This window comes from Ensifer sp. R1-3 (genome assembly GCF_056739175.1).
In genome coordinates, this window is sequence record NZ_CP096515.1 from 3,082,159 (window position 1) to 3,138,989 (window position 56,831).

The 56,831-nt window shown below is 63.4% G+C and carries 49 protein-coding genes and 3 pseudogenes (1 of these 52 running past the window's edge); 22 read left to right on the forward strand and 30 right to left on the reverse strand.

The window, feature by feature from the left end; all coding sequences use genetic code 11:
* Positions 1-193: 193 nt before the first annotated feature.
* The 3 genes from M1D43_RS14725 to M1D43_RS14735 all read right to left on the reverse strand — a co-directional run bounded on the left by M1D43_RS14725 (position 194) and on the right by M1D43_RS14735 (position 3,635).
* A complete protein-coding gene (locus M1D43_RS14725; protein ID WP_015007803.1) occupies positions 194-1,159 on the reverse strand; it encodes an IS110 family RNA-guided transposase in 966 nt (321 codons plus the stop codon).
* 242 nt (positions 1,160-1,401) lie between these two features.
* Entirely contained in the window at positions 1,402-2,478 is a 1,077-nt protein-coding gene (locus M1D43_RS14730) for a TraB/GumN family protein (protein WP_010970375.1), read from the reverse strand.
* 221 nt (positions 2,479-2,699) lie between these two features.
* Entirely contained in the window at positions 2,700-3,635 is a 936-nt protein-coding gene (locus tag M1D43_RS14735; RefSeq protein WP_192923390.1) for a tyrosine recombinase XerC, read from the reverse strand.
* A 177-nt stretch (positions 3,636-3,812) separates the two neighbouring features.
* On the opposite strand from M1D43_RS14735, the gene M1D43_RS14740 reads away from it, so the two are divergent.
* The 3 genes and pseudogenes from M1D43_RS14740 to M1D43_RS14750 all read left to right on the forward strand — a co-directional run.
* Positions 3,813-4,736, forward strand: coding sequence for a GNAT family N-acetyltransferase (locus M1D43_RS14740; protein WP_003530281.1), 924 nt, complete (start codon positions 3,813-3,815; stop codon positions 4,734-4,736).
* A gap of 63 nt (positions 4,737-4,799) precedes the next feature.
* Positions 4,800-5,003, forward strand: a pseudogene (locus tag M1D43_RS14745) (AAA family ATPase); the annotation flags it as partial.
* A 615-nt stretch (positions 5,004-5,618) separates the two neighbouring features.
* Positions 5,619-5,882 (forward strand): annotated as a pseudogene (locus tag M1D43_RS14750) (AAA family ATPase); the annotation flags it as partial.
* Between the two features lie 31 nt (positions 5,883-5,913).
* Here the strand turns inward: M1D43_RS14750 and M1D43_RS14755 are convergent.
* Both M1D43_RS14755 and M1D43_RS14760 read right to left on the reverse strand, forming a co-directional pair.
* On the reverse strand, positions 5,914-7,083 hold the full coding sequence (locus tag M1D43_RS14755; protein ID WP_498814002.1) for a surface lipoprotein assembly modifier: 1,170 nt from the start codon (positions 7,081-7,083) through the stop codon (positions 5,914-5,916).
* Positions 7,080-7,970, reverse strand: a complete 891-nt coding sequence (locus tag M1D43_RS14760) for a transferrin-binding protein-like solute binding protein (RefSeq protein WP_153313109.1) — start codon at positions 7,968-7,970, stop codon at positions 7,080-7,082. Before M1D43_RS14760 ends, M1D43_RS14755 begins: the two co-directional genes overlap by 4 nt.
* A gap of 260 nt (positions 7,971-8,230) precedes the next feature.
* On the opposite strand from M1D43_RS14760, the gene M1D43_RS14765 reads away from it, so the two are divergent.
* Positions 8,231-9,760, forward strand: a complete 1,530-nt coding sequence (locus tag M1D43_RS14765; protein ID WP_318854104.1) for a bifunctional helix-turn-helix transcriptional regulator/alpha/beta hydrolase — start codon at positions 8,231-8,233, stop codon at positions 9,758-9,760.
* A gap of 80 nt (positions 9,761-9,840) precedes the next feature.
* Here the strand turns inward: M1D43_RS14765 and fsa are convergent, their stop codons facing one another.
* Complete coding sequence (gene fsa, locus M1D43_RS14770; RefSeq protein ID WP_003530290.1) at positions 9,841-10,494, reverse strand: fructose-6-phosphate aldolase; 654 nt, start codon at positions 10,492-10,494, stop codon at positions 9,841-9,843.
* A 175-nt stretch (positions 10,495-10,669) separates the two neighbouring features.
* Between fsa and M1D43_RS14775 the strand changes: the two genes are divergently transcribed.
* From M1D43_RS14775 to M1D43_RS14805, 7 genes are all read left to right on the forward strand, one after another.
* Positions 10,670-12,874, forward strand: a complete 2,205-nt coding sequence (locus M1D43_RS14775; RefSeq protein ID WP_498814004.1) for a primosomal protein N' — start codon at positions 10,670-10,672, stop codon at positions 12,872-12,874.
* A gap of 122 nt (positions 12,875-12,996) precedes the next feature.
* A complete protein-coding gene (locus M1D43_RS14780; RefSeq protein WP_003530294.1) occupies positions 12,997-13,383 on the forward strand; it encodes an AGROH133_08824 family phage infection protein in 387 nt (128 codons plus the stop codon).
* Positions 13,384-13,621: 238 nt separating this feature from the next.
* A complete protein-coding gene (locus M1D43_RS14785; RefSeq protein WP_010970368.1) occupies positions 13,622-14,188 on the forward strand; it encodes a F0F1 ATP synthase subunit delta in 567 nt (188 codons plus the stop codon).
* The gene (atpA, locus tag M1D43_RS14790) at positions 14,188-15,717 is read left to right on the forward strand and encodes a F0F1 ATP synthase subunit alpha (RefSeq protein WP_003530298.1); all 1,530 of its coding nucleotides are present in this window, start codon (positions 14,188-14,190) and stop codon (positions 15,715-15,717) included. Before M1D43_RS14785 ends, atpA begins: the two co-directional genes overlap by 1 nt.
* A 27-nt stretch (positions 15,718-15,744) precedes the next feature.
* Positions 15,745-16,629 carry a F0F1 ATP synthase subunit gamma gene (locus M1D43_RS14795; RefSeq protein ID WP_003530300.1) on the forward strand — a complete coding sequence of 295 codons (885 nt, stop codon included), beginning with the start codon at positions 15,745-15,747 and terminating at the stop codon, positions 16,627-16,629.
* 24 nt (positions 16,630-16,653) lie between these two features.
* Complete coding sequence (gene atpD / locus M1D43_RS14800) at positions 16,654-18,168, forward strand: F0F1 ATP synthase subunit beta (protein ID WP_003530302.1); 1,515 nt, start codon at positions 16,654-16,656, stop codon at positions 18,166-18,168.
* 122 nt (positions 18,169-18,290) lie between these two features.
* A complete protein-coding gene (locus tag M1D43_RS14805; protein WP_003530304.1) occupies positions 18,291-18,695 on the forward strand; it encodes a F0F1 ATP synthase subunit epsilon in 405 nt (134 codons plus the stop codon).
* 889 nt (positions 18,696-19,584) lie between these two features.
* Here the strand turns inward: M1D43_RS14805 and M1D43_RS14810 are convergent.
* On the reverse strand, positions 19,585-20,763 hold the full coding sequence (locus M1D43_RS14810; RefSeq protein WP_192923391.1) for an IS110 family RNA-guided transposase: 1,179 nt from the start codon (positions 20,761-20,763) through the stop codon (positions 19,585-19,587).
* 318 nt (positions 20,764-21,081) lie between these two features.
* Positions 21,082-22,185: a saccharopine dehydrogenase family protein gene (locus M1D43_RS14815; protein ID WP_003530305.1), complete on the reverse strand. Its 1,104-nt coding sequence runs from the start codon at positions 22,183-22,185 to the stop codon at positions 21,082-21,084.
* Positions 22,186-22,288: 103 nt separating this feature from the next.
* On the opposite strand from M1D43_RS14815, the gene M1D43_RS14820 reads away from it, so the two are divergent.
* On the forward strand, positions 22,289-22,741 hold the full coding sequence (locus M1D43_RS14820; protein WP_028011080.1) for an Lrp/AsnC family transcriptional regulator: 453 nt from the start codon (positions 22,289-22,291) through the stop codon (positions 22,739-22,741).
* Positions 22,742-22,755: 14 nt separating this feature from the next.
* Here the strand turns inward: M1D43_RS14820 and M1D43_RS14825 are convergent, their stop codons facing one another.
* The 5 genes from M1D43_RS14825 to M1D43_RS14845 form a co-directional block, all read right to left on the reverse strand.
* Positions 22,756-23,640, reverse strand: a complete 885-nt coding sequence (locus M1D43_RS14825) for a DUF6030 family protein (protein ID WP_003530308.1) — start codon at positions 23,638-23,640, stop codon at positions 22,756-22,758.
* A 226-nt stretch (positions 23,641-23,866) separates the two neighbouring features.
* On the reverse strand, positions 23,867-24,721 hold the full coding sequence (locus tag M1D43_RS14830) for a metal ABC transporter permease (protein WP_010970363.1): 855 nt from the start codon (positions 24,719-24,721) through the stop codon (positions 23,867-23,869).
* Positions 24,718-25,575 carry a metal ABC transporter permease gene (locus M1D43_RS14835; RefSeq protein WP_003530312.1) on the reverse strand — a complete coding sequence of 286 codons (858 nt, stop codon included), beginning with the start codon at positions 25,573-25,575 and terminating at the stop codon, positions 24,718-24,720. The genes M1D43_RS14830 and M1D43_RS14835 overlap by 4 nt, the downstream gene beginning before the upstream one ends.
* A complete protein-coding gene (locus tag M1D43_RS14840) occupies positions 25,572-26,507 on the reverse strand; it encodes a manganese/iron ABC transporter ATP-binding protein (protein WP_153313093.1) in 936 nt (311 codons plus the stop codon). The genes M1D43_RS14835 and M1D43_RS14840 overlap by 4 nt, the downstream gene beginning before the upstream one ends.
* Positions 26,504-27,409, reverse strand: coding sequence for a metal ABC transporter substrate-binding protein (locus M1D43_RS14845; protein WP_010970360.1), 906 nt, complete (start codon positions 27,407-27,409; stop codon positions 26,504-26,506). The genes M1D43_RS14840 and M1D43_RS14845 overlap by 4 nt, the downstream gene beginning before the upstream one ends.
* Positions 27,410-27,530: 121 nt before the next feature.
* On the opposite strand from M1D43_RS14845, the gene M1D43_RS14850 reads away from it, so the two are divergent.
* A complete protein-coding gene (locus M1D43_RS14850; RefSeq protein ID WP_003530317.1) occupies positions 27,531-27,959 on the forward strand; it encodes a Fur family transcriptional regulator in 429 nt (142 codons plus the stop codon).
* 6 nt (positions 27,960-27,965) lie between these two features.
* Here M1D43_RS14850 and M1D43_RS14855 read toward each other — a convergent pair whose 3' ends face one another.
* The 11 genes from M1D43_RS14855 to M1D43_RS14905 all read right to left on the reverse strand — a co-directional run bounded on the left by M1D43_RS14855 (position 27,966) and on the right by M1D43_RS14905 (position 40,961).
* A complete protein-coding gene (locus M1D43_RS14855) occupies positions 27,966-28,871 on the reverse strand; it encodes a DMT family transporter (protein ID WP_107608489.1) in 906 nt (301 codons plus the stop codon).
* Positions 28,872-28,997: 126 nt separating this feature from the next.
* On the reverse strand, positions 28,998-30,482 hold the full coding sequence (locus M1D43_RS14860) for a nucleobase:cation symporter-2 family protein (RefSeq protein ID WP_127616238.1): 1,485 nt from the start codon (positions 30,480-30,482) through the stop codon (positions 28,998-29,000).
* A gap of 205 nt (positions 30,483-30,687) precedes the next feature.
* Positions 30,688-32,160 (reverse strand): nucleobase:cation symporter-2 family protein, encoded by a 1,473-nt coding sequence (locus M1D43_RS14865; RefSeq protein ID WP_498814005.1) that lies wholly within the window; start codon positions 32,158-32,160, stop codon positions 30,688-30,690.
* 253 nt (positions 32,161-32,413) lie between these two features.
* The gene (locus M1D43_RS14870) at positions 32,414-34,138 is read right to left on the reverse strand and encodes an ABC transporter substrate-binding protein (RefSeq protein WP_003530325.1); all 1,725 of its coding nucleotides are present in this window, start codon (positions 34,136-34,138) and stop codon (positions 32,414-32,416) included.
* A gap of 81 nt (positions 34,139-34,219) precedes the next feature.
* Positions 34,220-34,639 carry a DUF2160 domain-containing protein gene (locus M1D43_RS14875; RefSeq protein WP_003530327.1) on the reverse strand — a complete coding sequence of 140 codons (420 nt, stop codon included), beginning with the start codon at positions 34,637-34,639 and terminating at the stop codon, positions 34,220-34,222.
* A complete protein-coding gene (locus M1D43_RS14880) occupies positions 34,639-35,463 on the reverse strand; it encodes a carbohydrate ABC transporter permease (protein ID WP_010970356.1) in 825 nt (274 codons plus the stop codon). Before M1D43_RS14880 ends, M1D43_RS14875 begins: the two co-directional genes overlap by 1 nt.
* Positions 35,464-35,483: 20 nt before the next feature.
* On the reverse strand, positions 35,484-36,350 hold the full coding sequence (locus tag M1D43_RS14885; RefSeq protein WP_153313091.1) for a carbohydrate ABC transporter permease: 867 nt from the start codon (positions 36,348-36,350) through the stop codon (positions 35,484-35,486).
* A gap of 1 nt (position 36,351) precedes the next feature.
* Positions 36,352-37,422, reverse strand: a complete 1,071-nt coding sequence (locus tag M1D43_RS14890) for an ABC transporter ATP-binding protein (protein WP_153313090.1) — start codon at positions 37,420-37,422, stop codon at positions 36,352-36,354.
* A gap of 23 nt (positions 37,423-37,445) precedes the next feature.
* Positions 37,446-38,516 carry an ABC transporter ATP-binding protein gene (locus tag M1D43_RS14895; RefSeq protein WP_153313089.1) on the reverse strand — a complete coding sequence of 357 codons (1,071 nt, stop codon included), beginning with the start codon at positions 38,514-38,516 and terminating at the stop codon, positions 37,446-37,448.
* 38 nt (positions 38,517-38,554) lie between these two features.
* Complete coding sequence (gene glpD, locus M1D43_RS14900; RefSeq protein ID WP_318853888.1) at positions 38,555-40,066, reverse strand: glycerol-3-phosphate dehydrogenase; 1,512 nt, start codon at positions 40,064-40,066, stop codon at positions 38,555-38,557.
* A gap of 130 nt (positions 40,067-40,196) precedes the next feature.
* Positions 40,197-40,961, reverse strand: a complete 765-nt coding sequence (locus M1D43_RS14905; RefSeq protein WP_003530340.1) for a DeoR/GlpR family DNA-binding transcription regulator — start codon at positions 40,959-40,961, stop codon at positions 40,197-40,199.
* Positions 40,962-41,128: 167 nt separating this feature from the next.
* Here M1D43_RS14905 and M1D43_RS14910 point away from each other — a divergent pair, with 167 nt between their 5' ends.
* From M1D43_RS14910 to M1D43_RS14940, 7 genes are all read left to right on the forward strand, one after another.
* Complete coding sequence (locus M1D43_RS14910) at positions 41,129-41,899, forward strand: SDR family NAD(P)-dependent oxidoreductase (RefSeq protein WP_010970352.1); 771 nt, start codon at positions 41,129-41,131, stop codon at positions 41,897-41,899.
* 157 nt (positions 41,900-42,056) lie between these two features.
* Positions 42,057-42,953, forward strand: coding sequence for a LysR family transcriptional regulator (locus M1D43_RS14915; RefSeq protein ID WP_010970351.1), 897 nt, complete (start codon positions 42,057-42,059; stop codon positions 42,951-42,953).
* A gap of 176 nt (positions 42,954-43,129) precedes the next feature.
* Complete coding sequence (locus M1D43_RS14920; protein ID WP_003530346.1) at positions 43,130-43,609, forward strand: formate dehydrogenase subunit gamma; 480 nt, start codon at positions 43,130-43,132, stop codon at positions 43,607-43,609.
* A complete protein-coding gene (locus M1D43_RS14925) occupies positions 43,606-45,162 on the forward strand; it encodes a formate dehydrogenase beta subunit (protein ID WP_153313087.1) in 1,557 nt (518 codons plus the stop codon). The genes M1D43_RS14920 and M1D43_RS14925 overlap by 4 nt, the downstream gene beginning before the upstream one ends.
* Before the next feature lie 235 nt (positions 45,163-45,397).
* On the forward strand, positions 45,398-48,277 hold the full coding sequence (gene fdhF / locus M1D43_RS14930) for a formate dehydrogenase subunit alpha (protein ID WP_153313086.1): 2,880 nt from the start codon (positions 45,398-45,400) through the stop codon (positions 48,275-48,277).
* An 8-nt stretch (positions 48,278-48,285) separates the two neighbouring features.
* Complete coding sequence (gene fdhD, locus M1D43_RS14935; protein WP_153313085.1) at positions 48,286-49,158, forward strand: formate dehydrogenase accessory sulfurtransferase FdhD; 873 nt, start codon at positions 48,286-48,288, stop codon at positions 49,156-49,158.
* A 17-nt stretch (positions 49,159-49,175) separates the two neighbouring features.
* Positions 49,176-49,409 carry a formate dehydrogenase subunit delta gene (locus tag M1D43_RS14940; protein WP_010970348.1) on the forward strand — a complete coding sequence of 78 codons (234 nt, stop codon included), beginning with the start codon at positions 49,176-49,178 and terminating at the stop codon, positions 49,407-49,409.
* Between the two features lie 144 nt (positions 49,410-49,553).
* Here M1D43_RS14940 and M1D43_RS14945 read toward each other — a convergent pair whose 3' ends face one another.
* The 3 genes from M1D43_RS14945 to rocF form a co-directional block, all read right to left on the reverse strand.
* Positions 49,554-51,335 carry a methyl-accepting chemotaxis protein gene (locus tag M1D43_RS14945; RefSeq protein WP_153313084.1) on the reverse strand — a complete coding sequence of 594 codons (1,782 nt, stop codon included), beginning with the start codon at positions 51,333-51,335 and terminating at the stop codon, positions 49,554-49,556.
* A gap of 279 nt (positions 51,336-51,614) precedes the next feature.
* Positions 51,615-52,094 (reverse strand): chemotaxis protein CheW, encoded by a 480-nt coding sequence (locus M1D43_RS14950; protein WP_003528560.1) that lies wholly within the window; start codon positions 52,092-52,094, stop codon positions 51,615-51,617.
* 177 nt (positions 52,095-52,271) lie between these two features.
* Positions 52,272-53,195 carry an arginase gene (gene rocF, locus M1D43_RS14955; RefSeq protein WP_003528561.1) on the reverse strand — a complete coding sequence of 308 codons (924 nt, stop codon included), beginning with the start codon at positions 53,193-53,195 and terminating at the stop codon, positions 52,272-52,274.
* 155 nt (positions 53,196-53,350) lie between these two features.
* Between rocF and M1D43_RS14960 the strand changes: the two genes are divergently transcribed.
* Positions 53,351-53,785 (forward strand): Lrp/AsnC family transcriptional regulator, encoded by a 435-nt coding sequence (locus M1D43_RS14960; RefSeq protein WP_003528562.1) that lies wholly within the window; start codon positions 53,351-53,353, stop codon positions 53,783-53,785.
* A gap of 208 nt (positions 53,786-53,993) precedes the next feature.
* Positions 53,994-54,473: a VOC family protein gene (locus M1D43_RS14965; protein ID WP_003528564.1), complete on the forward strand. Its 480-nt coding sequence runs from the start codon at positions 53,994-53,996 to the stop codon at positions 54,471-54,473.
* Between the two features lie 21 nt (positions 54,474-54,494).
* Here the strand turns inward: M1D43_RS14965 and M1D43_RS14970 are convergent, their stop codons facing one another.
* The 3 genes and pseudogenes from M1D43_RS14970 to M1D43_RS14980 all read right to left on the reverse strand — a co-directional run.
* Positions 54,495-54,920: a diaminopimelate decarboxylase family protein gene (locus M1D43_RS14970; RefSeq protein ID WP_234889445.1), complete on the reverse strand. Its 426-nt coding sequence runs from the start codon at positions 54,918-54,920 to the stop codon at positions 54,495-54,497.
* Between the two features lie 102 nt (positions 54,921-55,022).
* Positions 55,023-55,768, reverse strand: a pseudogene (locus M1D43_RS14975) (type III PLP-dependent enzyme domain-containing protein); the annotation flags it as partial.
* On the reverse strand, positions 55,769-56,831 hold the 3' portion of the coding sequence (locus M1D43_RS14980; RefSeq protein WP_498814006.1) for a PLP-dependent transferase. The gene runs 191 nt beyond the window's last position; the window shows 1,063 of its 1,254 coding nt (coding positions 192-1,254); its start codon lies off the right edge, out of view; it ends in the stop codon at positions 55,769-55,771. It lies immediately after the preceding pseudogene.

The window sequence follows — 56,831 nt, forward strand, 5'->3', positions numbered from 1 at the left end:
GGTTGAGGGGCAATCCCGACCGAGCGGGGTTGAGGCGGTTGGGTTCGCGAGGGATCCCTTTCATGAGCAGTATCCGCCGCACCGGCGCGCAAGAGATATGTGCATGCCGTAGCGTTCTGACGGGGAGAAGGGACAAGCGGCGGCGCAGCGAGTCTCCTTCGCCCCGCTCGCGGGGAGAAGCGCAACCATTAGACTAAGCGCAAGAATTTTGTTGTGGCGCGCTTTTCGTCCATGGGGTTTGGCGCTTGACGACGGTGTTGGCGAAGATGATGAGTTTGCGGACGCAGGCGATGAGCGCCGCTTTGTGGGATTTGCCTTTTGCGGTGAGACGGTCGTAGAGCTCAACCAGCGTCTCGTTCCAGCGCTGCGACGCCGGTAAGGCGGCATTGAACAGGGCCCTGCGGACGCGCGCCCGTCCGCCGGCGATATGGCGCTCGCCTTCACGCTTGCCGCTCTGGTCGTCATAAGGCGCCACGCCGGTCAGCGCGGCGATCTCCTCACGGTCGACCCTGCCGAGTTCGGGCATCAGAATGACCAGGGTGAGTGCCGTACGGATGCCGATGCCGTCGATGCTTTCGATCAGATCAAGCTTCCGGGCGAGATCGTCATGCTCGCGGACAGCGGCCTGCAACAGCGCGAGCTGGGCTTTGCAACGGCTCTTGAGCTCACCGATGGAACGATCGATCTCCTCGAGGATCCGCCTGTCGGTGAAACGCTCGCGGCGGGTCTTGAGGCAGGCTATATCGGCTTCGATCTGCTCGATGAACAGCAGCCATTCGCCAAACGCGATCAGCCGGCTATCCGGCGCATGGCATCGCGCATCCGAACGGGCAGCGCACTCGGCGATCAGCGCGGCGTCGAGCTGGTCGTTCTTGGCTCGGCGCAGCTTATAGAGGCCGAAAGCGCGCACTTGCCGCGGCTGCAGCAGGACGACCTCAAAGCCTCTCTGATGCAGATACGCAATCACGTCGCGCTCATATCCGCCGGACGCTTCGATCCCGACCCGTCCGATCCCCTGCCGCTCGAGCCAGTCAGCCAGAGTCTGCCAGCCGTCGGCGTTGTTGGGCACTTTCTGTTTGTCGCTCACCGGGTAGGTGGCGACATCAAGCCATGTCTTCCCGGTATCAATACCGGCCGCTTTCATGCTAATCTCGGTCATCCTTGTCGTCCCTGCCTTGCATACGAACCAGGTTGTTCCAGCAACCATTCGGGCCACGATGAGGAACCGACCGCGATCCTGCTTCTCCGTAACCCCCAAAGGTTCTGGTGCCGGCGATCCGACGGTCGGCGCCTTTGGCCGGGCGGCCGCCCGGCCAAAGGCATACCGAATCCTTTACAACATTTCTTATGCAAGGTGCCGGCAGGCGGATGAGAGGCATTCTCACCGCATTGACCGGCCGATCATTCCACCCGCGTTACCGTGAACCCCTGCTGACGCAGGAGTTCGACGAGGCCTTCCCTGCCGGGAAGGTGCAGCGCGCCGACGGCCATGAAGGCGCCGCCGCCCTTCAGGAGGGGCGCGGCGCGATCTGCCATGATCCTGTTGCGATCGATGATGATGCGCTGCTCGAATTCGGCGTAGCCGGCGTCGTCGGACGACAGCCCGGCGGAGACGAGTTTCATCATCGGCATGATCGTGCCCGTCTCGCCGGAGAGGTAGAGATCGGTGGTCGTCGTCATCACGTCGTCCATCGTCTTGCCGAGAGCAAGCGTTTCGATCAGCGCCTTGAGATGCAACTCGACCGGCAGCGAATCCATCGCCGATAGCTGCTCGACCAGCGTTTCGAGCCCCTTGAGCGTCTTGCCCTCCTTCACCGCGTCCTCGGCGAGCTTCTTGTCGAGGAAGGAGGCACCGGCCGCCTTGCGCGAGAATTCGCAGGCCGGCAGGGCCACGAAGCTGGCGATCATCCAGGGCTTCATCTTGGTGACGAGCGGCAGGGGGATGCCGCGCGCCTTGAGGCCGTTTTCGAGAAGCGCGCGGTCCTCCGGCTTCAGGAAGTCGTTGATCGTCTTGTCGCCGGTGAACATGGTCAGTTCGGGCTGCATCATGATCGCAGCGGTTGCCCTGTTCTGGTCGACGATCTCGTCGGATTCGACGATCACGGTCTCAGCCCTTGCGAAGGCTTCCGTCGCGCCGCCGGGCATCGCCAGTACGCGAGGATCGGTGACATGCATGGTGCCGAGCAGAAAGGAGGGCGCCTGTCCGTGGCCTTCGATTTTCCAAAGCAGGCCCTTTCCGTTGGGCACCGCCGCCGCTTCCGCGCGCAGCGCCGCCAGGCGGGCCGGGTCCGAGAGTTCGAGGCCGGTCAAGATGTTGCTGCCGGCGCAATCGACTTCTTCCGCGCGTGCATCCGACACATAGAGCAGGGCGGCAAGGAGGCTTGCTGCCGTCAGTGCATTCAACATCGCGATCAGCCACAGCAGGCCGTCTGCCGCCTTGGCCGCCAGATCGCGGACCGGTCCGGTGAAAGTGTTCATGGGTGCCCCCCGCATTTAGAGCATGTCAGCGTTTCATTGAAACGCAGATGCGCTCTAACTCTTTGAAGCTGCGCACTTCCGGACGGAAAACCGCTGCACACTTTTCCTGGAAGCGCTCTGGCGGAACCCTACTCCCCCGCGGTCACGGGTTCCTTAACGCGCTTGGTTAACCGTCAAGCACGTCGGATTTTGGGCACGTCGGATTTTGGGCGCGTCGGATTTTAGGCGCGCGGGTGGGCACGGTCGTAGATTTCCAGGAGCCGCGCCGAATCGACGCCGGTATAGACCTGCGTCGTCGACAGGCTGGCATGGCCGAGCAGTTCCTGGATGGTGCGGAGATCCCCTCCGCCTGCCAGAAGATGCGTCGCGAAAGAGTGGCGCAGCGCGTGCGGCGTCGCCGAATCCGGCAGGCCGAGTGCGGCGCGCAGCTTCTGCATCTCGCGCTGGATGATCGCCGGCTGGAGCTTCGCGCCGCGAGCGCCGCGGAAAATCGGCTCTTCGGGTTCGACATGGTAGGGGCAGAGCTTCCGATAGGTCTCGACCGCTTCCGCGGCGGCCGCGATCATCGGCACGATCCGTGTCTTGCCGCCCTTTCCGGTGACCCTGAGCGACGTGACCGGTCCTGAGAAATCGGCAGGGGTCAGGTCCAGCGCCTCCGCTATCCGCAGGCCGCAGCCATAGAGCAATGTCAGCACTGCGGCGTTGCGCGCCGCGATCCAGGGTTCCTCGGCCAGTTGCGCGTCCGCCGTGACGACCTTCAGGGCCTCCCGGTCGGTCAATGCCTTGGGGAGGGACTTCGGCTGCTTCGGGGACCGCACCGCCCCTGCGCCCGCCGCATTGGCGAGCCCGTTTCTCTCGAGATAGCGCAGGAAGGAACGCAGACCTGCCAGCCCGCGGCCGAGCGTGCGCGCGCCGGCCCCGCCCTTGCGGCGCTGCGCCAGGAAGCCGCGCAGATCCGCCGGGCGCAGGGCGCGAATATCCGAGAGCCGCGGCGGCCCCGCGAGGTGCCCGGTCAGGAACGTCAGGAACTGCCGCGTGTCGCGCTCATAGGCGTCGACCGTCTTTTCGGACAACCGGCGTTCCTCGGCGAGGCTCGCAAGCCAGCGCCTTCGTTCCGCCATCACTTCCGGATGGCCTATCGCAAGAAGTTCGTTCATCATCGGGCCCGGCGGGTTCATCAGCGCGGTGAGCTCGCTGATCCAGGCTCGGAGCATCGCATCGGGCGTGTTATGTTTTTCCTAACGTGCTGAAGTTTGCTGCGGCGGCCCCTTGGAATTTGTCATTGTTCGATCATATTGAACTGCAATGTTCGGCCAGCAACAGCGGATGGGACAATGTCGAGACGTGATTCGGCGAGCGCTCTGGCGCATTTTGCAGAGGCGGTTGCGCTGGTCTCGCAAGGGCGTCCCGGCCATATCGTCGATACGCTGATAGCGGAGCGCGGCCAGAAGATCGTCCGCCATCCCCTGTGGCCCGCAATGCGGCCCTTTCTCTACACGCTGCTCAACTACCGCAAGGCGATCGAGTTCGCCAATGCCGTCGCCAATATGCCGGGCTTCCAGGCCTTCGAGCATCTGAGTTCGCTTCTCGATCTCGAGATCCGCGCCGACAAGCCGGAGCGTATTCCCGAGAAGGGCGGGTTCCTGCTCGTCAGCAATCACCCGACGGGGATCGCCGACGGCATCGCCGTCTTCGATCTCCTGAAGAGCCGGCGGCCGGACATGATGTTCTTTGCGAACCGCGACGCGATCCGCGTCAATCCGCGTTTCGTCGAGATGGTCATCCCGGTCGAATGGCGGGAGGAGTACAAGTCGAAGCTGAAGGCGCGCGAAACGCTGCAGGTCACGAACAGGGCAATCGAGGAGGGCAAGGCGACCGTGCTCTTCCCCTCCGGCCGCATCGCCTATTGGGCCGAGGGACGCCTCAACGAGCGTCCCTGGAAGAGCTCGGCGGTCGGCTTCGCACGCAAATACGGCCTGCCGATCCTGCCGGTGCATATGAGCGCGCGCAATTCCGGCCTCTTCTACTGGTTCGCCAAATGGTCGACGGAACTGCGCGACATGACGGTGTTCCACGAACTCCTGAACAAGAAGGGCGACCGCTTCGACTTCCGGATCGGCAATCTCATTCCGGCGGACGCGCTCGACGGCGATCCGATGGAAGTGACACGTGCGCTGGAACGTCATACGGTACACGCACTGGCTGCCGACAGCGACGCGGCGTTCGAGCTGTCTGCCAGGGCGGTTGTAGCGGGCTAAGCCGTCACCATGATGCTTCGCTCGATGTTCGCCGAGAACTACCGGTCGCTGCGCTCGATCCGTATGGATTTGGCCGGCGTCAATCTGTTCATCGGAGAGAACGGCGTCGGGAAGTCCAACCTCTATCGTGCCCTGCAGCTGGTTCAGGCTGCCGTGCGAGGCCATCTCGCCCGCGAGATCGCCGAAGAAGGCGGCATGGTGTCCGCTATCTGGAGCGGCCCGCAACGCGTCGGCAAGCCGGCGCGTATTCGCCTGGACGCCGAACTGATCGACGAGGAGCGAGCGATCACCTTCCGCTACCGGATCGAGGCGGGGTTCCGCCCGCCAAAAGCGGCGGCGGGTTTCGCTCATGAGCCGCAGGTCAAGGAGGAGGAGCTCACGATCGAGACGGGCCGGCGCCCGGTTCCGGTGATGAAGCGTATCGGCCCCGGTATCTTCGTGCGCGGAGAGGGTGGCCGGATGGTTGACTATCCGGAACAGGCGATGACATCGGAAACGGCCATTTCGTTGCTCGGCGATGCCGGCCACTATCCGGAGATCGGGGACTTCCGCCGGGCGGTCGACCAATGGCGGTTCTTTCACGGCTTTCGCACCGACCGCGAATCGCCGCTGCGAATGCCCTGTCTCGCGATCACCGCGCCGCTGCTGGACGAGACCGGCTTCAACATGGCCGCCGTCTTCGCGACGCTTCGGCACACGAGACAGGATACGGTCGATCTCGATCGCGCGATTGCCGACGCCTTTGCAGGCGCCCGTCTCGCGGTTCCTGAACCTGGTCAATACGCCGATTTCTCCTTGGTCTTTCCTGACTTTCCGCACCGGTTGTTTTCGCCCCGCGAGCTTTCGGACGGGCAGATGCGCTTCCTGGCGCTGGCGGCTGCGCTTTTATCCTATCGCCGTCCCAGGTTCATCGCGCTGAACGAACCGGAGACCAGTCTTCATCCCGATATGCTGCCGGCCCTGGCCGCCATGGTCGCCAGCGCCGCGCGCGAAAGCCAGATCTGGATCGTCACCCATTCCGAAAGACTGGCGGCACTCGTTCAGGAGCGGTGCGGCGTCCGGGCCCGCCGGGTGATCCGCAGGGACGGGGCCACCTGGATCGAGGGTATGCGGCTTACCGGCATGATCGACGAGGAAGACGAATAAGGACGCCCCTTCATCCGCCGTGCGGACGCCGTCAGAAAAGCTTGCGCAAATTCACATAGCCGCCAAACTGATCATAATCGTAGATGCCGACATTACTGCTGCGCTTCTCATAGAAGACGCTCACCTCCGGGCGGATACCGTTCCACTCCAGCCGTTCGGCCGACAGAGCTATCTCGGGCCTTACCGTTGCATCTCTACGCCGGTTGCCCCAGAAGGGGCTGTATTCGGCGAAACGCGTTTGCTTCCAGCTCACTTGCGGCGTCAGCTGTATGTCGGCGACACTGAAATTGACGCCGAAATCGACCTTTGTCGAAATATAGCTGTAGTAATCGTTCCGACTGTTGAGCGTTTCTGCCGACAACTTGCCGAACACGGTCGCGTTTGGCTGGAATGTCCAGTCCCCGAAAACATAGGCTCGGTGGAATGGTCCGGAGACGTCGGCCTCTCGCGAAAACATGTATCCGGCCTGGCCGCCAAGCCCGGCACCCGCCGTGTCGGAAAGCCGGAAGCGTTTCCACGATTCGATGGTGGGCAGCACATAGGAGTTCGGCCGGGCGATGCCGGTATCGAGGTTCGCTTGGACGAAGAGGCCGGGCAGGGTCGTGATCTGCTTGCCGACTGCAAGCTGAAGATGGCCCGCTCGCAGCTCGTCGTCCTCGAAGAGCCTCGCCGACAGTTGGAACTTTGTCAGGTAACCGTTCTGCCAGAGTTTCTCGGCGGAAAACCACGGTTCTATCCCGTAGGACACTTCTTTCCGGGCCGGCGGTTGATACTCCAGCGGAATGCCGTTGAAATAGACCGTGCCGCCCTCCCCAACCTTGGACGGGTTGCTGTCCGTAATGATTCTGGCGCCATAACGGATGCGCAGCACGCGCAGTTCAGCCTGCTCGATAAAGGGAAGAATGTTGCGCCGAACCTTTTGTGGCGTGGCTTTTTCCAGATAGACCTGCCGAAACAATGCAAGCGCACCGGCATTGTCGCCGGTGCGCAGGAGTAACCGCGCCAGTTCGAGTTTGATACGGGGTGCCGCCGTCTCAGTTACAAGGAGGCGGAGGCTTCGTATCGCGCTGTCCGGCCGACCGGCGCCGGCTTCGGCCAGGGCTTGCTTGAACCTGGCGTCGATCTCGGCAGGCGTGGCGGCGGCCGAGTTCGTCGCCACGCCTGCGATGAGCATCCCGGCCATGAACCCGATGCGAATCATGGCTGCTTGACGGTGCCGTAGCCGCCAACCATCGTCGCGTTGTTTCCCTTCAAGTCGAAGGTGCCGCCGACTTCTTGAGCGCCCGATCCGTAGAAGCGGCCGTCTGCCGTGCCGGACATCGACTGGTCGGCAGTAGCGATATTGCCGGAGAGACCGCCGGCTGCGATATCGAGCTTGCCGGACATGTCGAGGTTGGCAGCCGTGCCGCCCGCTTCGAGCCTGGTGTTGTTGGTCCTGAACCTGGCCGTATTGTCGCCGAAGTCGACATCCAATGCGGCGTCCGCGCTCATGACGTCATAGCCGACCGTGTCGACGTAGATGCCGCCCGCCGTTCCTTTGAACGTCGCGGTTGAACTGGTGGGAACATCCGCCTTGGCCGTTTCGCTGCCGAGGCTGAAGGCCCCCAAACGGCCGCCCTTTTCGTCGACCCAGCCGCCATAGGTCTGATAGGCGAACCCGTTCTTTTCCGGATCGGCGAAACCGATGCTGCCGCTGTCGTCCTCGGCGCTGGCGATCACAAGCTTTCCGTTTTGGGAATAGGCGAGCTCGGAATTGGTGTGGTCCCAGGTTTTCGTCGTGGTCGCCGTCTTCAAGGTAGTCGAGCTGATGTCGCCACTCGTCGCGTCCCTCGCCAACTCCGCTTCCAAAGGAGCGGAAGCGCCAAACGCGGAGACGGCACCGCTTTTCGTAACGGTGGCTTCCCGGCCGTTTCCTTTTAAAGTCGTGGTCTTGCCCGTTTCGAGCGGAAACTTCGTGAAGTTGGTCGTCCCGCCTGGAACGCCTGAACCGCCTGGACCGCCTGGACCGCCGGAGCCTCCTCCGCAGCCGGCCAGTGCCAGTGACGCTGCCAACAGAACCGAAAATCTGACTGTAACCGAAGAATTCATTCCAGTGCCCCTCAATGTGTTGCCTATTCCTGTAGTATTACCTCCAATCAAGGAGGCAAAACTGCAATAGAGAATGCCCTTTCCGATCGGCGCATGCCGAAATTGCACTTTGGTGTTTCTACCGGGCTAATTTGTTCTCTCTGGAGAGAAACTTAGCTATACGGACCTTACGGGCGGGTCCTGTTGAGGCAATCACCCAAATGGGTGAGTGCTTGATTTTGTTGCCGGGCCTATGGGTTGGCAGACACGGGAGGGGCGAAGTGGACGACGCGGCATCGGAAGAACTGACGGAAGCACTGGCGCATGCATTGGGTACGCTGCAGGATGGGCTGACCGGTTCCTTCCTGAAGAGCGTGGGGTCCGGGCGGAGCGATCCGGGCGATCCGGCCGGGGCATGGCAGATCATCGATTGCCAGCTTACCGGCCGCGTTCCGCATCCGCTGAAACAGGCAGACCGGGACAGCGCGCTGTGGCGGGACCTCACCCATGCGCTGAACCGGCAAGGGGAACTGCGCGGCGGGATTCTTCTCGACGATGGCCTGGCGCTGTTCGTGCCCGGCGGCAGCGAACGTCCTGCCCGCCTCATCGTCTTGAGGGATTCAACCCTTTTCGATGCCGCGGGCGAGGTTACCGGTGGCCTGACGCTCTACCCTTCGGAGCAACGCCTCCTGAAGCAACTTGTCTGCGGTTTCAACCTGGCCGCGGCCGCGACTCTCGATGGTGTCAGCCATGAGACGAAGCGCTCGCAGTTCAAGTCTCTCGCCCGCAAGCTTGGCGGCGGTTCGCAGGCGGAGATCGCCGGCAGGGCGCTCTCGCGCGTCTTCCTCGAGATTGCTTCGTTTTCCGGTACGGGCGTATCGCAGGACGACTACTTCGACGATCTGCTGCGGGAGTTCGCGCCCGGAGCGCGGACCTTGCGCCTGCGCAGCCGGGCCGGTCGGAGCCACCGCTTCGTGGAGATAGGGCCGATCGGTGGGCGGCCCGTCGTGATGCTGCATCCCATGGTTCTGCCTGACTTCAGGAACGGGGATCTCGGGGCGCTCGATACCCTCGCCCTGCGCCTGATCGTCCCGTTGCGCCATGGCGCGATGTCGCAGGAAACGGTTGCACTGGGAGTCTCCGCTCATCTCGACCACGCCTGTGAGGGGATTGATCTCGCTCGCAGGCATTTCTGCGGCGAGCAGGCAGATATCATGGCCTGCATCAGCGGAACGGCCTATGGATTGGAATATGCCCGCCGTCATCCCGATCGCGTTGCTTCCTTGGCTTTCGTGGGCGCCACCGTGAAGCCGACGACATCGCGTACCACGGCGGGGCGGCTGCGGTCCGGCCTGTTCACTCTCTCGATGAACCAATGGCACGTCTACTCACGGCTCATGGATTTCTATGTGCGGCGCATCCGTCGGCCGGAAACGCTGAAACAGCTGCTCTTAAGCGTTTATCGACCCAACCTGGCCGATGTGGCCATCATCGGTGCCGAATATGGAGCGCCCTTCGGCGGCGAACGGCTGCGCAAGTTCTTCACCTCGTCGGTGCAATCGATCAAGCACGACTTCTATCATCAAGCCTTACCCGACTGGAGCGGTTTCCCGGCACCGGGCTGCCGTACGATCTTTCTTCACGGTGCGCAGGATTTCATACACTCCGCCACTGACGTGCGCTCCCTGGCGCAATCGCTGGGCGGCCTTCCGGTCGTAACGCTGCCCAATGCCGGGCAGTTGCTCTACCATGATCACTTCGAGGCAGTGATTGGCCTCTATCGCGGATTTCTCGAACATCGGCTGGAATGAGGGCTTTCGCGGTCAGCAAACGGGCGAAACGAAAGGGCCCCGCATCGCTGCGAGGCCCCTTCCACTCCATGCCATTAAAGTCAGGCGATCTTCTGGCCGGTCTTGGCCCAATCGGCGAGGAACATTTCGAGGCCCTTGTCGGTCAGCGGGTGCTTGACCAAGGCCTTCAGCGTTGCCGGCGGCGCGGTGACGACGTCGGCGCCGATGAGGGCGGCTTCCTTCACGTGGTTGACCGTGCGCACCGAGGCGGCGAGGATCTCGGTCTCGTAGCCGTAATTGTCGAATATCTGGCGGATTTCGCGGATCAGGTCCATGCCGTCGACGGCGATATCGTCGAGGCGGCCGATGAAGGGCGAGACGAAGGTCGCGCCGGCCTTGGCGGCGAGCAGCGCCTGGTTTGCCGAGAAGCACAGCGTCACGTTGGTCTGGTGGCCGTCCGAGGTCAGCGCCTTGCAGGCCTTGAGGCCGTCGAGCGTCAGCGGCAGCTTGATGCAGATGTTGTCGGCGATCTTCGAAAGTGCGGCCGCTTCCTTCATCATCGCGCTGTATTCGGTCGCGGTCACTTCGGCCGACACCGGTCCTTCGACGATCGAGCAGATTTCCTTGGTAACCTCGACGATGTCGCGGCCCGCCTTGAGGATCAATGACGGATTGGTGGTGACGCCGTCGAGCAGGCCGAGATCGTTCAGTTCCCGGATGTCCTTCACATCGGCGGTATCAACGAAAAATTTCATCGGAGTCTTCCTTTGGCACTCAGCCGTTTCGGGCGCATCTCCGCAGCAGGAAATTCCATGGCGGATATCGCGCGCGTTGAAACTCGGTTGGAACCGTGACAAACCCTGCTTTCTGCAAGGCAGCGGTTCGCTGCGAGTTTTCTTTAACTGAAAGCGGTGGCAAGGTCACGGCAAAATGACTCTTGATTCAACCGATTTATTCGGCCCCGTACTCGACCGCCGGGTGGTGCCCGTCCTGGTGCCCATGCCGGCGCCGAGGGCCTATTCCTACGCGGTGCCCGACGGCATGGCGGTCGAGCCGGGATCGATCGTGCAGGTGCCGCTCGGCCCCCGTTTCGTCGTCGGCGTCGTCTGGGACGGCGAAGACGACGGCGGCGTCGATCCGAAGAAGCTGAAGCAGATCGAGAAGGTCTTCGACTGCCCGCCGCTCGGCCCGGACATGCGCGCCTTTCTCGATTGGGTGGCCGCCTATACGCTGACGCCGCCTGGCCTCGTCGTCCGGATGGCGCTCCGCGCGCCGACCGCCTTCGATCCGGAGCCGATGGTGGAAGCCCTGCGCCTGACCGAGATGCGGCCGGAACGGATGACTGCGGCGCGCGAGCGCGTCCTCGCCACGGCGAGCGACGGGCTTTCCTGGACCCGCTCGGGGCTTGCCCATGCCGCCGGGGTCTCGTCCAGCGTCATCGACGGCCTGACGTCGCAGGGCGTGTTCGAAACCGTCTTCATGCCGCCGCCGCCCGTCGTCGCCGCGCCGGATCCGGCTTTCGCCCCGCCGCGCCTCGAAGGCCCCCAGAAGCAGGCGGCTGCGGATCTTCTGGCGGCTGTCGAGGAGCGGAAATTCTCGGTATCGCTGATCGACGGCATCACCGGTTCCGGCAAGACGGAGGTCTATTTCGAGGCGATAGCGGCGACGTTGCGCGCCGGCAAGCAGGTCCTGATCCTGCTGCCGGAGATCGCGCTGACCGCAAGCTTCCTCGAACGCTTCCAGGACCGCTTCGGCGCGAAGCCCGCGGAGTGGCACTCCGATCTCGCGCCGCGCATGCGGGAAAAGGTCTGGCGGCAGGTGACGACGGGCCAGGTGCGCGTCGTCTCCGGTGCCCGCTCGGCGCTGTTCCTGCCTTTCGAGGATCTCGGCCTCATCATCGTCGACGAGGAGCACGACCCCGCCTACAAGCAGGAGGACCGTGTCTTCTATAATGCGCGCGATATGGCCGTGGTGCGCGGGCGGATCGGCAACTTTCCGGTCGTGCTCGTCTCCGCCACGCCTTCGGTGGAGAGCCGGGTGAACGGCGAGGTGGGGCGTTATCGGCCGATCCATCTGCCCACCCGCTTCGGCGATGCGGCGCTCCCCGATCTCGGCATAGTCGACATGCGCCGCCATCCGCCGGAACGCGGCGGCTTTCTCTCGCCGGTGCTCGTGAACCAGATCGGCAAGACGATCGGCCGGCGCGAGCAGGCGCTCCTGTTCCTGAACCGGCGCGGCTACGCACCGCTGACGCTCTGCCGCGTATGCGGCCATCGCTTCCAATGCCCGGATTGCTCGAGCTGGCTGGTCGAGCACCGCTTCCGCGGCCAGATCCAGTGCCATCACTGCGGCTACTCTGAACGGACTCCGGAAGCCTGCCCGGAATGCGGCACGCTCGATCATCTCGTTGCCTGCGGCCCCGGGGTCGAGCGCATCGCCGAAGAGGTCGAGCGGCACTTTCCCGACGCGCGCACCATCGTGCTCTCCTCCGATCTGATGGGGGTCAAGCGGCTGCGGCTGGAGCTCGAGGCAATCGCCCGCGGGGAGGCGGACATCGTCATCGGCACGCAACTCGTCGCCAAGGGGCACAACTTCCCGAACATGACCCTGGTCGGCATCGTCGATGCGGATCTGGGTCTTGCCAATGGCGACCCGCGCGCTGCGGAACGGACGTTCCAGCTCCTTTCCCAGGTGACGGGACGTGCCGGACGGACGGGCCTCAAAAGCCTCGGCCTTCTGCAGACCTATCAGCCGCAGCATCCGGTCATGCAAGCGATCGTGTCCGGCGATTCCGACGCTTTCTACGAACGCGAGATCCATGAGCGGGAAAGGGCGGTGCTGCCTCCTTTCGGCCGGCTCGCCTCGGTCATCGTTTCGGCCGATACGCGCGGCGATGCCGAGGGCCACGCCCGCGGACTGCGCAATGCCGCGCCGCGCGTCGACGGCATCGCGATCCTCGGACCGGCGGAAGCGCCGCTCGCGCTTATCCGCGGCCGGCATCGCTTCCGGATTCTCGTCCACGGGCGGCGCAACAGCGACATGCAGTCCTTCGTCCGGGCGATGATCGCCGCCGGCCCCAAGGAGCGCGGATCGGTCAGCGTCCAGCTCGACATCGATCCGCAGAGTTTTTTGTGATCACTGCCGGAACTTCGTCCTTCGACCGATTCACATCCGGAAGGACATAGGCTAGACCTCTTCCACGCACTGCGTCGGCTCGGCGCGCGGCGGAGGGTCCACAGCAACGGGCGGGGACGGCGATGGAGTTCTACATACCGACGGAAACCGGGGAACTGCTGGCCTTTTGTGCGGCCGCGCTCGCGGCGCTGATCGGGCTCGTCATGCTCTTTGCGCCGCGCCTGACCTTTCGTGCCGCCGGGATCGGCATCGCCGAGGGGCGGCGGGGAGGACTGGCGGAGGCCCGCTCCACCATGGGCGGCATGCATCTGGGCCTGGGCCTCGGCGCCATCCTGCTTGCCCAGCCGATGGTCTATCTCGCCGTCGGCGCGGCTTTCGCGCTCGCGGCGTTCGGTCGCATCCTGTCGATCATGAGCGACAACGGCGCGACCCTCTTCAACTGGCTCGCGCTCCTGGTCCAGGCGGCGCTCGCGATCCTGCCGCTCGCCTATGTTTTCGGGCTGATCTGACCGCCGACAAGGGCCTGCGACACTATTTACGGCAAAATTCGGCCGAACCGGCCGGGTAATGCCGCATTCCTGCCGTTGGCGTGTTGCGAGTCCAAACATCCTATGCTAGACGAACCGCGAACTGCGGGGGAAGTGGGTCGACCGGCCTCGATATCCTGCGAGTTATTGCAGCAAATTCAAGACGTTAGGTCGACGGTTCGCCGGTCCTGACATTCCTGGATGATTTTGAGAGAAGCTTGTGCCCGTGGCAGACACATCCCAGCTCATTTCCGGTGTTGCAGAAAGATATGCCTCCTCGCTTTTCGAGCTTGCCCTTGACGCCGGGTCGATCGAAGCGGTCGGTGCCGATCTGACGCGCATCCAGGCGCTGATCGACGGCAGCGACGATCTGAAGCGGCTGATCGTAAGCCCGGTCTTTTCCGCCGACGACCAGTTCAAGGCGATTTCCGCCCTCGTCGAGAAGTTCGGCTTCTCCGGGTTGGTCGGCAACTTCCTGAAGGTCGTCGCGCGCAATCGCCGCCTCTTCGTGCTGCCGGGCATTATCAAGGCGTTCCGTCTGCTCGCTGCCCGCCACAAGGGCGAAATCACCGCCGACGTCACGTCGGCACATGCGCTGACGCTGGCGCAGGAAATCGAATTGAAGGCGGCGCTGAAAGGCGTCACCGGCAAAGACGTGGCGGTAAACGTCACCGTCGACCCGTCTATTCTTGGAGGTCTGATCGTCAAGGTCGGGTCCCGCCAGATTGACACCTCCCTTCGCACCAAACTCTCTACCCTTAAGCTTGCACTGAAAGAGGTCGGCTGATGGATATCCGCGCCGCGGAAATTTCCGCAATTCTTAAAGATCAGATCAAAAATTTCGGCCAGGAAGCGGAAGTTTCCGAAGTCGGCCAGGTGCTTTCCGTCGGTGACGGTATCGCCCGCGTCTACGGCCTCGACAACGTCCAGGCAGGCGAGATGGTCGAATTCCCGGGCGGAATTCGCGGCATGGCGCTGAACCTCGAAGCCGACAATGTCGGTGTGGTTATCTTCGGCTCGGACCGGGACATCAAGGAAGGCGACACGGTCAAGCGGACCGGCGCCATCGTGGACGTTCCCGTAGGTCCGGAGCTGCTCGGCCGCGTCGTGGACGCGCTGGGCAATCCGATCGACGGCAAGGGCCCGATCAATGCCAAGCAGCGCGCCCGCGTCGACGTCAAGGCGCCCGGCATCATTCCGCGCAAGTCGGTCCATGAGCCGATGTCGACCGGCCTCAAGGCCATCGACGCCCTCATCCCGGTCGGCCGCGGTCAGCGCGAGCTCGTCATCGGCGACCGCCAGACCGGCAAGACCGCGATCATTCTCGATACGATCCTCAACCAGAAAGCCATTCACGACAATGGCCCGGAAGGGGATAAGCTCTATTGCGTCTATGTCGCTATCGGCCAGAAGCGCTCGACCGTTGCCCAGTTCGTCAAGGTGCTCGAAGAGCGCGGCGCCCTGCAGTACTCGATCATCGTCGCTGCCACCGCTTCCGACCCGGCGCCGATGCAGTATCTGGCTCCCTTCGCCGGCTGCGCGATGGGCGAATATTTCCGCGACAACGGCAAGCACGCCCTGATCGGCTATGACGACCTTTCCAAGCAGGCCGTCGCCTACCGTCAGATGTCGCTGCTGCTGCGCCGCCCGCCGGGCCGTGAAGCCTATCCGGGCGACGTCTTCTACCTGCATTCGCGCCTCCTGGAACGCGCCGCCAAGCTCTCCGACGAGCGTGGTGCCGGCTCGCTGACGGCTCTGCCGGTCATCGAGACGCAGGGCAACGACGTGTCCGCGTTCATTCCGACCAACGTGATCTCGATCACCGACGGCCAGATCTTCCTTGAAACCGACCTGTTCTACCAGGGTATCCGCCCGGCCGTTAACGTCGGTCTGTCGGTTTCGCGCGTCGGCTCCTCCGCCCAGATCAAGGCGATGAAGCAGGTCGCCGGTTCGATCAAGGGCGAGCTCGCCCAGTACCGCGAAATGGCGGCCTTCGCACAGTTCGGCTCGGACCTCGATGCCGCGACGCAGCGTCTGCTCAACCGCGGTGCCCGCCTGACCGAACTCCTGAAGCAGCCGCAGTTCTCGCCGCTGAAGACGGAAGAGCAGGTCGCGGTCATCTTCGCCGGCGTCAACGGCTATCTCGACAAGCTGCCGGTCAGCGACGTCGGCAAGTTCGAGCACGGTCTCCTTTCCTACCTGCGTTCGGAGGGCAAGGCCGTTCTGGATACCATCCGTACGGAAAAGGCTATCTCGGACGACACCAAGGCCAAGCTGAAGGGCGCAATCGACAGCTTCGCCAAATCCTTCGCCTGAGCGGACCTCAACTAGGACGGACAACGGATGCCTTCACTTAAGGATCTGAAGAACCGGATCGCCTCCGTCAAGGCGACGCAGAAGATCACCAAGGCGATGAAGATGGTCGCCGCGGCGAAGCTTCGGCGTGCGCAGGAGGCGGCCGAGGCCGCCCGGCCCTATTCGCAGCGCATGGCTGCCGTTCTCGCCAATATCGCCCAGGCGGTCGGCGCGGACGACAGCGCGCCGCGGCTGATGACGGGAACCGGCAGGGACGACACGCACCTGGTGATCGTGTGCACGGCCGAGCGCGGCCTTTGCGGCGGCTTCAACTCGCAGATCGCCCGCTTTGCCCGCGACCATGTGCGCAAGCTTCTGGCCCAGGGCAAGACGGTCAAGATCATCTGCGTCGGCAAGAAGGGCTTCGATATGCTTCGGCGCGACTTCGCGTCGCTGATCATCGACCGTGTCGACCTGCGTGAAGTCAAGAAGATCGGTTTTGAGAACGCGGACCGGATCGGCCACAAGGTCATCGAGCTCTTCGACAAGGGCGAGTTCGACGTCTGCACCCTGTTCTACTCCGAGTTCAAGTCCGTCATTTCGCAGATCCCGACCGCCCAGCAGCTCATCCCGGCATCGGCCGGCGAAGTGGCCGCTGCCGAAGGCGAGGGCGCATCGGCGATCTACGAATACGAGCCGGAAGCCGGAGCGATCCTGAGCGATCTCATTCCGCGCAATATCTCCGTGCAGATCTTCCGGGCCCTGCTCGAGAACGTCGCGGGTGAAATGGGCGCGAAGATGAGTGCCATGGACAATGCGACGCGCAATGCGGGTGAGATGATCGACAAGCTGACGCTCAGCTACAACCGTCAGCGGCAGGCGCAGATCACCAAGGAACTCATTGAAATCATCTCTGGCGCGGAAGCGCTCTAAGGTTACGAGAAGAGGGTAAGAATTATGGCTAAGGCAGCTACCCCGAAAGAAACCGCAGCGGCGAAGAAGCCGGCTGCTCCGAAGAAGGCAGCTTCCGCCAAGACAGTCGTTGCGGCTACGGGTGCTGTCGGCCGCGTGACGCAGGTCATCGGCGCCGTCGTCGACGTCGCATTCGAAGAAGGCCAGCTCCCGCAGATCCTGAACGCGCTGGAAACCGACAACAACGGCAACCGCCTCGTTCTCGAAGTTGCGCAGCATCTCGGCGAAAACTCCGTCCGCACGATCGCCATGGACTCGACCGAAGGTCTCGTTCGCGGCCAGAAGGTCGCCGACACGGGCGGCCCGATCGCGGTTCCGGTCGGCAAGGAAACGCTCGGCCGCATCATGAACGTCATCGGCGAGCCGGTCGACGAAGCCGGCCCGCTGAAGACTTCCGCCCGCCGCGCCATCCACCAGGAAGCGCCGGCCTATGTGGACCAGTCGACGGAAGCGCAGATTCTCGTCACCGGCATCAAGGTCGTCGACCTGCTCGCTCCCTATGCGAAGGGCGGCAAGATCGGCCTCTTCGGCGGCGCCGGCGTCGGCAAGACCGTTCTGATCATGGAACTGATCAACAACGTCGCCAAGGCGCACGGCGGTTACTCCGTCTTCGCAGGCGTCGGTGAGCGGACCCGCGAAGGCAACGACCTCTATCACGAAATGATCGAGTCCGGCGTGAACAAGCATGGCGGCGGCGAAGGTTCCAAGGCCGCGCTCGTCTACGGCCAGATGAACGAGCCGCCGGGCGCCCGCGCACGCGTCGCGCTGACCGGCCTGACGGTCGCCGAACAGTTCCGTGACGAAGGCCAGGACGTTCTCTTCTTCGTCGACAACATCTTCCGCTTCACCCAGGCAGGCTCGGAAGTGTCGGCTCTGCTCGGCCGTATTCCTTCGGCCGTGGGCTATCAGCCGACGCTGGCAACCGACATGGGCCAGATGCAGGAGCGCATCACCACCACGACCAAGGGCTCGATCACCTCGGTTCAGGCGATTTACGTTCCCGCCGACGACTTGACCGACCCGGCACCGGCGACCTCGTTCGCGCACCTCGATGCGACGACGGTTCTGTCGCGCTCGATCGCCGAAAAGGGCATCTACCCGGCCGTGGATCCGCTCGACTCGACCTCGCGCATGCTGGACCCGATGATCGTCGGCGAAGAGCATTACGAAGTGTCGCGCAAGGTGCAGTCGACCCTGCAGCGCTACAAGGCCCTCCAGGACATCATTGCGATCCTGGGCATGGACGAGCTTTCGGAAGAGGACAAGATCGCCGTCGCCCGCGCCCGCAAGATCGAGCGTTTCCTGTCGCAGCCGTTCTTCGTCGCCGAAGTCTTCACCGGCTCGCCGGGCAAGCTGGTTGCGCTCGAAGACACGATCAAGGGCTTCAAGGGCCTCGTCAACGGCGAGTACGACCACCTGCCGGAAGCCGCCTTCTACATGGTCGGTTCCATCGAGGAAGCCGTCGAGAAGGCCAAGAAGCTGGCTGCCGAAGCCGCCTGATCTGCATCAGGAACCGTGGCGCGGAGTTTTCGCGCCACGGCTTTCATCCCGCCGCGGCAAATGATGGCGGAGAACGTGCACAGCCCGCCGTCCAGCGGCGCGCTCACCAGAAGTGAATGGTCATGGCCGAAAGTTTCAATTTTGAGCTTGTTTCCCCCGAGCGTCTGCTTGTCTCGGAGAAGGTGACCGAAGTCGTCATTCCGGCGACCGAGGGCGAGATGACCGTGATGGCCAATCACGCGCCGACCATGACGACCATCAAGCCGGGCGTCGTCGCGGTGAAGACGGCTGCCGGCAAGACAGAACGTTACGCCGTCTTCGGCGGCTTTGCCGACATCCTGCCTTCCGGCTGCACGCTTTTGGCCGAATCCGCCGTCCATGTCGACGAGCTGGATCCCACGGTTCTCGAGAACCGCATCGAAGCGGCACGCGCCGAACTCGAAGGCGCCGGCGATGAGAAGAAGACCCGTCTGGAACAATTCATCGCCGAACTTACGAAGCTCGGGGAGATCGTGATCCCGGCCTGAAAGGGACATCCCGATAAGGGATAATGCCTAACGAACCCCGCCTCGAGCGGGGTTTTTCGTCTCCGGATATCGGTCTATTTGCGCTGAATATCCCTCTCTCCGTCCGTTGCCGCCCCTCATCCCGCTGCTGCGACCTTCTCCCCGCAGGCGGGGAGAAGGGGCAAGCCGCGAACTCCCAGCCCCATCCCGCTGGCCGCTGCTCGCTTCGAGGGAAAGAGGACAGGACGGCGCCGCGAGTCCCCTTCGCCCCACTTGGGACGAGAAGGTGCCGGCAGGCGGATGCAGCGCAAATAGACCGATATCCGGAGACGAAAAACCCCGCTCGAGGGGTAGTTCGTTAGGCATTATCCCTATCGGGATGTCCCTAATATCCCTCTCTCCGTCCGTTGCCGCCCCTCACATGAGGAATTCGCTGTCAATCCCTGCCGTGTAAGAGGACTTTCCTCGTTGTTCGACGGGTGCGGTCTTCCTCTCGTCCCGACCTTGTGCGTTTTTCTGGGATCGGGGGTGGATCGGGGCAAGGGTCGGCCATCGGCCGGCCGCGCAGCGGCTTGCCCTTGCGGCGATCCACCCCCGATCCCACGATGGCGTGTCGGTCGGGGGTCCGTGGTTGCATGCCCGTGTGTCGAGGCATTGCCGCGTAGCCTGCGATCGTTTTCGCGAGAAGCCGGGGAGCCCTTGTCACCATGCGCGTCGGACGGGCCGTTCGGCGCATAACCTCACATACGGTCGCCGCCGGCCGGCGGCTGCACCAATCTTCCGCTTGCAGCGGGAGGGCTCGGGAGAACGGGACCAGTCTCATCCACGGCGTTGTCTGCCAAGGGGCAGTCGGTTCGTTCACCCGGATTCTCCGAAGCCGATCAGGCTGCGGAGAAAGCGTGCAGCGGCATCAGGCGGTGGTCATCGCCATGCCCTCGATGTCGACGCCTTGGGTGACGTATTTCCACACCGCCACGAGAAGCTTGCGCGCCAGCGCTGTGATCATCACCTTTTTGAAGCGGCCGCCGTTCTGCCTGACCCGGTCGTGGAACCAGCGGCTGAGTGCGGTCTGCGGCTGATGGCGCAGCCACAGCCAGGCCAGCTGGATCAGCGTCGCGCGCAGCCGCGGATTGCCCGCCTTGGAGACGCCCTGCTCGTAATCGATCGTGCCGCTTCGCCAGGGCGTCGGCGCCAGTCCGGCATAGGCGGCTACTTGCCGGCGGTTGGCGAACGGCCGGAACAGGCCTTCGGTGAAGAGGACGCTGGCAAAGCCCAGGCCGATGCCCTTGATCTCGAGTAGCCGCGCCATGACGGCGGCGTCCGTCCCACTGGCGGCCGCCTGCGCCTCGGCCGCCAGTGCCTTGAGCGCCGCCAGCAGCGCCTTCAACTGCTCAAGAAGCAATTCCAGCCGCTCGAGCAGCCGCGCGAGTTGCGCCTGCAGATGCGGCCCGAGCGCACGTCCGTCGCCGCCGCGCAGCTCCGCCAGGCGCTGCCGGCGGTCGCGGCGCAGCGGCCGGTAGTCGCGGATCCCCTGGGCGAACAGCAGGCCCTTGATGCGGTTGACCGCGCGGACGCGCTCGGCGGTCAATTCCTGGCGCTCCCGCACCAGCCGGCGGCGATCCTCATGCTCCGGCGTCGGCGCCTTGACCATCGCGCAGACGCGCGGCTCGCCGCGCTTGAAGGCCAGCAGCGTGCGCACCAGCATCTCGCCATCGATCCGGTCCGTCTTCGTCCGCCGGCGCCGCCGCGGCATGGCGATCGAGGCAGGATCGACGACATGGCTCTCGATCCCCTCGGCCTCCAGAGCCCGGTGGATCCAGAAGCCGTCGAGACCGGCCTCCTGGACGACGATCACCGGAAAGCGGCGACCGGTGCGCGCCTCGGCCTTGCGCCTGAGCGTCGCGAAGCGTTCGAGAAGCCCGGCCAGATCGCCGCCATCCACCTGGTGCCGCGACATCTTCTCGCCCCCGCCCGGCGACAGCGACGTCACCAGCCATGTCGACCGCGACAGTTCCAATGAAACGAAAATTGCGCCAAGATCAGTGCGGATAGTGCCCGTGCAATCGGGGCTTCGTGTAATCACAGCCATGAGACCCTCCAAGGTGCTGGGTTGGTAACACCACCACTTTGGCAAAAGCCGCGGCGCTATCCACCCCCTCATGGAATCTCATCCCGCTGCCGCGACCTTCTCCCCGCAGGCGGGGAGAAGGGGCAAGCCGCGAACTCCCAGCCCTATCAAGTTTGCAGCTGCTCGCTTCGACGGAAAGAGGACAGGACGGCGCCGCGAGTCTCCTTCGCCCCGCTTGCGGGGAGAAGGTGCCGGCAGGCGGATGAGGGGGCGCTTCAAGCAGGAATGAAAAATGCCCGGACGAGGTCCGGGCATTTCGATAAACAACTGAACTCGGGCTCAGCTCGCCGCGCGTTCCGTCTCGTGCTTCTGGGCGTAGTAGTGGCCGAAGCGGTTGGCGAGGAAGGTGTCGAGCGCGATGTCTTCCTGGCGGACGAAGCCCTTGGTAGGGATCTTGCCTTCCGCGAGCATGTCGAGAACGGCGCAGATGCTGCCGGCGGTGGTGATCTGGATGCCGCTCTGCATGCGTCCTGCAACGACGCCGCTATAGACCTTGTTGGCGTAGGTCTCCTGCACCAGGCGGCCTTCGCGGAAGCCCGAAACGGTGACGAAGATCACGACCACGTCCTGGGTGGTCGTCGGCAGGGCGTTTTCGAGGATGTCCTTCAGCACCTCGCGGCGATGACGCAGGCCGAGGTCGTTCAGGAGCGCCTTGAAGATCGCGGCATGGCCGGGATAACGGATCGTCTTGTAATTGAGCGTCCGAACCTTGCCTTTCAGCGTCTCGCAAAGCGTGCCGAGGCCGCCGGAGGTGTTGAAGGCCTCGTAGGTGACGCCGTCGAGCGAAAACTCCTCGCGCTCTTCCATGGCGGGAACTTCGATCAGCGAACCTTCGACGATCGCCTCGCAGGGCTCGATATATTCGTTGATGACGCCGTCGGTGCTCCAGGTGAGATTGTAGTTCAAAGCATTCGACGGGTATTGCGGCAGGGCGCCGACGCGCATGCGTACGCTTTCGAGCGTATCGAAATGCCGGCTGAGATCGTTGGCGACGATGGATATGAAGCCAGGTGCAAGGCCGCATTGCGGAATGAAGGCGGTCCTGGCCTCAGCGGCGATCGCCTTGACCTGCCGGGTCGATTCGACGTCTTCCGTCAGGTCGAGATAGTGGATTTCCGCCTCGGCTGCGGCTTCGGCGATCGCCACCGTCAGATGGAACGGCGCGGCGCTGAGCACGGCGAATTTGCCGGAGAGCAGGGTTACAAGCGCCTTTCTGTCGGCGATGTCGACGACCGCGGTCGAGACGGCGTCGTGCTTCTCGACCTGCTGCAACTGCTCGGCGCTGCGATCGGCGACGCAGACGCGGTAGTCGCCGCTATGGGCCAGCATGCGCGCGATGGTGGAGCCGATCTTGCCGGCGCCGATGACGACGATGTCTTTCATTTTGTATCCCCGGGGTATGAGCCTCTTTCACCACCATTGTCCCGCGGCCGTATATTGATTTGAAGCGTCGATATGGCTAAATCGTCGGTCTATATTCGGCATTATGCCGATAAAGGTCGACGATATGCATGTGACGGACAAGGACCGCGAACTCCTCGCCATACTGAGCGAGAACGCCCGCATGCCGACGGCGACGATCGCCCGCCGGCTGGGCCTGTCGCGCACCACCGTGCAGGCGCGCATCGAGCGGCTGGAGCGCGAGGGGGTGATAGCGGGCTATGGCGTGCGCCTCTCGGAAAACTATGAGAAGGGCCTCGTGCGCGCGCATGTTCTGATCACGATCGCACCGCGGGCGCTGAGCCGGGTCACGCCCGAGCTCGCCGCCATCCGCGAAATCCGCATGCTGCACTCGGTCAGCGGCAGCTTCGACCTGATCGCGGTCGTCGCTGCGGCTTCGATCAGCGAGCTGGACCTGTTGATCGACCGCATCGGCGAAATCGAGGGTGTCGAAAAGACCCTGTCGTCGATCATCCTTTCAACGCGCATCGACCGCTGATAGTCAGGTTCGCATCAATGGTCCGGGATTGCGCCCCGGCCGGCAGGCTGCCGCGCTGCCGCCTGCGGTTCTGCCCGAGCATCGGGCCGCGCCCAGGCGCTCGGGCCCCGGATAAAGGAAACGCTCGCTCCGTCGCCCGGGATCAGCCATTTTTCGCGGTCGAAATAGAGCTCGGCGATGCTCTTCGGCCGCGCGCGTGCGGCCTGATTGGCAAGGAAGTTGTAGCGGGGCGTGTCCCCCATCTCCCGTTTGAACTGGATACGACTGCCGAAGCGCTTGAGATCGAATTCCTGCAGGGCCTGGATCTTGAGAGTGATGCTTGCGCTGCCCGCCCAGCGGACCTCGCTCAAGAAGACGGATGCCGCCTTCGCAGCAGCGCTGGTGACGACCGGCGTGTCCCCGCTGTGCTCGATATTGAGTTTAACGCGGAAGGAGGTGATCTCCTCCTCGCCACGGCCCTTGACCAGGATGAAGATGGAAGAGCTCGGTTCCTGGCCGGGGCGGGCAAAGGGAACGAGCGATGAGCATTCCCAGCGGCCGCTCTCGGCGGATTTCCATTCGAGGTCGCGGAAGCCGGCCTCCCTCAGTCCCTCGCAAAGTGCCCTCGGGTCGCTGCGGATCTGACGGATGAATTGCTGTTCCGGCGTTGCAAGATCCGCGAAGATGTGGGCGGGCAGGAGTGCCTTTGGCGGTTCGGGCTTTTTACGTGGACCGCGGGCAGCCTCCGGCGGCCGCTCCGTTTGCGGCGGCGTCATCGCGAAACCCAGACCGGCAAGCAGCTGCTTCAGGTGGCGCTGCTCGTTGGCCAGGAGCACGGTCGCGGCGATCGCCGTGAAGATGAGCCCCACGGCGACGAAGAAGAAAGCGATGCCGGAACGGCCTTGCTGTTTCCTCTCCATCTTGCGTCGTTGCTCCGCCACGGAGATCACGGCATTACACCGGACCGCTCCAAACCTTCAGTCGTGGCGCACCATAAGGGATCATGGCGCCGGCGTCCAAGGGGCTGACGAGGCGTTTGATGGGCCCCTCCCCAACCCCTCCCCACAAGGGGGAGGGGCTTAAACTGTGGGTGCCGCAAGGGAGCCCCTCCCCCTTGTGGGAAGGGGTTGGGGAGGGGTCTTACGTCTATTCCACGCTTGTCCGCTGCGCCTCGGCACGGGCAATCTTCCAGGTGGAATAGGCGAAGGCGAGCAGGAACATCGCCGTCATCAGAAGGACGATGGTGGGTGCCGGTGCGCTGTCGATGAAGAAGGAGAGATAGACGCCGCAGAAGGAGGCGGCGACGGCGACCATCACCGCGACCGCCAGCATGGCGCCGAATGTCCGCGTGACGAGATAGGCGATCGCGCCGGGGGCAATGAGCATGGCGATGGCCAGAATCAGCCCGACCGCCTTGAGGGCACCGACGATCGTCAGCGACAGGATCGCGAGCAGTCCGTAATGCAGCCAGCCGACCCTCAGACCGATGGCGCGCGCCTGAGCCGGATCGAAGGCGTGGAGCAGCAGGTCGCGCCATTTCAGGCCGAGAATGCCGGCGGCGAAAAGCGCGATGAGGCCCGTCTCCAGAATGTCGCCCCAGCCGATGCCGAGCATGTCGCCGAAGAGGATGTGATCGAGATGCACGTCGCTTTGGATCTTGGTGTAGAGCACAAGGCCAAGGCCGAACATGCCGGAAAAGACGACGCCCATCACCGTGTCCTGCTTGATGCGGCTGTTTTCCTTCAGGTAGCCGGTCAGAAGCGCGCAGCACATGCCGGCCGTAAAGGCGCCGACGGCGAGCGGCAGGCCGACGATGTAGGAAACGACGACGCCGGGGAAGACCGCATGCGAGATCGCGTCGCCCATCAGCGACCAGCCCTTGAGGACCAGGAAGCAGGAGAGCATCGCCGTCGGAATCGCAACCAGGACCGAGATCAGCAGCGCATTGCGCATGAACTCGAACTCGAAGACGGCAAGGAGCATGTCGAGCGAAGGCATCATGCGGCCTCCAGAGCCTCGGATGCGCGGCGGCGGGCGGCGAGCAGCCCGTGTTTCGGGGCAAATACGAAGGCGAACAGGAAGATCGCGGTCTGCAGAACGATGATGATGCCGCCGGTTGCGCCGTCGAGGAAGTAGCTCGCATAGGCGCCGACGAAGCTCGTCAGGGCCCCGATCGCGATGCTGATCACGATCAGCCGCGGAAAACGGTCGGTCAGGAGATAGGCGGTCGCGCCGGGGGTGACGACCATGGCGACGACCAGGAAGGCGCCGACCGTCTGCAGCGCCGCCACCGTCGAGGCCGAGAGCAGCGTGAAGAAGAGCACCTTCAGGAAGGTGGTGTTGATGCCGATGGAGCGGGCGTGGCTTTCGTCGAAGAAGGTCACCATCAGGTCCTTCCACTTCGCGGACAGGATCATGAGCGAGACGACGCCGATGATGGCGAGCTGCAACGTGTCGGCCGGCGTGATGGCGAGGATGTTGCCGAGCACGATCGTCTGAATGTTCACCGAGGTCGGCGACAGAGAGACCATGAACAGGCCGAGGCCGAAGAAGGAGGTGAAGATCAGACCGATGATCGTGTCCTCCTTCAGCCGCGTGCGCTGGTTGAGGAACAGCATGGCACCGGCGGCAAGGGCACCGGAAAAGAAGGCGCCGAGCGAGAAGGGAAGCCCGAGCATATAGGCCCCGGCGACACCCGGCACGATCGAGTGGGAGAGCGCATCGCCGATCAGCGACCAGCCCTTCAGCATGAGATAGGCCGAAAGAAACGCGCAGACCGCGCCCACCAGCGCGCTTACCCACATGGCATTCACCATGTAGCTATAGGCGAACGGCTCGATGAGCGTGGCGATCATTCGGAGTCCGCCTCGGATTCCGATTCCGGCTTGGCCGGCTGCGCAACCATGCGGTCGCGGGCGCCATACATGACGAGCGGACGCTCGTCGTCGCTGATGACCGAGAGCTGGCGTGGATCGGCATCGTCATGGAGGTTCTCTCCGCCGAGCACGAAGTGACGCAGGACGCCCCCGAAGGCGAGCTCCAGGTTTTCGCGGGTGAAGGTGGTTTCCGTGGGACCGTAGGCGAGCACCGTATTTTTCAGAAGGATGGTGCGGTCGCAGAATTCCGGCACGCTTCCGAGATTATGGGTGGAGACGAGCATCACACTGCCTTCTTCGCGAAGCGCGACGAGCAGGCGGATGATCGCGTCCTCCGTTTTCACGTCGACCCCGGTGAAAGGCTCGTCGAGCAGGATGACGCGGCCGTTCTGGGCAAGCGCCCGGGCCAGGAAGACCCGCTTCTTCTGACCGCCGGAAAGCTCGCCGATCTGGCGCTTGCGGAACTCGCTCATGCCGACCCGCGCCAGCGCCGTCTCGACCGCCTCGTGATCGGCCTTTTTCGGGATGCGCAGCATGTTCATATGGCCGTAACGGCCCATCATCACCACGTCTTCGACGAGGACGGGAAAATTCCAGTCGACCTCTTCGGCCTGCGGGACATAGGCGACGAGGTTCTGTCTCAGTGCCTGCGGCACGGTGAGGCCCAGGATCGAGATGTCGCCCTTGGCCAGCCGGACGAAGCCCATGATAGCTTTGAACAGCGTCGACTTGCCGCTGCCGTTGACGCCGACAAGGGCCGCGATGGTGCCCGTCGGGATTTCGAAGGAGGCGTCGCGCAGCGCTCGGTGGCCGTTGCGGTAGGTCACCGTGGCGCCGCTGACGCGAATGCCGCCATCCTCCTCTTGCGGAGCTGCTCCCGGATAGGCGCGGGCCTTTTCCTGAAGGTTCATTGCGACAAGCCTTTCGCGATCGTTTCCGATGTAACGCGCAGCAGATCGATATAGGTCGGAACGGGGCCGTCGGCCTCGCTCAAGGAGTCGACATAGAGCACGCCCCCGTATTTTGCACCCGTCTCCCGCGCGACCTGCTCGGCGGGGTCGGGCGAAATGGTGCTTTCGGAAAAGACTACGGGTATCCGATTGGCCCGAACCACGTCGATCACCTTGCGCACCTGCTGCGGCGTGCCTTGCTGGTCGGCATTGATCGGCCAAAGATAAAGCTCCTTCATGCCGAAATCGCGGGCGAGATAGCTGAATGCGCCCTCGCTCGAAACGAGCCATCGCCTTTCCGCCGGTATCCTTTCGAGCTCGGTGCGGATGGGTGCGACCGCCGCCTCGATCTTCTTCTTGTAGGCCTCGGCATTTGCCTTGTAGACCTCGGCATTCGGGGGATCGTGTTGCACGAAGGCGTCGCGGATATTGTCGACATAGATCAGCGCGGCCGAAGGCGACATCCAGGCATGCGGGTTGGGTTTGCCGGTATAGGGCCCCTCGGCGATGCCCATCGGCTCGACGCCTTCGGAGACGACGACGCCGGGAACGCCGTCGAAGTTCTGGAAGAACCTTTCGAACCAGAGCTCGAGGTTCAGCCCGTTCCACAGAATGAGGTCGGCATCATGCGCCTTGAGGATATCGCGGGGCGTCGGCTGGTAATTGTGGATCTCGGCGCCCGGCTTGGTGATCGATTCGACCACCGCGGCATCGCCCGCGACGTTCTGCGCCATATCGGCGATGACCGTGAAGGTGGTGACGGCCTTGAGCTTTTCCGCCGCCCGGGCCGCCGCCGGCATGAGCGATAGAGCAGCCATCGCCGCTGCTGCCGCCACGATCATGCGCCTCGTTGGATGGATCATCCGGCTCTCCTCTTTGCGAACCATAATATGGGTAGGCGAATGGTCTGCATAAGTCAATGCAAATGAGAAGCATTTGCAACTAGCTATTTCCAAAAGGTGTCCCCTTGGCTAGTGTCGCGGGATGAGCCAGAGCAAGAATCGGATCGAGGAACTGGAAGGAATCCTGCGGGAAGGCGGCGTCCGCGTGACGCGCCAACGCGCCGCGATTCTGAAGATCCTGGCCGAGGCCGAAGACCACCCGGATGCCAGCGAACTTCACCGGCGCGCGAAGGAAATCGACGCGACCGTGTCGCTCTCGACCGTCTACCGGACTCTTTCCGCACTGGAGCAGCAAGGGGTGGTGCAGCGGCATGCCTTCGAGAACGCGACTGCCCGCTTCGAGACGGCGGATGCGCCCCACCACGATCACCTGATCGATATCGAAACGGGTGCGGTGATCGAGTTCCGCTCCGACAAGATCGAGCAGCTGCAGGCGGAGATCGCTGCCGAACTCGGCTATGACCTGGTGCGCCACCGGCTGGAGCTCTATTGCCGGAAGCGCAAGGACTGAGCGAAATTACCCTCCGACAGTGGCAACCCTGGGCCGCGTAGGCATGGTCATGGCGGCGACGCCGGCGATGACGCAGCCGAGGCCGAGCCATGCAGTGGTCGAAAGCGTTTCCCCGAGAAATACCACTCCGATCGCAACGCCGATCGGCACGCGCACATAGGCCTGTGCCGTCGCGCCGACGGAACCGAGCGTGTGGATCAGGCGGAAATAGATGACGAAGGCGAGCGCGGTCGAGAAGACGGACAGGCAGAGGAGCGCAATCAGCGATTCCGGCGAGGGATCGAGCGTCCAGGGTCGATCGACGACGAGGCTCGCCGGGATGAGCAGGGCCGCACCCGCGAGAAGCGATCCGCAAGCGGGCATCATCGGATCGAGCCCCCTGAAGCCCTTCCCGAATATCGCCGCGCCGGCATAGCAGACCGTCGCAAGAACAACCGCAAGCTGCGGGATGAGCTGATCTCCGATGCCGCGGAAGGCCTCAAGACCGATGATCAGCCCGATTCCGGCGATGCCTGCAAGGACGCCCAGGAACTTGCGGGCGGTAACTGGCTCGTGCCGGGTGATCAGCGCCGTCAGGAGAAAGGCGAAGATCGGCGTCGTGGAGTTGAGGATGGCCGCGACGCCGGCATCGATCGTGCGCTCCGACCAGGCGATCAGGGTGAAGGGAACGACGCTGTTCAAGCAGGCCTGGAACAGGAACCGCCGCCACATCGCCCCGTCGCGCGGCAATGTCAGGCCGCGCCACGCGATCAGCGCCAGAAGAACCGTGCCGGCAATCAGCGTTCGCGCGGCGATCAGCGTAACCGGGGGGATGGTTTCGACGCCGATCTTGATGAAGGTGTAGGAGGCGCCCCAGAGCGTTGCGAGGGCGACAAGCAGAAGCAGTTCGAGAGCGAGACGTGGCCTGTCCATGAATGTGGTCCTTGTGAATCGTTGTTCATCGGACCATTCCTAGCGTCCGGAGCCACGGCGATGCTTCGGTGCCGATCGAAGTGTGGCGCAATACCCCGCGGGCTTTTGCCCGCGGGGTATTGCGGTTCAATGGCCGTCTGCCAGCCGCGCGGCCTCGACGCATGCGGAACGCTCGATGCTGAGGCCGTTGAAGAAGGCATTGAGCACGACGGCCGAGACCGCGGCCAGCACTATGCCGGACTCGATGATGGGATGGATCGCGTGCGGCATCCACATCAGGAAGTTGGGTGCGATCATCGGAATGAGGCCGAAGCCGACGGAGACGGCGACCACGAACAGGTTGTTGCGCGAGGACTTGAAGTCGACCGTCGAGAGAATCCTGACGCCGGTTGCCGCCACCATGCCGAACATCACGAGCCCCGCACCGCCGAGAACGAAGGTCGGAACCGCCTCGACCAGCGCGCCCATCTTCGGGATAACGCCGAGCAGGATCATGATGACTCCGCCCATCACGCAGACGTAGCGGCTCTTGACGCCGGTGACGCCGACGAGGCCGACATTCTGCGAGAAGCTCGTATAGGGAAATGTGTTGAAGAGACCGCCGATGATGGTGCCGAGGCCGTCCACCCGAAGTCCGGCGGTCAATTGCTGCTGCTTGACCTCGCGGTTCGTCATCTCGCCGAGTGCCAGGAACATGCCGGTCGATTCGATCATCACGACGATCATGACGAGCGACATGGTGGCGATCAGCACCGGATCGAAGATCGGCATGCCGAAGCGCAAGGGCGTCACGACGGCGAACCAGCCGGCGCTCGCCACCCGATCGAAATGCATCATGCCGAGCAGGGCTGCCGCGACGCATCCGATCACGATGCCGATCAGAACCGCGATGTTGCTGATGAGCCCCTTGCCGAAACGGGCCACCACGAGAATGGAGACCAGCACGAAGGCGGCAAGCGCCACATGGGCCGGTTCGGCATAGATCGGGTTCGGAACCGTGGCGCCGAGGACCAGCCCATCCGGCACGGCCGGCCCGCCGGTTGCGGCGAGCTGCTTCAACCCGGCCAGCCACTGTGCGTGGGCCGGATCGACGAGTTTCGGCGCCGTCGGACCGAAGGGATTGCCGAATATCCAGTTGACGCCGACGCGCATCAGGGTCACCCCGATGACGAGAATGATGGTGCCGGTGACGACGGGCGGGAAGAACTTCAACAGGCGTCCCATGATAGGCGCGATGAGAAGCGCGACGAGGCCGGCGCCGATGATCGCGCCGAAGATCGTCCGTGCCCCGTCGATCCCGGGCGTCATGGCGGCCATGGAGACCATCGGGCCGACGGCGGCAAAGGTGACGCCCATCATCACGGGAAGGCGTATGCCTATGCCCCTGGTCAGCCCGAGCGACTGGATGATGGTGACGATGCCGCAGACGAACAGGTCCGCCGAGATCAGGAAGGCGACGTCTTCCGGGCTCAGCTGCAGCGCCCGGCCGACGATCAGGGGCACCGCGACGGCGCCGCCATACATGACAAGAACATGCTGTATCCCGAGCGTCGCAAGCCTGCCGATCGGCAGGCGCTCGTCCACGGGATGTATGCTGGATGCATCGTTCATGGTTCCTCCTCCATCGCCGCGACCGTCCGTTCCCGTCCTCCAACGGGGAGGGGAACTTTTCGTGCGGCCGGAGCATGCCGCAAGGGTGCAGGAAGTGAAAACACTTTCGGGTTTTCGAGGGTAATCGGGCGCATCGGGGGGCGATCCGGACGAGCATGTGCCCGGATCGCGTTTTCGCCGGTTCAGCGGAACGGATTGCCGTGTGTCAATGCGCTTCCGCGGCAAGCACGGGCACTTCCGTGCCGTTGGCGTCGTACAGCTTGCCGTTGAGGAAATAGTCGCCGTCGTGCAGCCGCGCGATGTCCTGATAGCGGAGCGTCCGCTCCGTGCCGGCGACGAACACCGATTGCTGGTCCGAGTTCCCGGCGGTCATATGGTTGAAGATCAGGTTGAGGCTGATCGCCATCAGCGCGGCGGAGCTGATGCCGGAATGGAAGATCGTCTCGACCCAGGCCGGGAAATGCTCGTAGAAGGTCGGCGAGGCGATCGGGATCATGCCGAAGCCGATCGAGGTCGCGACGATGACCAGGTTCATGTTGTTGGCGTAGTCCACCTTCGACAGGGTGCGGATGCCGCTCGCCGCGACCGTGCCGAAGAGCACGATGCCGGCGCCGCCGAGCACGGAACTCGGAACCGCCGCGACGATGCGGCCCATGACAGGCAGAAGACCGAGCGTGACGAGAAACAGGCCGCCGGTTGCAACGACATAGCGGCTCTTGACCCCGGTGACCGCCACCAGCCCGACATTCTGGGCAAAGGCGCTCTGGGTGAAGGAGCCGAAGATCGGTGCGAGCAGGCTCGACAGCATGTCGGCCCTGAGGCCGTCGCCGAGCCGGCGCGAATCCACTTTCGTCTCGATGATTTCGCCGACCGCCAGAATGTCCGCCGAAGTCTCGACCAGCGTCACCATGGTGACGATGAACATCGAAGCGATCGCCGCGACTTCGAAGGTCGGATAGCCGAAGTGGAAGACCAGCGGAAGCGCGAAGAAAGGCCCTTCGGTCACCTGCGAGAAATCAGCCATGCCGGCGAAATAGGCTATCACCGTACCGATGATCAGGGCGAGCAGGATCGAGAGCCGCGAGATCGCGGCGCTTCCGAGCTTGCTGAGCAGGAGCACGATGACGAGCGTCACCGCTGCAAGCTGGATATTGGCGGGACTGCCGAAATCGGGCGCACTGCTGTTGCCGCCCATGGCCCAGCGCGCGGCAACGGGCATCAGCGTCAGTCCTATGGTGGTGATCACGATGCCGGTGACGAGCGGCGGAAAAAAGCGGGTGATCCGCGAGAATATGGGCGTTATCAGCAGGCCGATCAGCGAGGCGGCAATGACGGCGCCGAGCACCGACTGAAGCCCCCCATTGCCGGAAATGGCGATCATCGTCGCCACGCCGGAAAAGGAAACGCCCTGAACCAGCGGCAACTGGCTTCCGAAGAAGGGCAGGCCGATGGTTTGCAATATGGTGGCGAGGCCGCCGGCAAACAGGGATGCCGTGATGAGCAGGCCGATGTCGCCGGAGCCGAGGCCTGCGGCCTGGCCCAGTATCAGGGGCACGGCGACGATGCCTCCATACATCGTCAGTACGTGCTGCAGGCCATAGGCCAGATTGGCGCCGATGCCGAGCTTCTCATCCTCCGGGCGCGTTGGTGATACGGTTTCCTCTGCACTGTTTGCCAAGGTAATCTCCTCCAATACCTTTGCATGTCATCCACTTCCTACGAAGAAGGTGGCAAATAATGGCAGCGGCGATGGGGCGCTGCCTTACCGAAATTGGGGAAACAGTTTTCGCCTGGCGGGCGGTAATGCTGCGGTGGTCGCAGCGGCGAGCGGGGTGGCACCCGATTCGAAACGAAAAAACCGGGGCCGTTTCCAGCCCCGGTGCCGCATCTCCCCTGAAGAGCGCCGCCGACGGATCGGCGGCGTCTATCGATCAGTTCGTCTGCCAGCTCTTGACCAGCTCGTCGTAATTGACGGTGGTCGGCTTTTCCTTCTCGTTCTCGACCTTGAGCTGCGGTGCGAGGTTGCCGGCCTTCACGGCTTCCGCGTTCCAATATTCGAGGTCGTGCTCTTCGGCGAGCTTCGGACCGATGTCGCCCTGGACTCCCGCACGTTCCAGGCGCTGCAGCACCTTCTCCTGCTCGGCGCAGAGGGAGTCCATCGCTTCCTGGGCGGTCTTCGCGCCGGAGGAAGCGTCGCCGATCGCCTGCCACCAGAGCTGTGCCAGCTTCGGATAGTCGGGCACGTTCGTTCCGGTCGGCGACCACTGCAGGCGGGCCGGCGAACGGTAGAACTCGATCAGGCCGCCGAGCTTCGGGGCGCGTTCGGTGAAGCTCTGATGGTCGAGCGTCGACTGGCGGATGAAGGTGAGGCCGACATGGCTCTTCTTCACGTCCACCGTCTTGGAGGTTACGAACTGCGCGTAGAGCCACGCAGCCTTGGCCCTATCGTCCGGCGTCGACTTCAGAAGAGTCCAGGACCCGGCGTCCTGGTAGCCGAGCTTCATGCCGTCCTTCCAGTAGACGCCGTGCGGGCTCGGGGCAAAACGCCACTTCGGTGTGCCGTCCTCGTTCACGACCGGCAGGCCTTCCTTCACGAAGTCGGCGGTGAAGGCCGTATAGGTGAACATCTGCTGGGCGACCTCGCCCTGCGACGGTACCGGGCCGGATTCCGAGAAGGTCATGCCCTGGGCAGCAGCCGGCGCATAGGCCTTCATCCAGTCGAGATATTTCTGGATGGCGTAGACCGAGGCCGGGCCGTTGGTGTCGCCGCCGCGCGCGACGCAGGATCCGACGGGCCGCGAGTTCTCGTCGACCTTGATGCCCCACTCGTCGACCGGCTTGCCGTTCGGGATGCCCTTGTCGCCGTTGCCGGCCATCGACAGCCAGGCATCGGTGAAGCGCCAGCCGAGCGACGGGTCCTTCTTGCCGTAGTCCATGTGGCCATAGACCTTCTTGCCGTCGATCTCGCGGCCGGTGAAGAACTCGGCGATGTCCTCATAGGCCGACCAGTTGACCGGAACGCCGAGTTCGTAGCCGTACTTCGCCTTGAAGTCCGCCTTGTTCTTCTCGTCGTTGAACCAGTCGTAGCGGAACCAGTAGAGGTTCGCGAACTGCTGGTCGGGAAGCTGGTAGAGCTTGCCGTCCGGAGCGGTGGTGAAGGATTTGCCGATGAAGTCGTCGATGTCGAGGTTGGGGTTGGTGACGTCCTTGCCCTCGTTCGCCATGAAGTCGGTCAGGCTGCGCGCCTGCTGGTAGCGCCAGTGCGTGCCGATCAGGTCAGAGTCGTTGATATAGGCGTCATAGACGTTCTCGCCCGACTGCATCTGCGTCTGCAGTTTTTCGACGACGTCGCCTTCGCCGATCAGGTCATGGGTGATCTTGATGCCGGTGATCGCGGTGAAAGCCGGTGCCAGCACCTTCGATTCATATTCATGCGTGGTGATCGTTTCGGAAACGACCTTGATCTCCATGCCGGCAAAAGGCTTTGCCGCATCGACGAACCATTGCATTTCCGCTTCCTGGGCAGCGCGGTCGAGCGAGGACATGTCGCCGACTTCCTTGTCCAGGAACTGCTTTGCCTCGTCCATCCCGGCAAATGCCGAGCCGGTAAATGCCAGCAGCATAGCCGCCGTCGTTGTCAAAAGGTGCCTTCGCATTAAATCCTCCCTTGGGTTTTGCGATTGCGTTCACTTGCAGTTTCAAAGGGCGCCCGCGGTGAGTGCCCTTCGTTCGGTTCCTCAGACGTAGCGGAAGACGCCGACCGCGTAGATCACCGACAGGGCGACCGCCCACCAGAGATTTGCGCCGACCAGCCCCAGCCAGGCGAGGTGAATGAATGCGCTTCCGAGCAGCGAGACGAAGAGCCGGTCGCCGCGGGTCGTCTCGAAGCGCAGGATGCCGACGCGCGGGTTTCCGCCCGGCCGGGCATATTCCCAGACGGCCATCAGCGACAGGAGCGCGAAGATCGTCAGAAAGAACATGGCGGTCGGGAAAGACCAGGCCATCCAGCCGCCGGGGATCAGCGGGGCGAACCAGTCGGTCTTGCCGTCCTTGGCCGGCAGAACGGAAAAAAGCAGGCCGGCTGCGGTGAGATAGACGACGAGCACGGCGGCAAGCGCGACGGGCCAGCGGTTCTTGCGAGTGGCGATGGTTGCCATCAGACCCTCCCCAGGGCGAAGCCCTTGGCGATGTAATTGCGAACGAAATAGATGACGAGCGCACCGGGGATGATCGTCAGCACGCCGGCGGCGGCGAGCACGCCCCAGTCGAGACCGGAAGCGGAGACCGTGCGCGTCATCGTCGCGGCGATCGGCTTGGCGTCGGTCGTCGTCAGGGTGCGGGCGATCAGCAGCTCGACCCACGAGAACATGAAGCAGAAGAAGGCTGCCACGCCGATGCCGGACGCGATCAGGGGTACGAAGATCTTCACGAAGAAGCGCGGGAAGGAGTAGCCGTCGATATAGGCGGTCTCGTCGATCTCCTTCGGCACGCCGGACATGAAGCCTTCCAGGATCCAGACGGCGAGCGGCACGTTGAACAGGCAATGCGCGATCGCCACCGCGATGTGCGTGTCGATGAGACCGAAGGCGGAATAGAGCTGGAAGAAGGGCAGCGCGAAAACCGCCGGCGGCGCCATCCGGTTGGTGAGCAGCCAGAAGAACAGGTGCTTGTCGCCGAGAAAGCGGTAGCGTGAAAAGGCGTAGGCTGCCGGCAGCGCCACCGTCACGGAGATCAGCGTGTTCAGGACGACATAGGTGATCGAGTTGATGTAGCCGTTGTACCAGGAGGGATCGGTAAAGATCACCGCATAGTTCCGAAGCGTCGGATTCTGCGGCCACAGCGAGAAGGTGCTGAGGATCTCGCTCGTCTCCTTGAAGCTCATATTGACGAGCCAGTAGATCGGCAGGAGCAGGAAGACGATGTAGATCGTCGGCACCAGCCAGGAGAGGCGCTGCGAAAGTGGTTGCTTGTTGGTCATCATGATGTCTCCTCCCTCCTTTCTCAGCCTTGCGCGTCGCTCGTGGTCATCACCGTGTAGAAGATCCACGACAGGAGCAGGATGATGAGGAAGTAGATGATCGAGAGGGCTGCGGCCGGGCCGAGGTCGAACTGGCCGATCGCCGTCTTGACGAGATCGATCGACAGGAAGGTCGTCGAATTGCCCGGGCCGCCGCCGGTCACGACGAAGGGTTCCGTATAGATCATGAAGCTGTCCATGAAGCGCAGCAGGAAGGCGATCAGGAGCACGCGCTTCATCTTCGGAAGCTGGATGTAGCGGAAGATCGACCAGCGCGAGGCGCCGTCGATCTTGGCGGCCTGGTAGTAGGCGTCCGGGATCGAGACGAGGCCGGCGTAGCAGAGCAGCACGACGAGGCTCGTCCAGTGCCAGACGTCCATGACGATCAGCGTGACCCAGGCGTCGAGCGGATTCTGCACGTAATTATAGTTGATGCCGAGCGAGGCGAGCGTGCGCCCGAGCAGGCCGATGTCGACGCGGCCGAAGACCTGCCAGATGGTGCCGACGACGTTCCACGGAATGAGCAGCGGCAGCGCCATCAGAACGAGGCAGATCGGCACGCCGATGCCTCTCTTCGGCATGTTGAGCGCGATGACGATGCCGAGCGGGATCTCGATCGCCAGAATGATCGCCGAGAAGATCAGGTTGCGGGTGAGCGCATCCCAGAAGCGGTCGGATTCGAGCACGTCCAGGAACCAGTCGGTGCCGGCCCAGAAGAACTCGTTATTGCCGAATGTGTCCTGGACCGAATAGTTGACGACGGTCATCAGCGGGATCACCGCCGAGAAGGCGACGAGCACCAGCACCGGCAGGACCATGAACCAGGCCTTGTTGTTCCAGGTCTTTTCCATGTCAGGCCTCCCCGCCGACGCGCCAGGAATCGGCGTAGATGTTGATTGCCTTCGGATCGAAGGTGAGGCGCGGCTCGGCGGGGATCTCGCCGTCCTCGTCGACGATGATCGAGATCGGCCGGTCGGCGAAGCGGGCGCGCACGACCTTATGGCGGCCGATATCCTCGACCTTCGTGACGGCGACCGGCATGCCTTCGCGGCCGAGGGAAATGAATTCCGGACGGATGCCGAGTTCGATCCTGGCGCCGGCCTTGATCTGCGGCTGGAAATTGAGCGCGATCCTCTGGTCGCCGACGGCTGCCGTGTTGCCGGCGATCTCGGCCGGCAGCACGTTCATGCCGGGAGAGCCGATGAAATAACCGACGAAGGTGTGGCGCGGCCGCTCGAAAAGCTCGGCCGGCGTGCCGATCTGGACGATCTGGCCGTCATACATGACGACGACCTTGTCGGCGAAGGTGAGCGCCTCGGTCTGGTCGTGCGTCACATAGACCATGGTGAAGCCGAACTGCTTGTGCAGCCGCTTGATCTGCGAGCGCAGGACCCATTTCATTTCCGGATCGATGACGGTCAGCGGCTCGTCGAAGAGGATGGCGCTGACGTCCGAGCGCACGAGGCCGCGGCCGAGCGAAATCTTCTGCTTCTGGTCGGCGGTCAGCCCGCGCGCGGTCTTCTTGGCCCAGCTGCCGAGCCCGGTCATCTCTAGGATTTCCTTGACGCGGCGGTCGACCTCGGTTTCGGGCACATGCCGGTTGCGCAGCGGAAAGGCGAGATTGTCGTAGACGGTCATCGTGTCGTAGATGACCGGGAACTGGAACACCTGGGCGATGTTGCGCTGCTGCGTCGTCAGATGCGTGACGTCGGTTCCATCGAAAAGGATGCGACCCTCGGAAGGGTTGATCAGCCCCGAAATGATGTTGAGCAGCGTGGTCTTGCCGCAGCCGGAAGGGCCGAGCAGCGCATAGGCGCCGCCGTCGTTCCATTCGTGATGGACCTCTCTCAGGGCGTAATCGGACTCCGACTTCGGCCTGGCGCCGTAGGCGTGGCGGATATGTTCGAGATTGATGCGTGCCATGGTTTCCTCCCCGACGCCTTTTCTCAGGCCATCCCGCCGACAGCCCTGCCGTCCGGCCCGAAAGCCATGAGGTGGCGGGTATCGACGAAGACCTTTAGCATTGCGTCCGGTTCGATCTCGTGAATGCCGGGTGCGAGCATGACCCAGCGGGCGCCCGCGAAGGCGACGTGAATGAAACTTTCGGATCCGGTGATCTCCGAGATCGCCGTTTTTACGGTCAGCGGCTCGTCGCTGCCGTCCGGCTGGCCGAAAGAAAGGTGATGCGGCTGGAAGGCCACCGTGCAAGGACCGTCGGCGAGGGAGCGAAGATGGGAGGGAACGGCGAGCACCGGCTTACCTTCAAGCACGAACTGCGACCCCGTCTTCAGCAGGCCGATGGTGTTCAGCGGCGGATCGGCAAATGTGCGGGCCGTGACGATGTCGACCGGGCGGCGATAGACGTCGATGGTGCGGCCGAACTGGGTGATCCTTCCCTCGCTCAGGGTGGCGGTATTGCCGCCGAGCAAAAGCGCTTCCGACGGCTCTGTCGTCGCGTAGACGAAGATCGCGCCGGATGCGGCGAAGATCTTCGGCAGTTCCTCGCGCAGTTCCTCCCGCAGCTTGTAGTCGAGATTGGCAAGCGGCTCGTCGAGCAGCACCAGATCGGCATTCTTGACGATGGCGCGGGCGAGCGCGGTGCGCTGCTGCTGACCGCCGGACAGGTTGAGCGGCGTGCGGTCGAGATAGGGCGTGAGCTTCAGGAGTTCCGCCGCCTTGCGCACTTCGCGGTCGACGGTGGCGCCGTCGGCGCGCTTGATCCGCATCGGCGAGGCGATGTTCTCGTACACCGTCATCGCCGGATAGTTGATGAACTGCTGATAGACCATGGCAACCGAGCGCTTCTGAACCGGAACGCCGGCAACGTCGGCACCGTCGAAAAAAATCGAACCGGAGGCGGGCTTGTCGAGACCTGCCATCAGCCGCATCAGCGACGTCTTGCCGGAGAGCGTCGGGCCGAGCAGCACGTTGAGCGTCCCCCTCTCCAGCACAAGGTCGGTCGGGTGGATGTGCGTCTCTCCACCCACGACCTTGGATATCTTCTTCATTTCAAGCATTGAATTCTCCACCCCAACGGCAGTTCAGCCGTGGTACCTCAGGCGGCCGCGTTGACCGCGCCCCGCATATATTCCTCCAGTTCCGCGGTTTGCGCCCGCGAAAACTTCAGTCCCAGTTTCGTGCGGCGCCAAAGCACGTCCTCCGCGCGCAATGCCCATTCCTGCACGATGAGCCAATCCACTTCCGCAGCATAGAGATCCGCGCCGAAGTGCTTTCCGAGGTCGGCCTCGCTCGCGGCATTGCCGAGAAGCTGCGCCGCCCGCGTGCCGTAGAGCCGTACCAGCCGGCGGGCGTGGGAAGCGGTCAGGAAAGGATAGCGCATCCTGAGCTTCGCGACCTCGTCGTCATAGCCGGCGGCCGGAAAATCGCCGCCCGGCAGATGCGATACGGCCGTCCATTTCCTGCCCTTTTCCCCGATGGTCTCGCCGATCTTCTCGAGCGCCGATTCCGCAAGCCGCCTGTAAGTGGTGAGCTTGCCGCCGAAGACGTTGAGCAGCGGTGCATCGCCGTTCTCGACGCGCAGCACATAGTCGCGGGTCGCCTCCTGCGCCTTGCTCGCACCGTCATCGAAAAGGGGGCGCACGGCGGAATAGGTCCACACGATATCCTCTCTGCCGACCGGGTCGCTGAAATATTCGCTCGCCGCCCTGCAGAGATAATCGATCTCCGCATCGTTGATGCGCACGTCAACCGGATTGCCGCTGAAATCGCGATCGGTGGTTCCGATCAGCGTGAACTCGTCTTGGTAAGGAATGGCGAACATGATCCGCCCGTCCGGGTTCTGGAAGAAATAGGCGCGCGGATCGTCGAACTTCTTCTTCACGACGATATGGCTGCCCTGGACCAGGCGGACATTGCGGACGTCGTTGTTGCCGACCGCTTCGGAGAGAACCCGGTCCACCCAGGGGCCCGCGGCATTGACGAGCATGCGGGCGCGCATCGTCTCGCGCGCACCCGTCTCCGTGCTCTCGATTTCGATCGCCCAACGGCCGCCCTCGCGGCGCGCCGAGACGACGCGGGTGCGTGCCATGATCCTCGCGCCGCGGTCGGCGGCGTCGCGCGCGTTCAGCACCACGAGGCGAGCATCGTCGACCCAGCCGTCCGAATATTCGAATGCTTTGGTGAAGAGGCGCTTCAGCGGTGCGCCCGCGGGATCGCGCGTCATGTCGAGCGTCTTCGTCGCCGGCAGAAGCTTACGGCCGCCTATGTGATCGTAAAGAAAGAGGCCGAGGCGGATCAGCCATGCCGGCCGCGGACCACCCTTGTGGAAGGGCAGTACGAAGCGCATCGGCCAGATCACGTGCGGCGCCATCGCCCAGAGGACTTCGCGCTCCATCAGGGCTTCGCGCACGAGGCGGAATTCATAATGTTCGAGATAGCGCAAGCCGCCATGGATGAGCTTGGTCGAGCCGGAGGATGTTCCGGAGGCGAAATCGCTCATCTCCGCAAGCGCGACGGAATATCCGCGGCCAGCCGCATCACGCGCGATGCCGCATCCGTTGATGCCGCCGCCTATGACGAAGACGTCGAAGATCGTCTGCTCTGACACTCTTGTTTTCCCCTCCACACTCCGCGGCGCACAATTTGTGCAATCGCGAAAGTGAAAGCAGTTAAAGCGAAAATATTTCGAATGTCAAACGAATGTTTCCGGACTCCGCGCCAGGGAATCGGAGACCGGATCAGACCTCGGTCTCGACCAGCCTCACATCCTGGTCAGCACAGATTTTCCGAACATTTTCAATGATGCAGCGGTCGGTGATGAACGTCTGCACCTGCGAGATATGGCCTATACGCACCGGCGCGGTGCGTTCGAATTTCGTCGAATCCGAAACGAGGATGACATGGCGCGCATTGGCGATGATCGCCTGCGCCACCTTCACTTCGCGATAGTCGAAATCGAGCAGGGCTCCGTCGGAGTCGATCGCCGAGGCGCCGATCACCGCGAAATCCACCTTGAACTGCTTGATGAAGTCGACGGCGGCCTCTCCGACGATGCCGCCGTCGGAGCCGCGCACGACCCCGCCGGCGATCACCACCTCGATCGAGGGGAAGACCCGCAACCTGTTGGCAACGTTGATGTTGTTGGTGATGATCATCAGTTCCCGGTGGTCGAGGAGCGCTTCTCCGACTGCTTCCGTCGTGGTGCCGATATTGATGAAGAGCGAAGAATTGTCCGGGATGAGCGCGGCCGCGGCGCGGCCGATCGCCTGCTTTTCCGCTGCGGCGATCTGGCGGCGGGATTCGTATCTGACGTTTTCCTTGCCGCTCGGAAAAATGGCGCCGCCGTGAATGCGGTTCAAAACCCTGGCGTCGCAGAGATCGTTCAGATCCTTGCGGATCGTCTGCGGCGTAACGGAAAAGCGCTGGGCGAGATCCTCGACCAGCACGCGGCCTTCCGTTTTCGCCAGTTCCAAAATCTCCGCCTGTCGTCCGGTCAGATACATCCGCCCCTCGCGTTTCGTTTTCTTTCATAATATGCGAAAACGAAAGCGGTGCAATTTCAGATTAGAAATATCCAGCGCGTTCGATTTTCGTTGCGGCTTGCGCCCGATCTGCGCTGTAATCGGTGGAGGGGCACGCCAGTCCGACGTTATCGGGAGGAAGAAAGCGCATGTATCATCCGGCCTTGTTCAAGGGCATGAACGTGGTGGTCACCGGCGGCGGCAGGGGCATCGGCCTCGAGGTCGCACGGCAGTTCCTCGACTGCGGTGCGCGCGTGCTGGTGCATATGGGGCGGACGATCGCCGCCGACCGCCCGGAGTTTCTCGATCTTGCAGCGGCCGAGGGCAGGGCATTCCTCGCGGCGGCGGATTTCCTTGCCGAGGGGGGCGTCGAGAGCCTCGCCGATGTCGCGAGGAGCCGCTTCGACAGCGTCGATGTCCTCGTCAACAATGCCGGCACGATGGTCGGCCGTTTTCCGGCGGCCGATCTCACCGATGAGCAATACCGCATGGTCGTGCAGCTCAACCAGACCTCGGTCGTGGAGATGACCCGGACGATGCTGCCGCTCCTGCGCAAGGGCACGCATCCTGCGATCGTCAACACGGTTTCGATCTCGGCGCGCATGGGCGGCAGTCCGGGCTCTTCGATCTACTCTGCCACCAAAGCTTTCGTCGCAACCTATTCGAAGGCGCTGGCGCGTGAACTTGCGCCGGACGGCATCCGTGTCAACTGCGTCTCGCCCGGCACGATCACGACGGATTTCCACGAGCGCTATTCGACGCCGGAGAAGCTGGAAGCGACGCGCAAGACGATCCCGCTCGGCCGGCTCGGGACGGCGGAGGATTGCGCGCCGGCCTATCTCTTCCTCGCCGCACACGCGCTTTCGGGCTATATCACCGGCCAGGTCCTGGAGGTGAACGGTGGGCAGCTCATCGCTTGAGCGCGCGTCCGCCCCTCATCCGCCTGCCGGCACCTTCTCCCCGCTTGCGGGGAGAAGAGACTCGCGGCGGCGTCTTCAGTCCCCTCTCCCCGCGCTGCGGGGAGAGGGCTAGTCCTCGGGTTAGACCCGGGGAGAGGGACAAATCTAAAGGCCACGAATGATCGACAAGCTGGAATTCTTTCTCGCACTGGCCCGCGAACGGCATTTCGGCCGGGCGGCGGAGGAGTGCGGGGTGACGCAGCCGACGCTTTCGGCAGCGATCCGCCAGCTCGAAGAACAGCTCGGCGTCATTCTGGTCAATCGCGGATCACGTTTCCAGGGGCTGACGCCCGAAGGGCAGCGGGTGCTGGAATGGGCACGGCGGATCGTCAGTGACAGCCGTACGATGCGCGAGGAGATGCGTGCGGCGCGAAAAGGTCTCTCGGGGCATATGCGCCTCGCCGCGGTGCCGACGACCCTCTCCATGGTGCCGCTGATCACTGCGCCCTTCCAGGAGAAGCATCCGGACGTCACCTTCTCGGTGCTTTCGACCACATCGCTGCAGATCCTCGCGCTCCTCGAAAACCTCGAGATCGATGCCGGTCTGACCTATCTGGAGAACGAGCCGCTCGGCCGGGTGACGAGCGTGCCCCTGCAGATCGAGCAATATCATCTGGTTACGGCCGCCGGTACGGCGCTTTCGGATCGCGAAAGCGTGACCTGGAAGGAAGTGAGCGACATTCGGCTTTGTCTATTGACGGCCGACATGCAGAACCGGCGCATCATCAATCAGCACTTTGCCGAGGCAGGCGCGGTCCCGAAGCCGACCCTCGAATCGAATTCGATGATCGTGCTCTTCTCCCACGTCCGGACGGGCCGGTGGGCGAGCATCATGCCTTATAACGTTGCGAAATCATTCGGTTTTCACGAGGATATACGGATGATCCCGATCGTCGATCCGGACGTCCGCCATACGGTGGGCCTGGTCGCCACCTATCGTGAGCCGTTCACGCCGCTCGTCTCCGCGCTGTTGCACGAGGCCCGTATCCTCGGTGAGCGCAACCAGGTTCAATAGAAATTTTCTATCGATCGACGGAACAGCCTTATTGACCCATGGAAGCATAAGCGCGAAGCTTGTTTCATGGGCAAAGAACGTGAAATCTCCGATCTTTGCCAAGTGGTTGAGACAGCGGCGCGACGACGGTCGGGGAGATCTTGGCGGTGCGGCCGCGAGCCGGGAGGGCTCTTTCAGTGAATATCCATCTGCCGCGTGCAGACGTGACCGAACGGACGCTGGCGATCGTCGGCGAACTCAAGGGGCTCGAAGGCCCGCTTATTCCCATTCTGCACGAAATCCAGGACGAGTTCGGCTATGTGCCGGAGGAGAGCCTGCCGGTGATCGCGCGGGAACTCAATCTGTCGCGCGCCGAAGTCTATGGCGTGGTTACCTTCTATCACGATTTTCGCGAGCACCCGGCCGGGCGCCATGTGCTGAAGCTCTGTCGCGCCGAAGCCTGCCAGTCGATGGGCGGCGACCGGCTTGCGGAGCGCGCCAAGGCGCTTCTCGGGATCGATTTCCATGAGACGACGCCGGACGGCGCCGTGACGCTCGAGCCGGTCTACTGTCTCGGGCTCTGTTCCTGCTCGCCGTCGGCGATGCTCGACGGCGAGGTTCATGCGCGGCTCGACGAAACAGTGCTCGAGGCGCTGGTTGCGGAGGCGCGCCGATGACCGTCAGGATCTACATTCCCCGGGATGCGGCGGCCCTTGCGCTTGGCGCCGAAAAGGTGGCGGAGGCGATGGCCGGCGAGATCGCCGCACGCGGGCTCGACGCCACGATCGTCCGCAACGGCTCGCGCGGCATGCACTGGCTTGAGCCGCTGGTCGAAGTCGAAACGGCCGGAGGGCGCGTCGCCTACGGCCCGGTGAAGGCGAGCGACGTCGCTTCGCTTCTCGATGCCGGGCTGATTTCGGGTGGCGCGCATCCGCTCTGCCTCGGCAAGACCGAGGAGATTCCATTTCTCAAGCGACAGACGCGGCTTACCTTTGCCCGCTGCGGCGTCATCGATCCTCTCTCGCTCGAAGATTATCGCGCTCATCGGGGCTTGCTCGGTCTCGAGCGGGCGATCGCAATGCAACCAGCGGCGATCGTTGCCGAGGTCACGGAAAGCGGCCTTCGCGGCCGCGGCGGCGCCGGCTTCCCGACCGGCATCAAATGGAAGACCGTCCTGGAGGCGCGAGGGCCGCGGAAATACATCGTCTGCAATGCCGACGAGGGCGACAGCGGCACATTCGCCGACCGGATGATCATGGAAGGCGATCCCTTCGTGCTGATCGAAGGCATGGCGATCGCCGGTATCGCGACCGGCGCGACCAAGGGCTACATCTATACCCGTTCGGAATATCCGCATGCGATCGCGGTGATGAGCGCGGCGATCGAGATCGCCCGGGCCGCCGGTGTGCTCGGCGCTTCGGTGCTCGGCTCGGCACACGCCTTCGACATGGAAGTGCGCACCGGCGCCGGCGCCTATGTCTGCGGCGAGGAGACCTCGCTCCTGAACAGCCTCGAAGGCAAGCGCGGGCTCGTGCGCGCCAAGCCGCCGCTGCCGGCACACAAGGGCCTTTTCGACCGCCCGACCGTCATCAACAACGTCATCTCGCTCGCTTCCGTGCCGGTGATCCTCGACAAGGGCGCCGGTTACTATCGCGATTTCGGCATGGGCCGGTCGCGCGGAACGATCCCGCTGCAGATCGCCGGCAACGTCAAGCATGGAGGGCTCTTCGAGACAGCATTCGGCCTGACGCTCGGCGAGATCGTCGACGAGATCGGCGGCGGCACGGCGAGCGCCCGGCCGGTCAAGGCCGTCCAGGTCGGCGGCCCGCTCGGCGCCTATTTCCCGCGGGCGCTGTTCGATACGCCCTTCGACTACGAGGCATTTGCCGCCAGAGACGGGCTCATCGGTCATGCCGGCATCGTCGTCTTCGACGACACGGCAGACATGCTGAAGCAGGCGCGTTTCGCCATGGAATTCTGTGCGGTCGAAAGCTGCGGCAAGTGCACCCCCTGCCGCATCGGTTCGACACGCGGCGTCGAGGTGGCCGACAGGATTGCCGCCGGCATCGAGCCGGAGAAGAACCGCGAACTGCTCGCCGATCTCTGCAACACGATGAAGTTCGGTTCCCTCTGCGCCCTTGGCGGCTTCACGCCCTATCCGGTGATGAGCGCGATGACGCACTTCCCGGAGGATTTTTCACCGGTGCCGGTGGTGGAGGCTGCGGAATGATGAGCCTTGCACGTCGAGATTTGCCCCTCACGCTTTATGCTGGGAAGCCCCTCACCCTAACCCTCTCCCCGCAAGCGGGGAGAGGGGACAGCCCATGTGCGGCGGCTGCGGTTGCGCAGGACGGTGCGGCATATCCCTTCTCCCCGCGAGCGGGGAGAAGGTGGCGGCAGCCGGATGAGGGGCGGACGGCAGAGTCGGCAATCGCCCCGAACGCAATTTTTCAGGAGGCCCGCTAATGTCTCTCATTCATGAAATCGACTACGGCACTCCTGCTTCCAAATCCGAAAAGCTGGTGACGCTGACGATCGACGGACGCGAGATCACGGTGCCGGAAGGCACGTCGATCATGCGCGCGGCAATGGAAGCGGGCATCGAGGTGCCGAAGCTTTGCGCATCCGACATGATGGATGCCTTCGGTTCCTGCCGGCTCTGTCTCGTAGAAATCGACGGGCGCGCCGGCATGCCGGCCTCCTGCACGACGCCGGTGGCTGCGGGCATCAGCGTTTCGACGCAGACGCAGCGGCTGAAGGATGTCCGCCGCGGCGTCATGGAGCTCTATATTTCCGACCACCCGCTCGACTGCCTCACCTGCGCGGCCAATGGCGATTGCGAGCTGCAGGACATGGCCGGTGCCGTGGGCCTGCGCGACGTGCGCTACGGCTATGACGGCGAAAACCATGTGACGGCGCGCAACAATGGCGAGATCAACGCCAAATGGGCGCCGAAGGACGAATCGAACCCGTATTTCACCTATGACCCGGCCAAGTGCATCGTCTGCTCGCGCTGCGTGCGGGCCTGCGAGGAAGTGCAGGGCACCTTCGCGCTGACGATCAGCGGCCGCGGCTTCGATTCGCGCGTCTCCGCCGGCATGAACGAGGATTTCGTTTCCTCCGAATGCGTCTCCTGCGGCGCCTGCGTGCAGGCTTGCCCCACGGCGACGCTGACGGAAAAATCGGTGATCGAGATCGGCCAGCCCGAGCATTCGGTCGTCACCACCTGCGCCTATTGCGGCGTCGGCTGCTCGTTCAAGGCGGAGATGCGCGGCGAGGAGCTGGTGCGCATGGTGCCCTGGAAGGACGGCCAGGCGAATCGCGGCCATTCCTGCGTCAAGGGCCGCTTCGCCTATGGTTACTCCAACCACAGGGACCGCATCCTCAATCCCATGGTCCGCGAGAAGGTCACCGATCCCTGGCGCGAGGTCACCTGGGAAGAGGCTTTCGCGCATGTCGCCTCCGAGTTCCGCCGCATCCAGTACCAGTACGGCCGCGATTCCGTCGGCGGCATCACGTCTTCGCGCTGCACCAATGAGGAAACCTTTCTGGTGCAGAAGCTGGTGCGTGCCGGTTTCGGCAACAACAATGTCGACACCTGCGCCCGCGTCTGCCATTCGCCGACCGGCTACGGCCTCAACCAGACCTTCGGCACCTCCGCCGGCACGCAGGATTTCGACAGCGTGGAGCACACGGATGTTGCGGTCATCATCGGTGCCAACCCGACCGACGGCCATCCGGTCTTCGCCTCGCGGCTGAAGAAGCGGCTGCGCCAAGGCGCCAAGCTGATCGTCATCGATCCGCGCCGGATCGACCTCGTCCGCTCGGCCCATGTCGAAGCGTCGTACCACCTGCCGCTGAAGCCCGGCACCAACGTCGCCATCCTGACGGCGATTGCGCATGTCATCGTCACGGAAGGCCTTGCCAACGAAGCCTTCATCCGCGAGCGCTGCGACTGGTCGGAATTCGAAGACTGGGCGGCCTTCGTCGCCGAGCCCCATCACAGCCCGGAAGCGACCGAAGCCTATACCGGCGTTGCGCCGGAACTGGTGCGCGGGGCCGCGCGGCTTTACGCCACGGGCGGCAACGGCGCGATCTATTACGGCCTCGGCGTCACCGAGCACAGCCAGGGCTCGACGACAGTGATGGCGATCGCCAACCTCGCCATGCTCACCGGCAACATCGGCCGGCCTGGCGTCGGGGTCAATCCGTTGCGCGGCCAGAACAACGTCCAGGGCTCCTGCGACATGGGCTCCTTCCCGCACGAGCTTCCCGGCTACCGGCATATTTCGGACGATGCGACGCGCGAGATCTTCGAGAAGCTCTGGGGCGTGACGCTCAATCATGAGCCGGGCCTGCGCATCCCCAATATGCTCGACGCCGCCGTCGAGGGCACCTTCAAGGGGCTCTACGTGCAGGGCGAGGACATACTGCAGTCGGATCCGGACACGAAGCACGTCGCCGCCGGCCTTGCCGCAATGGAATGCGTCGTGGTGCACGATCTCTTCCTCAACGAGACGGCCAACTACGCCCATGTCTTCCTGCCCGGATCGACCTTCCTCGAAAAGGACGGAACCTTCACCAATGCCGAGCGCCGCATCAACCGCGTCCGGCGCGTCATGCGGCCGAAGAACGGCTATGCCGATTGGGAGGTGACGCAGAAGATGGCGCAAGCCATGGGGCTTGCCTGGAACTACCGCCATCCGTCCGAGATCATGGACGAGATCGCGGCGACGACGCCGAGCTTTGCCATGGTCTCCTACGACTATCTGGACAAGATGGGCTCGGTGCAGTGGCCGTGCAATGAAAAGGCGCCGCTCGGCTCGCCCATCATGCATGTCGACGGTTTCGTGCGCGGCAAGGGCAAGTTCATCCGCACCGAATATGTGGCGACCGACGAGAGGACCGGCCCGCGCTTCCCGCTGCTTCTGACGACCGGCCGTATTCTCAGCCAGTACAATGTCGGCGCCCAGACGCGGCGCACGGAGAACGTCGTCTGGCATGCGGAAGACCGGCTGGAAATCCACCCGCACGACGCGGAGCAGCGCGGCATCCGCGACGGGGACTGGGTCAGGCTCGCCAGCCGCTCGGGCGACACGACGCTCCGCGCGCTGATCACCGACCGCGTCGCACCGGGCGTCGTCTATACGACCTTCCATCACCCGTCGACGCAGGCGAACGTCATCACCACGGACTTTACCGACTGGGCGACCAACTGCCCGGAATACAAGGTGACCGCGGTGCAGGTCTCGCCGTCGAACGGTCCTTCCGACTGGCAGCGCGACTATGACGAGCAGGCTCGCCAGTCGCGTCGCATTGCCGGCAAGCTGGAGGCGGCGGAATAGGAGCGAGAATGGCGGGCAAGCGAGTTTCGTCCTCTCCATCCGGAACGACGGCGACGGTCCCGGAGGCAGCGCGGCGCGGCGGCATCCTCGTCGCGCAGTCTCGCGTGGTGCCCGAGGAAACGCCGGTCGCCTTCACCTATGGCGGTTCGACGCATGCGGTGATGATGGCGACACCTGCCGATCTCGAGGATTTCGCCATCGGCTTCAGCCTGACCGAAGGGATCATCACCGGTCCCGAACAGATCGACGACATAGACATCGTCGTCGAGGAAAAGGGCATCGACCTGCAGATCAGGCTCGAGGACGAACAGAACGATGCTCTGCGGCTCAGGCGTCGCCACATGGCCGGGCCGGTCGGCTGCGGTCTCTGCGGCATAGAGTCGATCGATGAGGCCGTTCGCCCGACGCCGGGCGTCTCCGGCTCCCTGCTTCGCCTTTCCGAGCAGGACGTGGTGGACGCCGTCGCGCTTCTCAATGGACAGCAGCCGCTGCATTTCGAGACACGCGCCGTGCACGGTGCGGGCTTCTACGTGCCGGGACGCGGGCTGATCGCCGTTCGCGAGGATGTCGGGCGTCACAATGCGCTGGACAAGCTCACCGGAGCGGCCGCGCGCGCCGGCTTCAGGGGCGCTCAGGGCGCGGTTGTCGTCACGTCGCGGGTGTCGGTCGAGATGGTGCAGAAAACCGCGATCGTCGGAAGCCCGGTGATCATCGCCATTTCCGCACCGACGGCGCTCGCCATCCGCACGGCGGAAGGGGCGGGCATGACCCTCATCGCACTTGTCCGCGGTGACGAGTTTGAAATCTTCACGCATGCGGAGCGCATCATCCGAAACGACGAGGAGCCTGCGTCCTTATCCGCCCGCGTGCCGCTATTCTGAATCCGGAGCAATCGTTCATGTCTGACCCCAACGCCAAGCTCGTCTATATGGCAAACCAAATTGCCACTTTCTTCCTGACCCAGCCGGCGGCGGGGGCAGCCGAGGGCGTGGCCACGCATATCAACAAATATTGGGAGCCGCGCATGCGCCGCAAGCTCTTCGAGCATATCGCGCATGGCGGTGAAGGGTTGAACCCGCTGGTTCTCGAGGCGGCTGAGAAGATCCGCCGTCCACAGGTCCTAGAGCACTGACAGGAAAGGCTTGCCCTTCGATCCTCATTCTTGTGCCTGTCACAGGAATCCATCCTCTGACAGGCAAGTGTGTGAGGGAGAGCTTATGCTCTTCCCGACGGGGGAGCCGTTAGGCTCGAAAAATGAGCGCGGGCGGGCGTGCGGTCAGAAATTCTCCCAGTCGTCCGCGGCGGGAGCGAGCGCGAGATTGGATCTCGTGCCGCTGCGCAGCGCCTTTGCCGTTGCGTGGAGCCGCGTGGGCGAATGAGGCGCTTCCATCCTGTTGTCGCTTGCGGGCGAAGCGTCCCGTCCGATGCGGAACTGACGCAGCAGGGCGTGCAACGCGTCCGCCTCCTGCGACATCCGATGGCTCGCGGCCGTGCTTTCCTCCACCATGGCGGCGTTCTGCTGAGTCGTCTGATCCATCGCATTAACCGCCTGGTTGATTTCCTTGAGCCCCGTCGACTGTTCGCGGGCCGCTTCCACGATCGCCGAGACGTTGTGATTTATCTCCTGCACCTGCGCCAGGATGGTTTCCAGGGCGGTACCGGTCTGGCCGACCAGCGATACGCCGTTCCTCACATGCTCGCCTGAAGCGGTGATAAGGGTCTTGATGTCCTTTGCCGCGCTGGCCGATCGCTGCGCCAGTTCGCGGACCTCCTGAGCCACGACGGCAAAGCCCTTGCCGGCTTCTCCGGCACGCGCCGCCTCGACACCGGCATTGAGGGCCAGCAGGTTCGTCTGGAAGGCGATGTCGTCGATCACGCCGATGATGTTGCTGATTTCCCGCGAGGATTGCTCGATCTGGCCCATGGCGCCGATCGCGCTTTTGACGACAAGTCCGGAGCGCTCGGCGCCATCCTTCGTCTTTGCGACCAGATTGCCCGCTTCCTCGGCGCGGCGGCTGGAATCCGCGACGGTCGTGGTAATCTCGTCCAGCGCTGCGGCCGTTTCTTCGACGGAGGCCGCCTGCTGTTCGGTGCGTTTCGACAGGTCGTCGGCGGCAGACCGGATCTCGCGTGCGCCGCCGGCGATCGCGCTGGCATTTTCGCCGACCGTCTGCATGGCCCGACAGAGGCGGACAAGCGCTTCGTTGAAGTCCTTGCGCACCATTTCCATGCTGGGAACGAAGGGCGTGTCGATCGATTGTGCCAGATCGCCCTCCGCAAGCGCACGCAGGCCGGCTCCGAGCGAATTGATCGCGGCCATGCGTTCGGTAACGTCTGTCGCGAATTTGACCACCTTGTAAACCCGGCCGTTCGGATCGCGAATGGGGTTGTAGGCCGCCTGGATCCAGACTTCCTTGCCGCCCTTGCCGTAGCGGACGAATTCGTTGGCGATGAATTCACCCTGGGCCAGCCGCCTCCAGAAATCGGCATATTCGGCCGTGCCGGTATAACCGGGCTCGCAGAACATGCTGTGGTGCCGGCCCTGGATTTCGGAGAGCTGATAGCCGAGCGTGTTGCAGAAGTTCTCGTTGGCTGTCATCACCTCGCCGGCAGGCGAGAACTCGATCATCGCCTGCGAGCGGGAAATGGCATCGAGCTTGCCGGCATCTTCCGTGGCCTTCATCTTGGCTGCGGTGATGTCGGTTGCGAACTTGACGACCTTGCAGGGCTTGCCGTTTCGGAAGACCGGGTTGTAGCTCGCCTGGATCCAGATCTCCCGTCCGCCCTTGGCGAGGCGTCGGTAGCTGTTGCTGTCGAGTTCGCCGCGGCCGAGGCGCGCCCAGAACTCACGATACTCCTCAGTCGCCACGAATTCCGGCGCGCAGAAGATGCGATGGTGCTGTCCGACGATTTCCTGCAGACTGTAGCCGAGCGCCTTGCAGAAATTCTCGTTGGCATCGAGGACATTGCCGGCGAGATCGAATTGAATGATTGCCTGCGATTTGGACACGGCGTCGATGATCTGCCGTGCGTCACGGCTCCTGGTGAAAGAAAACATGATCCCCTCTGAAATTTTCGCGAAGAAACGGCCGCGGAGCGGACGTTTGTGATCTGCTGCGCCGTCCTTCAGGAAAGGGCGGCCGCCGGTTGCTGGGGAGATTTCGAAATCACTGAGGGCGTCATGCCGCTGTTCAATCTAAATTAGTAAAGCGAACTTAATTTCTCGTTAAAATAGAAATTGCTTCTTATCTACTCGTAAAGAGATGTATTCCTACGTCATTGGAGCGACTCACTGCAGGAAACAGTGAATCGCTCTGGATATGCTTGATGCCCAGGCTCAGGCCGCCAGCTCTTCCGTTTCCCGCTCCTTGAACATGCGGGCGAGATTGAGGAAGCAGATCATGCCCGATTCATTGGCGATGATGCCTTCCGCAAAGCTCTTGTCGAAGGACGCGGTGACTTCCGGCACAGGCTGTACCTGACTGCCCTGAACGGTCAGAATGTCGGAAACGCGGTCGACGACGAGACCGATGACCATGTTGTGGACCTCTGCGACCACGATCGCGCTGCGTTCGTTGGTGACGGTCGATTTCATGCCGAGCTTGTGGGCGAGGTCGATGATCGGGATCACCGTGCCGCGCAGGTTCATCACGCCGATCACTTCCGGCGGAGCATGCGGGATGGGCGTCGAGGGCGCCCAGCCGCGTATCTCGCGGATCGTCGTGGTCTTGACGCAAAATTCCTGGTCGTGGAGGCGAAATGCTATGATTTCGAGCGTCTCGCCGTCAAATCCGGCTGCTCTCTGCGTGCTTGTCATCGAAGGTCCTTCCAGCTTTCCGGTCGTGGTGGTCCGCCGATGACATCCGGCGAGGCGCAAGCCGCTTCATGCACGGAAAAATCCGCCTTGCGCTCCGTATGCCTATACTAGGCGCGGATTCGTTAAACCTTTGCTGAACGTTCGCCCCTCGCAGGAGAGCGAGGTGGGGACGTGGCTTCAGGCCGCGCGGGTCGGACGATCAAGGATACGGCGGCCGAAGAGGCTTGCCGTCAGTTCGACCAGAATGCGCGCGCTCTTGCCCCGGTCGTCGAGGAACGGGTTGAGCTCGACCACATCGAGGGAAGAAACGAGGCCGCTGTCGCACAGAACTTCCATGATGAGGTGAGCCTCGCGGAAGGTCGCGCCGCCCGGCACCGTCGTGCCCACGCCGGGGGCAAGTTCCGGATCCATGAAATCGACGTCGAGGCTCACATGCAGCAGGCCGTTGGCGGCGCGAACCTCGTCGACGATCTGGCGGATGATGTGGGCCATTCCCATCTCGTCGATGGCCCGCATATCGAAGACATTGACGCCGTGCTCGGCGATTTCCTCGCGCTCACGCGCGTCGACCGAGCGGATTCCGACCTGATAGACCTTCTTCGGGTCGACCAGCGGCCGGTCCTTCGGGAGGATCGGGGCGAACTCCGCTTCGCCGCAGAAGAAGGCGACCGGCATGCCGTGCATGTTTCCGGAGGGCGAGGTCGCAGGCGAGTTGAAGTCGGCATGCGCGTCGAGCCAGAGGACGAAGAGGGGCCGGCCGACGTCCTGGGCGTGACGCGCCATGCCCGAGACGCTGCCCATCGACAGCGCGTGGTCGCCGCCGAGAATGATGGGGAAATGTCCCTTGCGCGCGGTATCGTGCACGGCTTCGTCGAGCGCGCGCGCGAAAGCTGCAACGGACTGCAGATTGTTGGCGCCGGGATGGTTGGCGAGATCGCGTGCGGGCAGCGGCCTCAGATCCCCCTCGTCATTGACCGTATGGCCGAGTTCGGCGAGGACCGTATCTATGCCGGCGATCCTGAGCGCCGTCGGCCCCATGGCTGCGCCGCGGCGGCCCGAGCCTTCCTCGATGGGTGCGCCGATCAATGTGATGGTTTTCATGTCCGCCTCGTCCCTTCGCCCTGTTGCCGGGAAGTTCGGTTCCCGTGAAGTCCGGCGGATTATCGTCAAAAAGCGTGGCGGCAAAAAGATGGAAAACTGTCGATTGGGAAGATAAGATGCGCAAAGTGTAAAGTCTTTTTTGACGAAGTGACAAGATGGATGATCTCGATCAGGCGCTCATCAGCGCTCTCCGGCAAAACTCCCGCATGCCCGTCTCCACGCTTTCGGCAATGACCGGCGTCTCGCGTGCGACGGTCGCTGCGCGCATCGACCGCCTCGTCGCGAACGGGACGATTGCCGCTTTCACCATCCGCACCGGCGCGGAAATCCCCGCCTCCGGCGTCAGGGCCGTGGTGATGATCGAGGTTCACGGAAAGATGGCGGACCGCGTCGCCGAGCAATTGCGCGGGCTGCCGCAGGTGCGGGCGCTGCACAGCACGAACGGAAGGTGGGACTTCATTGCCGAGCTCGAGGACCGGGACCTTGCGAGCTTCGACGAGACCTTGCGGCGCATCCGTTTGATCGATGGTATCACCGTGACCGAAACGAACATTCTGCTGAAGACCAGCAAGTTGACCGGGTCTTCGTGAGGCGACCGCCCTCGGTCCAGATCGGCAACTCACGGCTGCTTTTTGTTCTTGATTTGTTCTTATGTTCCGATAAGATGTTCCTCTCAGCAAACAAGAGAGGCATGAGCACGGGCGCGGTCTCCGCGGCATTCGGTCTCATTTTGAACGATGGCGTATTTGATCGCGGGTTCCACCCCGCCCGACATCATTGCGGTCCAGGGAGATTGCCATGGCTAGTTATTCCGGCGGCCCGTCGGTACGGCAGATCTGCATAAAGCTCTTCGTCAGGCATGGTGACGAGGAGCGGGCGATTGCGTTCTACCGCGATGTCTTCGGCGCCGAGCTGCTGCAGCGGCACGAGTGGAGCGGCATTCTGACGAGTGCCGATCTGTGCATCGGCGACTCGGTCTTCCGGGTGGCCGGCGCCAATCCGCGCCGGGACGCCGAACCGAGGCTCGGCGGGCCGCGATCGCCGCACGCGCTCGGAACGACCGCGGCAATCCTCGAGCTGCACGTCGATGATGTCGACCGCGTGCTCGAAAGGGCGATGGGCGCCGGCGCCAGTCTGCGCAATGTCGCCGAAACGCTGCCGACCGGCGACCGGGTCGGCGCCCTCATCGACCCGTTCGGCCATATCTGGGCGCTGTTCACGGCGACGAACGAGAGCGAGGCGCTGGATGCATTCGGCGTCGACCGCAACGCGGCGTGAGGGGGACCCCTTTGCCCATAACTAACCGAAAAGCTGCGCAACCGGGCGATCGTCGACAGCCTCGCAAGCAAGCAGGTCTTCCAGCGTCTGGCGCCTGCGTATCAGCTTGTGACCGTCGTCATCGACGAGAACTTCTGCCGCATAGAGGCGGCTGTTGTAGTTCGAAGACATTGCGGCACCATACGCGCCGGCCCCGTGGAACACGAGGAGGTCTCCGACGCGCGCTTCTGGAAGGTTGCGGCACTCGACGGTGCCCTCCGCTCCCTGAGTGAACACATCACCCGACTCGCACAGAGGACCTGCGACCACCGTCGGAACGAACCGCGAGGCCCGTCTTTCACCACTCTGCCGCGGGATCACCGAGATTTCATGGTAGCTGCCATAGATGGCGGGTCTTGCAAGGTCGCTGAAGCCGGCGTCGACGAGCGTGAACCTGTTGCTGCCCATTTGCTTAACCGCGCGGACTTCGGCAACCAGCACTCCTGCCTCCGCGACCAGGTAACGTCCCGGCTCGATCTCCAGCCGAACCTCGTGGCCGACCCGACGGGCGATCTCCTGTCTCGCCAGGTTCCAAATTGAAAAATAATGATCTGCGTCAACGGGCCCTTCTTCCGGCCTGTAGGGAACGGAAAGACCGCCGCCGGCCGAGATAGCCTCAAGGTCGAGGCCCGGCGTTTGCGCAAAACGGACCATCGCCCCGCAAACGCGCTGGAGGTGCGCGTAGTCGACGCCTGACCCGATATGCATGTGAAGGCCTACGAGCTCAAACCGTGACGGCGCACAACCTCGAGTGCTTCTGGCAGATGCGCGAACCAGATGCCGTGTTTGCTGTTTTCTCCGCCGGTGTTTGTCTTCTTGCTATGACCATGCCCGAATCCGGGATTTATACGAAGCCATACCCTGTGGTCCCGCGAGCGTTCGCCGAGTTGGTGAAGCATATCGATCGAGCCGGCATTCACTTCGATCCGGTCGGAGACCACACGCTCAAGCGCTGCACCGTCGAACACGTCGGCGGTAAAGACCAGTTCCGCCGGACCCTTCCCAGGACGCGGCTGAAAGCCGGCCCGGACGGCGCGTTCGATCTCGCCGAGCGAAACCGCATCGACGCGAACTCCCTCGGCCCGCATTCGTTTCAGCAGTTGCACATTCGAATTGGCCTTCTGCGCATAGCGCACGGTGTCGAATGATCTCAACTGTACTATCCGGTTCCGGATAGTCCTCATGTCGTATACCCAAAGGGGCGTGTCATATCGGCCCGCGAGCGAGGCAAGCTCCGATGATGTCAGCGCAGGCATCTATTGCTCCAGAGAAATGGGGGCAGGAGGAGCGCTACTATGCGGCGCTCCCGACGAGGCTTCTGGATGAAGCGGGCGGGATGCGGCGGCGAGGGCCCTGCCAAGGTCGGCTATGAGCTCTCCCGCCCGGTGCAGCCCGACATTCAACCTGATCGTCCTGTCGCTGACCCCGAACCGGGCAAAGACGTTGGTTTCCGGCGAGATGCTAAGGGCGGCCTTGGCGGGCACGACTAGGCTTTCGGGCCCGCCCCAGCTAACGCCTATCCGTATGATCCGCAGGGCGTCGACGAAGGCGGCAACATCGACCGCTTCGGTGACCTCGAAGGAGAATATCCCGCCAAATCCGGTGAGCGTGCTTCTGCCCGGATGCTCCGCAAAAACGGGATGCATGACGCGCCCTACCTGTTCCTGGGCTGCAAGCCAGCGCGCGACTTCGAGCCCGGCATCGTTATGGTGCCGCATGCGCAACGGCAGGGTCTCGATATTGCGCAGCACGAGCCACGCCTCAAAAGGCGAAAGCTTGGCGCCGGTATAGGGGTAGATCTCGCGATTGATGGTGGCGATGTGCTCGCGCGATCCGGTGACCAGGCCCGCCACCGTGTCGCTCTGGCCACCTAGATATTTGGAAGCCGCATGGATAACGATGTCTATTCCGGCGTCGATCGGCCGCTGAAACAGCGGCGTCGCCCAGGAATTGTCGACCACCGTCAGCGCCCCGTGCTCTTTCGCGGCCCTTGCGATCGCCGGCAGGTCCTGCAACTCGAAGACCATGGAGGTCGGGCTCTCCAGATAGACGAGCCGGGCACCGGGGATGGCCGCGATCATCAGTTCCGTATCTCTGCCGTCGACATAGTCGACGCGAATCCCGAAGCGCTTCAACACCTTTTCGAAGAAGCGGAAGGCGTCGCTATAGACGTGCCGGACGGTGACGATGCGGTCGCCGGGGTGAACGAAAGCGAGGACGGTCGCGGCAATGGCACCCATACCGCTTGAAAACGCGCGCGCCTCCTCGGCACCCTCCATCTCGGCGATTTTCTGCTCGAGAAGTCGAACGGTCGGATTG

Coding starts and splice junctions, on each gene's coding strand:
- M1D43_RS14815 (WP_003530305.1), bottom strand. CDS start 22,185: ATGAAAGACATCGTCGTCATCGGCGCCGGCAAGATCGGCTCCACCATC.
- M1D43_RS14755 (WP_498814002.1), bottom strand. CDS start 7,083: ATGATTCGCATCGGGTTCATGGCCGGGATGCTCATCGCAGGCGTGGCG.
- M1D43_RS14890 (WP_153313090.1), bottom strand. CDS start 37,422: ATGGCACGCATCAATCTCGAACATATCCGCCACGCCTACGGCGCCAGG.
- fdhD (WP_153313085.1), top strand. CDS start 48,286: ATGGCGGGCAAGCGAGTTTCGTCCTCTCCATCCGGAACGACGGCGACG.
- M1D43_RS14910 (WP_010970352.1), top strand. CDS start 41,129: ATGTATCATCCGGCCTTGTTCAAGGGCATGAACGTGGTGGTCACCGGC.
- M1D43_RS14850 (WP_003530317.1), top strand. CDS start 27,531: ATGAGCCAGAGCAAGAATCGGATCGAGGAACTGGAAGGAATCCTGCGG.
- M1D43_RS14880 (WP_010970356.1), bottom strand. CDS start 35,463: ATGATGACCAACAAGCAACCACTTTCGCAGCGCCTCTCCTGGCTGGTG.
- M1D43_RS14730 (WP_010970375.1), bottom strand. CDS start 2,478: ATGAACACTTTCACCGGACCGGTCCGCGATCTGGCGGCCAAGGCGGCA.
- M1D43_RS14895 (WP_153313089.1), bottom strand. CDS start 38,516: ATGCTTGAAATGAAGAAGATATCCAAGGTCGTGGGTGGAGAGACGCAC.
- M1D43_RS14945 (WP_153313084.1), bottom strand. CDS start 51,335: ATGTTTTCTTTCACCAGGAGCCGTGACGCACGGCAGATCATCGACGCC.
- M1D43_RS14725 (WP_015007803.1), bottom strand. CDS start 1,159: ATGACCGAGATTAGCATGAAAGCGGCCGGTATTGATACCGGGAAGACA.
- M1D43_RS14835 (WP_003530312.1), bottom strand. CDS start 25,575: ATGATCGCCACGCTCATCGAGCCGTTCGCCTATAGCTACATGGTGAAT.
- M1D43_RS14735 (WP_192923390.1), bottom strand. CDS start 3,635: ATGAACGAACTTCTTGCGATAGGCCATCCGGAAGTGATGGCGGAACGA.
- M1D43_RS14940 (WP_010970348.1), top strand. CDS start 49,176: ATGTCTGACCCCAACGCCAAGCTCGTCTATATGGCAAACCAAATTGCC.
- M1D43_RS14810 (WP_192923391.1), bottom strand. CDS start 20,763: ATGGCTGTGATTACACGAAGCCCCGATTGCACGGGCACTATCCGCACT.
- M1D43_RS14780 (WP_003530294.1), top strand. CDS start 12,997: ATGGAGTTCTACATACCGACGGAAACCGGGGAACTGCTGGCCTTTTGT.
- M1D43_RS14870 (WP_003530325.1), bottom strand. CDS start 34,138: ATGCGAAGGCACCTTTTGACAACGACGGCGGCTATGCTGCTGGCATTT.
- M1D43_RS14860 (WP_127616238.1), bottom strand. CDS start 30,482: ATGAACGATGCATCCAGCATACATCCCGTGGACGAGCGCCTGCCGATC.
- M1D43_RS14820 (WP_028011080.1), top strand. CDS start 22,289: ATGCCGATAAAGGTCGACGATATGCATGTGACGGACAAGGACCGCGAA.
- M1D43_RS14845 (WP_010970360.1), bottom strand. CDS start 27,409: ATGATCCATCCAACGAGGCGCATGATCGTGGCGGCAGCAGCGGCGATG.
- M1D43_RS14915 (WP_010970351.1), top strand. CDS start 42,057: ATGATCGACAAGCTGGAATTCTTTCTCGCACTGGCCCGCGAACGGCAT.
- M1D43_RS14885 (WP_153313091.1), bottom strand. CDS start 36,350: ATGGAAAAGACCTGGAACAACAAGGCCTGGTTCATGGTCCTGCCGGTG.
- M1D43_RS14840 (WP_153313093.1), bottom strand. CDS start 26,507: ATGAACCTTCAGGAAAAGGCCCGCGCCTATCCGGGAGCAGCTCCGCAA.
- M1D43_RS14965 (WP_003528564.1), top strand. CDS start 53,994: ATGGCTAGTTATTCCGGCGGCCCGTCGGTACGGCAGATCTGCATAAAG.
- M1D43_RS14740 (WP_003530281.1), top strand. CDS start 3,813: ATGTCGAGACGTGATTCGGCGAGCGCTCTGGCGCATTTTGCAGAGGCG.
- M1D43_RS14830 (WP_010970363.1), bottom strand. CDS start 24,721: ATGATGCCTTCGCTCGACATGCTCCTTGCCGTCTTCGAGTTCGAGTTC.
- fsa (WP_003530290.1), bottom strand. CDS start 10,494: ATGAAATTTTTCGTTGATACCGCCGATGTGAAGGACATCCGGGAACTG.
- atpD (WP_003530302.1), top strand. CDS start 16,654: ATGGCTAAGGCAGCTACCCCGAAAGAAACCGCAGCGGCGAAGAAGCCG.
- M1D43_RS14855 (WP_107608489.1), bottom strand. CDS start 28,871: ATGGACAGGCCACGTCTCGCTCTCGAACTGCTTCTGCTTGTCGCCCTC.
- M1D43_RS14925 (WP_153313087.1), top strand. CDS start 43,606: ATGACCGTCAGGATCTACATTCCCCGGGATGCGGCGGCCCTTGCGCTT.
- M1D43_RS14825 (WP_003530308.1), bottom strand. CDS start 23,640: ATGGAGAGGAAACAGCAAGGCCGTTCCGGCATCGCTTTCTTCTTCGTC.
- M1D43_RS14875 (WP_003530327.1), bottom strand. CDS start 34,639: ATGGCAACCATCGCCACTCGCAAGAACCGCTGGCCCGTCGCGCTTGCC.
- M1D43_RS14775 (WP_498814004.1), top strand. CDS start 10,670: ATGACTCTTGATTCAACCGATTTATTCGGCCCCGTACTCGACCGCCGG.
- M1D43_RS14960 (WP_003528562.1), top strand. CDS start 53,351: ATGGATGATCTCGATCAGGCGCTCATCAGCGCTCTCCGGCAAAACTCC.
- M1D43_RS14905 (WP_003530340.1), bottom strand. CDS start 40,961: ATGTATCTGACCGGACGACAGGCGGAGATTTTGGAACTGGCGAAAACG.
- M1D43_RS14760 (WP_153313109.1), bottom strand. CDS start 7,970: ATGAATTCTTCGGTTACAGTCAGATTTTCGGTTCTGTTGGCAGCGTCA.
- M1D43_RS14805 (WP_003530304.1), top strand. CDS start 18,291: ATGGCCGAAAGTTTCAATTTTGAGCTTGTTTCCCCCGAGCGTCTGCTT.
- M1D43_RS14970 (WP_234889445.1), bottom strand. CDS start 54,920: ATGGGCAGCAACAGGTTCACGCTCGTCGACGCCGGCTTCAGCGACCTT.
- M1D43_RS14950 (WP_003528560.1), bottom strand. CDS start 52,094: ATGACAAGCACGCAGAGAGCAGCCGGATTTGACGGCGAGACGCTCGAA.
- rocF (WP_003528561.1), bottom strand. CDS start 53,195: ATGAAAACCATCACATTGATCGGCGCACCCATCGAGGAAGGCTCGGGC.
- atpA (WP_003530298.1), top strand. CDS start 14,188: ATGGATATCCGCGCCGCGGAAATTTCCGCAATTCTTAAAGATCAGATC.
- fdhF (WP_153313086.1), top strand. CDS start 45,398: ATGTCTCTCATTCATGAAATCGACTACGGCACTCCTGCTTCCAAATCC.
- M1D43_RS14795 (WP_003530300.1), top strand. CDS start 15,745: ATGCCTTCACTTAAGGATCTGAAGAACCGGATCGCCTCCGTCAAGGCG.